56 protein-coding genes, 2 tRNA genes and 1 pseudogene (2 of these 59 cut by a window edge) are annotated in these 55,453 nt (G+C 60.2%); 37 read left to right on the forward strand and 22 right to left on the reverse strand.

The features are described from left to right. A protein-coding gene (locus tag PDMSB3_RS00270; protein ID WP_007179820.1) for a pyridoxal phosphate-dependent aminotransferase crosses the window boundary here: on the forward strand, window positions 1-34 show its 3' end. 1,121 nt of this gene lie to the left of the window's left edge; the window shows 34 of its 1,155 coding nt (coding positions 1,122-1,155); its start codon lies beyond the left edge, outside the window; the stop codon is at window positions 32-34. Between the two features lie 121 nt (window positions 35-155). After that, a complete protein-coding gene (locus PDMSB3_RS00275; protein WP_007179819.1) occupies window positions 156-950 on the forward strand; it encodes an ABC transporter substrate-binding protein in 795 nt (264 codons plus the stop codon). A 170-nt stretch (window positions 951-1,120) separates the two neighbouring features. Here the strand turns inward: PDMSB3_RS00275 and PDMSB3_RS00280 are convergent, their stop codons facing one another. Further along, entirely contained in the window at window positions 1,121-2,983 is a 1,863-nt protein-coding gene (locus tag PDMSB3_RS00280) for a hypothetical protein (RefSeq protein ID WP_007179818.1), read from the reverse strand. A gap of 200 nt (window positions 2,984-3,183) precedes the next feature. Between PDMSB3_RS00280 and PDMSB3_RS00285 the strand changes: the two genes are divergently transcribed. Both PDMSB3_RS00285 and PDMSB3_RS38385 read left to right on the forward strand, forming a co-directional pair. Then, window positions 3,184-3,591, forward strand: coding sequence for a hypothetical protein (locus PDMSB3_RS00285; RefSeq protein WP_157187806.1), 408 nt, complete (start codon window positions 3,184-3,186; stop codon window positions 3,589-3,591). 110 nt (window positions 3,592-3,701) lie between these two features. After that, complete coding sequence (locus PDMSB3_RS38385) at window positions 3,702-3,818, forward strand: DUF6402 family protein (protein ID WP_405044900.1); 117 nt, start codon at window positions 3,702-3,704, stop codon at window positions 3,816-3,818. Window positions 3,819-4,735: 917 nt separating this feature from the next. Here PDMSB3_RS38385 and PDMSB3_RS00290 read toward each other — a convergent pair. After that, window positions 4,736-5,578, reverse strand: a complete 843-nt coding sequence (locus tag PDMSB3_RS00290; RefSeq protein ID WP_165184192.1) for a hypothetical protein — start codon at window positions 5,576-5,578, stop codon at window positions 4,736-4,738. A gap of 552 nt (window positions 5,579-6,130) precedes the next feature. On the opposite strand from PDMSB3_RS00290, the gene PDMSB3_RS00295 reads away from it, so the two are divergent. The 8 genes from PDMSB3_RS00295 (at window position 6,131) to PDMSB3_RS00330 (ending at window position 13,087) form a co-directional block, all read left to right on the forward strand. Next, window positions 6,131-7,600 carry an AAA family ATPase gene (locus PDMSB3_RS00295; protein WP_165184195.1) on the forward strand — a complete coding sequence of 490 codons (1,470 nt, stop codon included), beginning with the start codon at window positions 6,131-6,133 and terminating at the stop codon, window positions 7,598-7,600. A gap of 1 nt (window position 7,601) precedes the next feature. Then, window positions 7,602-8,594 (forward strand): HNH endonuclease, encoded by a 993-nt coding sequence (locus tag PDMSB3_RS00300; protein WP_165184198.1) that lies wholly within the window; start codon window positions 7,602-7,604, stop codon window positions 8,592-8,594. 200 nt (window positions 8,595-8,794) lie between these two features. Next, complete coding sequence (locus tag PDMSB3_RS00305; RefSeq protein ID WP_165184200.1) at window positions 8,795-9,577, forward strand: hypothetical protein; 783 nt, start codon at window positions 8,795-8,797, stop codon at window positions 9,575-9,577. Window positions 9,578-9,755: 178 nt separating this feature from the next. After that, the gene (locus PDMSB3_RS00310) at window positions 9,756-10,190 is read left to right on the forward strand and encodes a hypothetical protein (RefSeq protein WP_165184203.1); all 435 of its coding nucleotides are present in this window, start codon (window positions 9,756-9,758) and stop codon (window positions 10,188-10,190) included. After that, window positions 10,187-10,555, forward strand: a complete 369-nt coding sequence (locus PDMSB3_RS00315; protein ID WP_165184205.1) for a helix-turn-helix domain-containing protein — start codon at window positions 10,187-10,189, stop codon at window positions 10,553-10,555. Before PDMSB3_RS00310 ends, PDMSB3_RS00315 begins: the two co-directional genes overlap by 4 nt. Beyond that, window positions 10,552-11,628, forward strand: coding sequence for an ImmA/IrrE family metallo-endopeptidase (locus PDMSB3_RS00320; protein WP_165184208.1), 1,077 nt, complete (start codon window positions 10,552-10,554; stop codon window positions 11,626-11,628). The genes PDMSB3_RS00315 and PDMSB3_RS00320 overlap by 4 nt, the downstream gene beginning before the upstream one ends. Then, window positions 11,628-12,263, forward strand: a complete 636-nt coding sequence (locus PDMSB3_RS00325) for a C1 family peptidase (RefSeq protein WP_165184209.1) — start codon at window positions 11,628-11,630, stop codon at window positions 12,261-12,263. Before PDMSB3_RS00320 ends, PDMSB3_RS00325 begins: the two co-directional genes overlap by 1 nt. Window positions 12,264-12,265: 2 nt before the next feature. Then, window positions 12,266-13,087: a thymidylate synthase family protein gene (locus tag PDMSB3_RS00330; protein ID WP_165184210.1), complete on the forward strand. Its 822-nt coding sequence runs from the start codon at window positions 12,266-12,268 to the stop codon at window positions 13,085-13,087. A gap of 19 nt (window positions 13,088-13,106) precedes the next feature. Here the strand turns inward: PDMSB3_RS00330 and PDMSB3_RS00335 are convergent, their stop codons facing one another. The 6 genes from PDMSB3_RS00335 to PDMSB3_RS00360 all read right to left on the reverse strand — a co-directional run bounded on the left by PDMSB3_RS00335 (window position 13,107) and on the right by PDMSB3_RS00360 (window position 18,013). Continuing rightward, window positions 13,107-13,778 (reverse strand): uracil-DNA glycosylase, encoded by a 672-nt coding sequence (locus PDMSB3_RS00335; RefSeq protein ID WP_165184211.1) that lies wholly within the window; start codon window positions 13,776-13,778, stop codon window positions 13,107-13,109. Further along, window positions 13,775-14,188, reverse strand: a complete 414-nt coding sequence (locus PDMSB3_RS00340; RefSeq protein ID WP_165187296.1) for a hypothetical protein — start codon at window positions 14,186-14,188, stop codon at window positions 13,775-13,777. The genes PDMSB3_RS00335 and PDMSB3_RS00340 overlap by 4 nt, the downstream gene beginning before the upstream one ends. Window positions 14,189-14,230: 42 nt before the next feature. Continuing rightward, window positions 14,231-15,019: an IS21-like element helper ATPase IstB gene (gene istB / locus PDMSB3_RS00345; protein ID WP_165184212.1), complete on the reverse strand. Its 789-nt coding sequence runs from the start codon at window positions 15,017-15,019 to the stop codon at window positions 14,231-14,233. A 6-nt stretch (window positions 15,020-15,025) separates the two neighbouring features. After that, entirely contained in the window at window positions 15,026-16,543 is a 1,518-nt protein-coding gene (gene istA / locus PDMSB3_RS00350; RefSeq protein ID WP_232064078.1) for an IS21 family transposase, read from the reverse strand. A gap of 177 nt (window positions 16,544-16,720) precedes the next feature. Beyond that, window positions 16,721-17,704: a nucleoside triphosphate pyrophosphohydrolase family protein gene (locus tag PDMSB3_RS37715; RefSeq protein ID WP_165184214.1), complete on the reverse strand. Its 984-nt coding sequence runs from the start codon at window positions 17,702-17,704 to the stop codon at window positions 16,721-16,723. Between the two features lie 21 nt (window positions 17,705-17,725). Continuing rightward, entirely contained in the window at window positions 17,726-18,013 is a 288-nt protein-coding gene (locus tag PDMSB3_RS00360) for a DUF4031 domain-containing protein (RefSeq protein WP_165184215.1), read from the reverse strand. Window positions 18,014-18,054: 41 nt separating this feature from the next. Between PDMSB3_RS00360 and PDMSB3_RS00365 the strand changes: the two genes are divergently transcribed. Continuing rightward, window positions 18,055-18,384 (forward strand): helix-turn-helix domain-containing protein, encoded by a 330-nt coding sequence (locus tag PDMSB3_RS00365; protein ID WP_165184216.1) that lies wholly within the window; start codon window positions 18,055-18,057, stop codon window positions 18,382-18,384. 174 nt (window positions 18,385-18,558) lie between these two features. Here PDMSB3_RS00365 and PDMSB3_RS00370 read toward each other — a convergent pair whose 3' ends face one another. The 4 genes from PDMSB3_RS00370 to PDMSB3_RS00385 form a co-directional block, all read right to left on the reverse strand. Beyond that, on the reverse strand, window positions 18,559-18,939 hold the full coding sequence (locus tag PDMSB3_RS00370) for a hypothetical protein (RefSeq protein ID WP_165184217.1): 381 nt from the start codon (window positions 18,937-18,939) through the stop codon (window positions 18,559-18,561). A 1,202-nt stretch (window positions 18,940-20,141) separates the two neighbouring features. Beyond that, a complete protein-coding gene (locus PDMSB3_RS00375; RefSeq protein ID WP_165184218.1) occupies window positions 20,142-20,453 on the reverse strand; it encodes a helix-turn-helix domain-containing protein in 312 nt (103 codons plus the stop codon). Between the two features lie 163 nt (window positions 20,454-20,616). Beyond that, window positions 20,617-20,796, reverse strand: coding sequence for a hypothetical protein (locus PDMSB3_RS00380; protein ID WP_165184120.1), 180 nt, complete (start codon window positions 20,794-20,796; stop codon window positions 20,617-20,619). Between the two features lie 63 nt (window positions 20,797-20,859). Beyond that, a complete protein-coding gene (locus PDMSB3_RS00385; protein ID WP_165184219.1) occupies window positions 20,860-21,270 on the reverse strand; it encodes a hypothetical protein in 411 nt (136 codons plus the stop codon). Between the two features lie 352 nt (window positions 21,271-21,622). On the opposite strand from PDMSB3_RS00385, the gene PDMSB3_RS00390 reads away from it, so the two are divergent. Both PDMSB3_RS00390 and PDMSB3_RS00395 read left to right on the forward strand, forming a co-directional pair. Next, window positions 21,623-22,015, forward strand: a complete 393-nt coding sequence (locus PDMSB3_RS00390) for a hypothetical protein (protein ID WP_165184221.1) — start codon at window positions 21,623-21,625, stop codon at window positions 22,013-22,015. 54 nt (window positions 22,016-22,069) lie between these two features. After that, window positions 22,070-22,843, forward strand: a complete 774-nt coding sequence (locus PDMSB3_RS00395) for a hypothetical protein (RefSeq protein WP_165184223.1) — start codon at window positions 22,070-22,072, stop codon at window positions 22,841-22,843. Window positions 22,844-23,020: 177 nt separating this feature from the next. Here the strand turns inward: PDMSB3_RS00395 and PDMSB3_RS00400 are convergent, their stop codons facing one another. From PDMSB3_RS00400 to PDMSB3_RS00415, 3 genes are all read right to left on the reverse strand, one after another. Beyond that, window positions 23,021-23,380 (reverse strand): DUF7673 family protein, encoded by a 360-nt coding sequence (locus tag PDMSB3_RS00400; RefSeq protein ID WP_165184225.1) that lies wholly within the window; start codon window positions 23,378-23,380, stop codon window positions 23,021-23,023. A gap of 64 nt (window positions 23,381-23,444) precedes the next feature. After that, window positions 23,445-24,221, reverse strand: a complete 777-nt coding sequence (locus PDMSB3_RS00405) for a hypothetical protein (protein WP_165184228.1) — start codon at window positions 24,219-24,221, stop codon at window positions 23,445-23,447. A gap of 596 nt (window positions 24,222-24,817) precedes the next feature. Continuing rightward, the gene (locus tag PDMSB3_RS00415) at window positions 24,818-25,369 is read right to left on the reverse strand and encodes a hypothetical protein (protein WP_165184232.1); all 552 of its coding nucleotides are present in this window, start codon (window positions 25,367-25,369) and stop codon (window positions 24,818-24,820) included. 222 nt (window positions 25,370-25,591) lie between these two features. Between PDMSB3_RS00415 and PDMSB3_RS00420 the strand changes: the two genes are divergently transcribed. Then, window positions 25,592-26,860, forward strand: coding sequence for an HNH endonuclease (locus PDMSB3_RS00420; RefSeq protein ID WP_165184235.1), 1,269 nt, complete (start codon window positions 25,592-25,594; stop codon window positions 26,858-26,860). Window positions 26,861-26,903: 43 nt separating this feature from the next. On the opposite strand, the gene PDMSB3_RS00425 is transcribed toward PDMSB3_RS00420, so the two are convergent. Continuing rightward, a complete protein-coding gene (locus tag PDMSB3_RS00425; protein ID WP_165184237.1) occupies window positions 26,904-27,296 on the reverse strand; it encodes a hypothetical protein in 393 nt (130 codons plus the stop codon). A 406-nt stretch (window positions 27,297-27,702) separates the two neighbouring features. Between PDMSB3_RS00425 and PDMSB3_RS00430 the strand changes: the two genes are divergently transcribed. From PDMSB3_RS00430 to PDMSB3_RS00440, 3 genes and pseudogenes are all read left to right on the forward strand, one after another. Beyond that, window positions 27,703-29,088 (forward strand): AAA family ATPase, encoded by a 1,386-nt coding sequence (locus PDMSB3_RS00430; RefSeq protein WP_232064080.1) that lies wholly within the window; start codon window positions 27,703-27,705, stop codon window positions 29,086-29,088. A gap of 1 nt (window position 29,089) precedes the next feature. After that, a pseudogene (locus PDMSB3_RS38390) lies at window positions 29,090-29,230 on the forward strand (helix-turn-helix domain-containing protein); the annotation flags it as partial. A 65-nt stretch (window positions 29,231-29,295) separates the two neighbouring features. Beyond that, a complete protein-coding gene (locus PDMSB3_RS00440; RefSeq protein ID WP_232064082.1) occupies window positions 29,296-30,291 on the forward strand; it encodes a tyrosine-type recombinase/integrase in 996 nt (331 codons plus the stop codon). Window positions 30,292-30,356: 65 nt separating this feature from the next. On the opposite strand, the gene PDMSB3_RS00445 is transcribed toward PDMSB3_RS00440, so the two are convergent. Continuing rightward, window positions 30,357-30,432 (reverse strand) — tRNA-Lys (locus tag PDMSB3_RS00445). Between the two features lie 203 nt (window positions 30,433-30,635). On the opposite strand from PDMSB3_RS00445, the gene PDMSB3_RS00450 reads away from it, so the two are divergent. Together PDMSB3_RS00450 and PDMSB3_RS00455 are read left to right on the forward strand one after the other, a co-directional pair. Then, window positions 30,636-31,040 (forward strand): PaaI family thioesterase, encoded by a 405-nt coding sequence (locus tag PDMSB3_RS00450; protein ID WP_007179723.1) that lies wholly within the window; start codon window positions 30,636-30,638, stop codon window positions 31,038-31,040. Between the two features lie 39 nt (window positions 31,041-31,079). Then, window positions 31,080-31,958: a patatin-like phospholipase family protein gene (locus PDMSB3_RS00455; protein ID WP_007179722.1), complete on the forward strand. Its 879-nt coding sequence runs from the start codon at window positions 31,080-31,082 to the stop codon at window positions 31,956-31,958. A gap of 82 nt (window positions 31,959-32,040) precedes the next feature. Here the strand turns inward: PDMSB3_RS00455 and PDMSB3_RS00460 are convergent, their stop codons facing one another. After that, window positions 32,041-33,054 carry a D-2-hydroxyacid dehydrogenase family protein gene (locus PDMSB3_RS00460; RefSeq protein ID WP_035518441.1) on the reverse strand — a complete coding sequence of 338 codons (1,014 nt, stop codon included), beginning with the start codon at window positions 33,052-33,054 and terminating at the stop codon, window positions 32,041-32,043. Window positions 33,055-33,434: 380 nt separating this feature from the next. Between PDMSB3_RS00460 and PDMSB3_RS00465 the strand changes: the two genes are divergently transcribed. Both PDMSB3_RS00465 and PDMSB3_RS00470 read left to right on the forward strand, forming a co-directional pair. Beyond that, window positions 33,435-35,291, forward strand: a complete 1,857-nt coding sequence (locus PDMSB3_RS00465; protein WP_007179720.1) for a phosphoenolpyruvate carboxykinase (GTP) — start codon at window positions 33,435-33,437, stop codon at window positions 35,289-35,291. A gap of 339 nt (window positions 35,292-35,630) precedes the next feature. Then, entirely contained in the window at window positions 35,631-36,734 is a 1,104-nt protein-coding gene (locus tag PDMSB3_RS00470; RefSeq protein ID WP_007179719.1) for a LysR family transcriptional regulator, read from the forward strand. 163 nt (window positions 36,735-36,897) lie between these two features. Here the strand turns inward: PDMSB3_RS00470 and PDMSB3_RS00475 are convergent, their stop codons facing one another. The 3 genes from PDMSB3_RS00475 to dprA form a co-directional block, all read right to left on the reverse strand. Continuing rightward, complete coding sequence (locus PDMSB3_RS00475) at window positions 36,898-39,564, reverse strand: DNA topoisomerase III (RefSeq protein ID WP_007179718.1); 2,667 nt, start codon at window positions 39,562-39,564, stop codon at window positions 36,898-36,900. A gap of 247 nt (window positions 39,565-39,811) precedes the next feature. Next, complete coding sequence (locus PDMSB3_RS00480) at window positions 39,812-40,189, reverse strand: thioredoxin family protein (protein ID WP_007179717.1); 378 nt, start codon at window positions 40,187-40,189, stop codon at window positions 39,812-39,814. An 89-nt stretch (window positions 40,190-40,278) separates the two neighbouring features. After that, complete coding sequence (gene dprA / locus PDMSB3_RS00485) at window positions 40,279-41,544, reverse strand: DNA-processing protein DprA (protein WP_007179716.1); 1,266 nt, start codon at window positions 41,542-41,544, stop codon at window positions 40,279-40,281. A 244-nt stretch (window positions 41,545-41,788) separates the two neighbouring features. On the opposite strand from dprA, the gene def reads away from it, so the two are divergent. The 14 genes from def (at window position 41,789) to PDMSB3_RS00555 (ending at window position 54,689) form a co-directional block, all read left to right on the forward strand. Continuing rightward, window positions 41,789-42,292: a peptide deformylase gene (gene def, locus PDMSB3_RS00490; RefSeq protein ID WP_007179715.1), complete on the forward strand. Its 504-nt coding sequence runs from the start codon at window positions 41,789-41,791 to the stop codon at window positions 42,290-42,292. A 31-nt stretch (window positions 42,293-42,323) separates the two neighbouring features. Beyond that, window positions 42,324-43,310, forward strand: a complete 987-nt coding sequence (gene fmt, locus PDMSB3_RS00495; protein ID WP_165184244.1) for a methionyl-tRNA formyltransferase — start codon at window positions 42,324-42,326, stop codon at window positions 43,308-43,310. Between the two features lie 113 nt (window positions 43,311-43,423). Continuing rightward, window positions 43,424-44,065: a LysE family translocator gene (locus PDMSB3_RS00500; RefSeq protein WP_007179713.1), complete on the forward strand. Its 642-nt coding sequence runs from the start codon at window positions 43,424-43,426 to the stop codon at window positions 44,063-44,065. A gap of 104 nt (window positions 44,066-44,169) precedes the next feature. Continuing rightward, on the forward strand, window positions 44,170-45,027 hold the full coding sequence (htpX, locus tag PDMSB3_RS00505; RefSeq protein WP_165184246.1) for a zinc metalloprotease HtpX: 858 nt from the start codon (window positions 44,170-44,172) through the stop codon (window positions 45,025-45,027). 312 nt (window positions 45,028-45,339) lie between these two features. Next, window positions 45,340-46,779 (forward strand): 16S rRNA (cytosine(967)-C(5))-methyltransferase RsmB, encoded by a 1,440-nt coding sequence (gene rsmB, locus PDMSB3_RS00510; protein ID WP_035517760.1) that lies wholly within the window; start codon window positions 45,340-45,342, stop codon window positions 46,777-46,779. Beyond that, on the forward strand, window positions 46,776-47,375 hold the full coding sequence (locus PDMSB3_RS00515) for a DUF4390 domain-containing protein (protein WP_007179710.1): 600 nt from the start codon (window positions 46,776-46,778) through the stop codon (window positions 47,373-47,375). Before rsmB ends, PDMSB3_RS00515 begins: the two co-directional genes overlap by 4 nt. Next, the gene (locus PDMSB3_RS00520; protein ID WP_007179709.1) at window positions 47,365-49,779 is read left to right on the forward strand and encodes a sensor histidine kinase; all 2,415 of its coding nucleotides are present in this window, start codon (window positions 47,365-47,367) and stop codon (window positions 49,777-49,779) included. Before PDMSB3_RS00515 ends, PDMSB3_RS00520 begins: the two co-directional genes overlap by 11 nt. Then, window positions 49,780-50,469 (forward strand): response regulator transcription factor EsaR, encoded by a 690-nt coding sequence (esaR, locus tag PDMSB3_RS00525; RefSeq protein ID WP_007179708.1) that lies wholly within the window; start codon window positions 49,780-49,782, stop codon window positions 50,467-50,469. It abuts the gene before it with no gap. A 120-nt stretch (window positions 50,470-50,589) separates the two neighbouring features. Beyond that, window positions 50,590-50,665, forward strand: a tRNA-Phe gene (locus PDMSB3_RS00530). Between the two features lie 389 nt (window positions 50,666-51,054). Next, on the forward strand, window positions 51,055-51,786 hold the full coding sequence (gene queC / locus PDMSB3_RS00535; protein ID WP_007179707.1) for a 7-cyano-7-deazaguanine synthase QueC: 732 nt from the start codon (window positions 51,055-51,057) through the stop codon (window positions 51,784-51,786). Window positions 51,787-51,885: 99 nt separating this feature from the next. After that, a complete protein-coding gene (queE, locus tag PDMSB3_RS00540; RefSeq protein ID WP_007179706.1) occupies window positions 51,886-52,518 on the forward strand; it encodes a 7-carboxy-7-deazaguanine synthase in 633 nt (210 codons plus the stop codon). Between the two features lie 6 nt (window positions 52,519-52,524). After that, window positions 52,525-52,971 carry a 6-carboxytetrahydropterin synthase QueD gene (gene queD / locus PDMSB3_RS00545; RefSeq protein ID WP_007179705.1) on the forward strand — a complete coding sequence of 149 codons (447 nt, stop codon included), beginning with the start codon at window positions 52,525-52,527 and terminating at the stop codon, window positions 52,969-52,971. A 237-nt stretch (window positions 52,972-53,208) separates the two neighbouring features. Beyond that, complete coding sequence (locus PDMSB3_RS00550; RefSeq protein WP_007179704.1) at window positions 53,209-53,991, forward strand: HpcH/HpaI aldolase family protein; 783 nt, start codon at window positions 53,209-53,211, stop codon at window positions 53,989-53,991. Window positions 53,992-54,041: 50 nt separating this feature from the next. Next, window positions 54,042-54,689, forward strand: a complete 648-nt coding sequence (locus PDMSB3_RS00555) for a tetratricopeptide repeat protein (RefSeq protein WP_232064235.1) — start codon at window positions 54,042-54,044, stop codon at window positions 54,687-54,689. Window positions 54,690-54,835: 146 nt separating this feature from the next. Here the strand turns inward: PDMSB3_RS00555 and rodA are convergent, their stop codons facing one another. Then, window positions 54,836-55,453, reverse strand: partial view of a rod shape-determining protein RodA gene (rodA, locus tag PDMSB3_RS00560; RefSeq protein WP_007179702.1) — the 3' portion only. It continues 531 nt past the right edge of the window; 618 of the gene's 1,149 nt are visible here — the last part of the coding sequence; its start codon lies off the right edge, out of view — the gene reads right to left on this strand; the stop codon is at window positions 54,836-54,838.

Below are 55,453 nucleotides of genomic sequence, written 5' to 3' on the forward strand. Positions count from 1 at the left end.
GATCGAAGGCGCGCGCCGCCTGTGCGAAATCTGATCGGGGCAGTGACGGCCCTGCGCGATGGCCGTATTTTTGATCGCAGTATGATCGTCGCGCCATCACGTATCCGCGCGCCGCAGCACGGCGTGACAATAAATCGAAGGGAAAGGGATCTGCTATGAAATTGCTCAAGCCTCTATTGGCACTGGCCTGCGCATTTGCGTCGCTGGCGGCTGCATCTGCCGTGAGCGCTGCCGACACCTCGACGCTGCGTTTCGGCCTCGAAGCGCAATACCCGCCGTTCGAATCGAAGGGGCCGAATGGTGAGTTGCAGGGGCTGGATATTGACGTCGGCAATGCGGTCTGCACCGCTGCGCATATGACCTGCAAATGGGTCGAGACTTCGTTCGACGGGCTGATTCCCGCGCTGCAGGGCCGCAAGTTCGACGCGATCAATTCGGCGATGAACGCGACCGAACAACGCCGGCAGGCGATTGATTTCACCACCGTCGTGTACCGCGTGCCGACGCAGCTGATCGCGAAGCGCGACAGCGGTCTGCTGCCGACAACTGCCTCGCTGAAGGGCAAACGCGTGGGCGTGTTGCAGTCGTCGATTCAGGAAACTTTCGCCAAGGCGCATTGGGAATCGGCGGGTGTGACTGTCGTGCCGTATCAGGACCAGAACCAGGTTTATACGGATCTCGTGGCAGGCCGTCTCGACGCGACACTCGTGCTGGCGCCGGCCGGACAGACAGGTTTTCTGTCGAAGCCGAACGGCGCCGGTTACGCCTTTGTCGGCGAGCCGGTGCGCGACGACAAGATTCTCGGCAGCGGCATTGCATACGGGATTCGCAAGGGCGATACGGCGTTGCGTGATCGCCTGAATGCGGCGATTGCAAAGGTGCAGGCCGATGGCACGGTGAAGACGCTGGCCACGAAATATCTAGGCAATATCGACGTGACGGCGAAGTGATCTGGCGCGAGTCTGGATGCGCCGCGTTGATCGTGTTGTGGATGACGGGCTGTTCGTGAGTCGGCTGGTTGACGCGGAGCGTTTGCCGGCTACGAATACGCAGGCCTTGCTGCGTATTGAAGGGAATTGCTACGGCCGGCCCGGAGCCTTGCTCTCCGGCCTTTTGCGTTCTAGCGATGCGTAATGCGGCACCATTGGTAAGGAAAAACACCTTGGCCGACATAGGCCCAGTAGGTGATGCAGGAGGTGGCGTCGACAGTGAAACCGTGCCGCTCCAATGCGGGCCGCGCCTGTTCGACCAGTTGCTTATTTTCCCTGACCACATCTCGCACATCATCATGCCTGAGGTCTAGCCGGCACATGCGCCTGTCGGCGGAATTGGGTGTCCATTGCAGGCTCGCGTGAAGATGCAGGCGATCGATCGCGGCTTGCATGATGTTGCAGCCTTTTACGCCATCCGCCAGGCCGATTGCGTTCGCGATCCGATCCATCTTTGCTACGTTGTCGACGCGCCAGTTATATCGGCCTTCGACGATCGCATACGCAGGACCGCCGCGAGAGCGCAGGATGTCCGCTATGTGCCGGTCGAATTGCGGTGAATAGGGAAAGCTGCCGTCGATCTGCGTGAATGCGACCGACACGGGAAAGAACTGCACTATCCAGCCCCAGGGCGGATCACCGCCGACGATCACCGCCGTCGTGTTCTGAGGGCTATCCAGCACGGGCACGTCGGCACGAAAAGCCGCCCTTGCCCAGCGCTCATGTCCCCACGTTTCGACACCACCGGCCACGACAACTGCTGTCGTGACGCAGAGCAACCACACGGCGACTCGCCGCGCCGTCAGGTAAGGCAAGAGCCGGTTGAGCAGCAGATACGCGACGAGCGGCGTAAGCGTTTCGATCGGAACCACGTAGCGGTAGATGCTGAAAAGAATCATCCACAGGAAGTAGCCCAGTGCCACGAAAGTCACGACGTATGCCGCTCGTGAATTCAGTCGCCGCGCGCGAGGCCGGCTGCGCACCAACTCCGCAACGCGGGTGGCGGTCAGCGCCCAGAAAAGCACATACACGATTGGCCAGATGATCTGACGCAGGTGCGCTTGTCCGACGCGCTTCGAATCGAATGCAAAGACGAACGGCCAGAGAACGTATTCGCGCGCGTTTTTCGGCAGCCACGATTGATCCGCGACGCCGCTCGGCGGAGTGAGCGGATTGGGGAAGACCGAGCTGAACTGCGGAAAGAACGGGTTGCCGAACGTATGCCACATTACCGCCATCCAGTATCCACCCGCAGCCAGCAGGCCAGCGAGTGCGCCCACGCCGAACAGGAACGCAGCGCGCACTCGCGCGGGCGGTGTTGCCGGCAATAGAAGCAACCCGGCGCAAAGGGCCACCGCAAAAGGCGCATTGGTCAGCTTGAGGCCCATGCCGAGGCCGGCGACGAGGCCCGCGCCGATTAGTGCCGCAGCGGTGGCCGCAGACCACATCGGCAGCCTGTCCCACAGATGAAGAACCAGAAGCAGCGAGGTGAGCACGAACAGCGTGGTCGTGTCGTCGCCCATCGAATTACCGAAGCCGGACAGAAAATTCGCTGTCAGGATGCCCGCGGCGGCGAGCAGCAAAGGGGTGCGGTTCGCGTCTTCGGGCGCAAGCTCTGGCAGCGTTCGACGGATGATCGACAGCAGCAGCACGAAATTGAGGCCGTGCAACGTGCCCATGATGGAGCCTACCAGCGGCGCGGCAAACGCCCGGTTCAACGCGTAGTAGAAGACGTCGAGCATTGGATTGAAGTAGGTCTGCATGCCGGCCGGTGCGAAGTCGGTATGCAGCTTGCCGTTCAGGAACGCGAAGCCGTTGTACTGGTGATAGTTGAACCCGTCCCAATTGCGGTCCTGGCCGAGAAAAAGCGACCACAGGCCGAACAGGATCGGTACCCACACGCGTGCGGCGGCGGTCAGACGAGGGTCGTTGAGATCCCATGACAAGGTCCGCTGCCAGAAGGCGCGGCGGGCAGGGCGGTCGATCATGTTCATGTTTTTATCGTTGCTGGGGAAACGCAAAGTTTCGCGCCGCTGGGATGGGCGGCGAAGGCAGACGACATGGTATCGGAAGGCGAACTGGCCAAGGTCGGCCCGCACAGTGCGTGCGTGGAGCCCGGAAAGCAAAACGCCCGACCACCCCGATTGGTGTCGGGGTGTCGGGTTCAACAACCCGCGCAAAGGGGGGGCGCAGCATGCGCCCTGTTCCCGTTCACGCTGAGCAAACACTACCCCCTTCCAATGTCGACGCCGTTGTCGGACGCGAACGTGAAGCGCTCGAACAGCAGCGCACCGAGTTCATCTGTGCGCTCGCTGCGGCCGAGCAATCCCTCAAGACTTTTCTCCGGGGTTCGCTGGAACACGGCAAAGCCCGGGCGCGTATGACCCGGTTGCAAAACGAACCGCGCGTGATCCGGGGCAGGCTGGGTGCTGCAAAGAAACGTCAGAGCCTTGGCGACATTCTGGTGGAGGTTTGCCGCGAACGTGCAACGTCCGCCGAATGGCAGCGCATCGCTGCCGACGCACAGCAGCGGCATGACGAGCAAGGGGCGCTCAAGGACAGCGGCGCACTGCGGGCGGCTCGACCGGTAGAACACGGCTGAGTGCGACACCAGTCAGCCGATCCCTTACAACGGGGCTGCGGCCGCTCTTGGCAAACCTGTGTCTTACACAGAGTATCCTGTCGCGCTCGGTAATCCGAAAGTGGCGGGAAATGTCTATTACCCAATTCAAAAACAAGGATTTCCGGCAATGGGCAATCAGGCATCAACGAGGCAGAGATTTCATCGTTTATTCTGACTACAGGTTCGTTCCCTTTCTCCCCCGATAAGGGCGCACCTATGAGCGCAAGACTCAGATTTAGAGGGCAGCAATTCTTGTTGGGTTAGTCATTGTGGGTGGGGTATTTCATGCTGCATGACCTGAATTCGAAGGCCCGCGATTGTTCCCGCAAGGTATCTCGCGATGGGCACTATATGGCGGAACTGTGCCTCATCCGGTGGGGCGGGCGGGTCTGATCCAGCCTATTTGGGCCGAGCCTACGATGCGAAAACTGGCGAATTGCTGGTACGGCGGCGATTTGCTACGCCCGTCCCTGAGCTTGAGTGGTGGAATGACGAGATTTCATTCTCTCGGGGCGGTGATGACACGTCGTATGTGAAGTTGCCGCCAACGCTGTATGACCGGCTAACGGCGCGATTGCCCTTACCCTAGGCTAGGACAGATTCGCCAAGATGCGGGCCTATATTTTGTCTGCCTGCTGCTAATCGAGCAAAAGAACATGCGCCGCCCATGCCTCGATCGTCGGGACATGCTGCTTCTTCGGCGGTTTTCTCGTTGTTCGCTGATCGGGTTGGCTGCGAAGTAATCCCGGCAGAAACGAAAAAGGCCTAGCCGAAGCTAAGCCTTTGAATTCTTTGGTGGGGCGTGAGTGACTCGAACACTCGACCTACGGATTAAGAGACTGGACTGGTTGACGTTAATTCTTTATTAATCAAATACTTGCTGCGCTTGCCACGAACGCTTTCCAATCGCATCCAACCCTAAACATGGGGTGCCCGGACATGGCATGTCACGATTCCGGCACAGTATGGTTCGCAACCGGGCCGCTTCACGCCTTTGCATCGAGCGCCCGATCAAGACGATCGTCGCGCTCGGTGGTCGGGCGCTAGCCGGCCCAGTTTCGGACATTTGCATCCACTTCTAAGGGACATCCGACCGGTGGTTGTCTACCGAGCACTGTAGCCTCTACACATCGGCGGAATTTGCGTCGATAACATCCAAGATGGCCGACGATTTGTACAGGTAAGAAATGCCCGAGTGCGCCTTGACAGCATTTTCCTTGTCGCGATATGCACGATCCGTCACTTTAAGGTGGCCGGCGTTGATACCAATCAGTTTCAATTCTCGGAAGCCATGGAAGATGATGCCGTTTCCCGGCTTGGGTCCTTTTTGCACGGCGAAAACCGGGCTCCCAGATGAGCCACTGAATGAAAACGCTTCGTAAGCAATGCATGCTCCCTTGACAAAGTCGTCGTACGAATAATCGAAACGTGGATCACTAGAAATTGTACCTGTGCGCAATATCGGTCGATTTGCACTTTTATCATGCCACTCTGGAAAACCAGGAAATGCAAGAAAGTCGCAAATCATTAGCTTGCTATCGAAGTCATCAGAAGTCGCAAGAAACTCGTATGGTACGAAGTAATCTATTCTTGCTACCTTGTTTTCGGTAACGCAGAGCGGGAAAACACACGCGATATCGTTGTGCTGATCGTGCGAAAATTTTACCTTTGGAGTTATGGAAAATTTTGTTTCGCCAATCGGATAGTCGCTACCGGGAGATGCATACTTCCCGCAAATCTCAATCGAATGAAGGCTGTATTTCAAAGAATCCTCAAGCGGTTTATTCTTTTTGTTGAACGAAAAATCGAGAACATGCCGATTTGTAATCATGCAAAGCATGTCAAATTTATTTTTCACAAAAAAGCACGTCCCTGTTCCGGATTTTATGTTTCCAATTTTATCGGCAAACGTGGCTGTGAGCTTGTAGGCGGAATAAAGATATTGGTTATTCAATCCGTGGAACATTTTTACCTCGTTAATGATTGCGCTGACTCTCGATCGTCAACGCTCAATTGATATCGTTCACTTATTCTACGTTGAGCAGGACGCTTCAGTGCTCTTAGGCCACGAAGCGCTTCGCGTCCTAAAAAACGGTAACCCCAGGGGGGCCATGTGACACTTGTTTGATATGGAATGGCGGCCAAGTCCCGACCTCTTTCGGCGCTTTGGTGCGTGCGTGCGCGCCGTCTGCCTAGAGTGGGTCTGGTGCGGCCGTCTTGGGCCTATCTTGCCTGGAAAGCGGTGGTTTTCTGAACAGTCTTCATAGTTGTCGGTTTTGGATCATAATCCAAGCGCATCGCACTTTGAGTGCGTGGGTGATGTAAGGCGAGGTGGGAATTGCGAAAAAATGGGTACGCGCGAGACGAGGTCCTTTTTGCCGGATCTCAGAGTCAGATCGAGATAGAAGAGCGATACCAAGACTGCCTGGTCATTGTGCCTGACAGAAATGCCCGACGTGTCGATGGGGGCTACCTAGTTGATGTGCAGGTATTCCCCGTCGATCATTTCGGTATGGTCATGGCGAGTGTAGATGGCAAGCTGTTCCTGCTAGTAGATGAACACAAACCCGACGGCCTGTTAGACCTCGAACCTAGTTCGCTCGCCGCCCAAGCTTCCGCTCACAAGCAGTTGCAAACCGCCGACGAATTTTTCGAGAAACTTGGCGACTTCGTGCTGTCACTTTCGGGTCGCGACGCGTACCGGAAAGTAGTCTTCGAACTAGCAGGATCTGCACAGCGCTTGCTCGCGAAAGCGCACGATATCGCGGTTCTAAACGCTTACCATCCCAACTCAAAGAGCCTGACCCGAGCTAGAACGTTTGCAACCTTTCGTTCAATCTTGCTTAAAGGCGACGAAGAACTGTTTGCCTTCGTAGCGATACGTTCCATCTTGAACTTGCTTTCGAGTAGATCGCAACTAACGAATACTGCATCTATTGAAGCTGACGTTCCGGTGGCTGCGGACCTCGATCTACCTGTTTCGTTGAACTTCGGAGAAGCACTCCATTCGTTGAACCCGATCAACGTGATCATCGGCTCAAATGGCCAAGGGAAGACACGATTACTCCTCGGACTTGCGAAGGCCGCCCGGAACGGAATGCTGTCGATGCGCGACAATGTCGGCACTGATTTATCGCAATCAGGTTCGCTTAAGATCGTCGCGTTTACCTACGAGGCGGCGCACTGGGGCCATCTGAGAAAACAAGGTGTTGAAGTTGAGTCTATGGGAATTGACTCCGCCTCTTGGCGTCGCGTCACGTCATTGATTCATCAAATCGCATCAACCGAGGACGGTCAGGACAATCTTCGGCAAATCGAGCTAATACTTGCCCAATTCATTCCCACCGACGAAATTTTCCTCCCGCTAATAGCCCGCGAGTCTGATGGCATCGCAAGGATCTGCCTCCACGAATTCATCGAACAGCTGAACGCTAACTTACTGGCAGGGGTAGATTTGACGAAGTCGCCGATCATGAAGTCGCCCACGAAGGGCCGCTACTCCCTGAGTTCGGGGGAAAAGAGTCTTCTTAGTTTTTGTCTCTCGACCTTCCTGATGACGCGCGGGGGGGCACTTGTTCTCATCGATGAGCCCGAAAATCATCTCCATCCGGCCTTCATTTCTCTGCTCGTGAGGACTCTTGTCAGCACACTGGTGGCAACGGAGTCGAGAGCCGTGGTTGTCACTCACTCGCCGTTTGTTGTTAGAGAGGTGGATCGCAGCGCAGTACTGATCTTGAAGCGCAACACGGAGGATTTGCCGGAGCTGTATCGCCCCTCTCTCCAAACCCTCGGCGGCGATGTCTCCATGATCGTTGACCACGTCTTTCAGGACGGGAGCATTAAGAAAGCTTACGAGCGTCGCATTGATGCGGTCATCGCCGAGCGAGTAGCGCAGGGCGCCGAGATCGTGACAAACGATCTTGAGGTGGATTTGGGCAATGACGGCGCGCGCTACCTGCACGCGCAAGCTGTACTCGCAAAGGGGTGAGATGCCTACCTATCTCGCCCTGACGCGAACAGCGCAGGAAGACTTGGCTGCAGTTCAGACCTACATCTCTAAGCAAGGCGATGGGTGGCAGGACATTCACCGGGTGCTTCCCAGAGTCGCAAAAACGTTTACACAGTACTCTGAGCGATACATTGAGCCGGGCCGTTTGCTCCTTAAGGCGTCCGATCGCAAGTTCGCTCAGGCAATGTACGGTCTCTATGACTCCAAGGCCGGTTATTTGCGCTACAAGAATGCGCCCCGTAAGCCTGGCTACGTTGGATGCTGCCCCTACTGCGGAATCAAGGGGTCAATAACGGTCGATCACTACCTTCCGCGAAGCAGGAAAGAGTTCCCGCATTTCTCGGTTCTTTCCGCCAATCTGGTGCCGGCCTGTGGAGACTGCCAGGGGCACAAACTGACCTATTACGCGCCAACAACGGGAAGAGTCGTTCGCAACAGGCGGCGGCAAATGGTGGCAGCAAAGCTGTCGCAGCGATCTTATCGATTTAGAACAAGTGACAGGCGGATTCTCCATCCATATTTCGATCGTTTTCTGTCCGAGCGAATTCTCATCGCACACATCGAAATGGGCGCTCGAGGCGTACCGTCACTGGTGTCGATCACGCCTCGCCTGAGCTTGGCGAGATCAACCCGTCGCGCAATCGAGTTTCATCTCGATCGCCTTCACGTGCTCGAGCGCGCAAAGGGCGAAGTGGAACACCTTCACAGCTCGATTCTTAAGGGGATGAAGGGTGTACGAACTCTGGCCGAGCTACTCGAGAGTCTGGAAAAACAGTTGGGCTCGGCTCAAAGTCGTGGCGGAAGCCTCAACTTCTTCGACGCGCTCTACTTGCGAGCCTTGATCGTCCGCAAGGATCTGCACCCGCAACTTCTGTCGGTTGTCGAGACCGAGAATGCAGTGCTAGTACGCGTCAGTCAAGCACGCCGAGTTCGGGTGCCTGCTCACCACGGACGTCGACAACCAGCCAGATAGCGTCTGCCTGGGCGTTGAGGACACGGGAGTCTGTTCCAGACTCGCGTAGTCCGAATCAGCGATTGTCGAAGAGGCGTTTCTGGTCACATTTTGGTATTCAGAAGAGCGGCCCAAATCACGGATAAAACACGTGGCTGTATCGCGTTGAGCAGACAAGCAGATGCTATAGTCCTTACAGTGCGGTGACGAAAGATTGCATCATGTCGAGGTATAAATTCTCCAGCGCGCAACGCTACGCGATTTTCTTGGTGCATGGCATGAAGTGCTATATGTGCCGGATTCCACTCGACCTCACCTCAATGGTAGTCGAACATGTTTTGCCCGAGCACCTCATCAAGAGTCCCTCACTATTTAACGCCGCTAAGTCGACGCTTGGCCTTCCGGCTTCGTTCGACCTAAACTCGTTCGAAAATTGGATGCCGGCATGCAGCTCATGCAATGGGAAGAAGGCCGCGCTCCATTTTGAGCCTTCCCTTCTTATTCAGGTCGAACTGCAAAATCTCGCAAAGAAGGCCGACAAGGCTCGCCGGCTTTGCGACGAGGTCGTTAGCGCCAGACAGGTGTCTATCGCACTCAATGTGCTGGAGCAAGCACAAGAGAGCGGCAGGCGTTTCGAGGAGTCGATATGGGAGCGATTGTTTGTCCTTCTGCGATTTGCCTCAGCGCGCGAGCTTGTACCCAAGGGACAACCACTTCGTTTGACGCAGTCATTTCAACTATTGACGACCACAGTAGAGGCGGCAACGCGTTGGGGCGCCACCCACTGGTCTATACCCCCTCGTGAGCCGGGAGAACCAGCACTGGTTGTGCTGTTTCGGGCCGAGCGACGCGAGTGCGTTGAGTGTGGTTTGATCACGCAGGTCTTTCAGCCGATTAATCAAGAAGGTGGTGGCGATCCGATCTGCGGCGTATGCCTATCGAACTTGGATTGGATGGACCCTGTGACCTTGGGAGACTTGCCCACCCACGTCACCCAGGCATGAGGCGCTGTGGGATCGCCTCTTCAGGTTGCCGACGCACTGGCATACTGCTCGCTTGCCGTCCCCGCGGCCAGCCACAGGCGTTGCAGCTGAAGATGCTGAAAGACGCCGTTCGGACTTTGAGCGGTAGCTTTTCAGCGCCGAATTCATGAATCTCTAGGACCGCAACGAGTCGTCGCCTGTGTCCCTGTTGGTCCGCAACTTCGGTGTTCATGACCGGCGTCACGCCGTTCGCGATGCCGATTGCGGCGCAACTGCTCATGGTCGATCGCTTGCGCCCGCTGGATTCTTGATGTACGATTTTCGTACATTCAATGTCGATTTATTGGAGGCCGCGATGAGTGAGCTGGCAGACAGGATCAAGGCCGCATTGGAGAATTTTTGGGAGGAGCACGCGATTCCAGCAGACGACGGAGCAGCGACCACAGTCGATGAGCTCGTCGGCCCAGTTGAATCCATGATCGCAGTCGAGGTATTAGTGACTTTGGACAAGATCACCGGGATGAAGCTACCAAATTCCATCATCCAGGCTGGCGGCTACAAGACGAAGGATGAATTCGTCAACAAGCTCGGCGCGGCTGTACTGGCCTATGTGGCTAAGAAGTCGAAATCATGAGCCGGGCAGCTGGTGGCTCCGGGGAGCCAGACCGATTGCAGTTGGGCCGGCGTCTAAAGGAAGCTCGCGAGTACGTTGGCCTCTCGCAGGAAGAGGTGGCGTTCGCGCTTTCGGTATCCCGGCCAGCCGTGGGTCACATTGAATCCGGAACGCGAAAGGTCGAGGCACTCGAATTGAATAAGCTGAGCGAGCTGTACGGCAGAACCGTGGACTATTTGTTGACGGGAAACGCTCCCTCCGGAGATACGCGCGTTGCCTTCCTTGCGCGCGCAACGAAGGGCATGTCTGACAGTGACATGGACGAGCTCGCCCGCTTTGCGGCATTTCTGAGGAACTCGCCGAAAGCCAAGAAGCGCACTCCATGAAGACAGACGACGACGCCCTGATGGCCGCAGCGCGCCGAGCGGCCGAAGTTCTGGAGGAATTCGAAGCCAAGAAGCGCATCGAGGCCGGCTACACCCGGATCGACGCTGAGCACATTGCATCAGTCTCGGACGTCGTTGTCATGTATCGGAAATTCGAACTCCTGCTCGGCGGCTTTTTGCTGGAAGACGGAAAGCCGGGAATTATCGTCAATTGGGACCGTCCACGCGGCTTGGTGCACATGACTTGCGCCCACGAACTCGGCCACTTCGCGCTTGGGCACGAAAGTACCTCCGATACGACCGTTGACGTCTCCAAGAATGCAGCACTGGTTGAGCGCACTGCGAATCAGTTCGCGTACGCCCTGCTGGCACCTTCTTGGCTGGTTGCGCAGACGATGCGTCGCCAGCGTTGGGGCCGTAACAGTCTTCGCAATCCGTCCGTCGTCTATCAGATGTCGTTGCGACTGGGTATGAGCTACAAGGCCATGGTGTGGTCGCTCAATCGACTGGGCCACCTGACAGTATCGGAGGCGCTAAAGATCGTTGACGTCCAGCCAATCGCGATTAAGCGCGAGATAGTCGGAGGTACTGCTCTCAACAACTCTCGAAGCGACGTCTGGATGCTGACGGAGGCGGATCGAGATCGCATCCTGGAACCGGGTCTGGGCGACCAAATGGTCTTCGACCTACCTAACCACGCCGGCTCGGGGTGTATCTGGTCGGTTGACGAGGCTCAGAGCGAAGGTTTCTTGCTTAAGCCATTTGTGCGCGATGCGCGTCGTGTGCCGCCGCGCCGCGGTCCAGAGATTACTGTGGGCGGCGACGGTTCGACGCTTCGCTATGAATTGACGACCCCTCTTAATTCGCCATCTCTTGGCGACGGCGATGACAGTGAGATCGTGCCAACGTTGGAGTCGAGAAAGAGAACGATTTCGCTCAACGAACGTGCTCCTTGGAATCCGGAGCGAGCCGCCATCCATCAACTCAATTTGTACGCGGAGTTCGAACGGCTCGAAGACGGATTGCCTCAGACCGAGCGTGATCGGCGATTGGCGAGGACGCGGCGCGCCTGATGATCACGACTCAAATCGATTTCTCAGCCAGCTTGGGCGTCGCTCGGGACCAAGGGCAGCGACCTACGTGCCTAGTCTTCGCTGGATCTGACCTCAATGCCGCGGCCAAGGGCGTCGCGCATCTGAGCGCTGAGTTCCTCTGCTATTACGCCGCAAAGCTGGCTGGAGACTGGCGGCCGGGCCGCGGCTTCCAGATGGACCATGTCCTCGGTGCGGTTTGCGCTCCGGGCCAGCCACTCGAGACGCTCTATCCTTACCAACAGGACAGTCACGATACACCTCTCACCGAGCCAACGGGCGAGTTCGAGCTGTACGCCTCCCCGTCAGCGCGTCGGCAAGACATGACGGCAGCGGAAGTGGTAAAGCACTTGACCGGCGGAAAACCCGTCGGCCTGATCGTCCAGGTTTGCCAAGCACTCATGGCACCTAAGGACGGCGTCATTGATTTTGATCCTTTTGTCCTTCCAGACCAGTACCACGCCGTCGTTGGCGTTGGAGTGGGTATCTGCCCCGACACCAGTGAAGGCCACGTGCTCTTGCGCAACTCGTGGGGTACATCGTGGGGCCTCGCCGGTCACGCATGGATGCCCACGGCGCTCCTTGACATACTCCTCGTTGAAGGCTTCCTGATCTAACCATGGCTACGCTGTTCCACACCCACGAACGCATCGTTCCCACCTGGCTGGCCGCAGCACGTCATCTGAACGCGCAGCGAGGACGGCATGCGAAAAACCTGCTGCTGGAGATCACGCATCCTCTGGATTTGACCGACGATGACCACGCAGTGATGGCCAGGGTTGATCAGGCGCTGGCCCACAAGAATCTGACCCTGCGGACCGTCGCGGGGACCATTTTCCCGATCGCGATGTACCAGCAGTACGGACGCCCGGGCTACTACGAGAAGTACAAGGAGATGCTTAAGCGTGGACAGAAGGCCAACACGTGGGGCACTTACGCGCATCGGATGATTGAACGGCCGGGCAGAGAGCCCGGCACGACGATTAATCCTCTCGATTACCTGGTGAACAAGCTGGCCGCCGAAGGCCAGCCTCAGCGGAAGGATGGGAAGAAGGTTTCGTTCGTTGCAACGTATGAGTTGAGCGTGGCTGATCCCGAGGACGACCTGCAGCCTCAGATTGACGCTGGCGGGGATGTGCCGACGTATGACCCGGCCTTCGATATGCGGGAGTGGCTGGGCCTTCCTTGCCTCTCGCATCTGAGCTTCAAGCGTGTGCCTCGTGGCCAGGGCCACGCTGTCGACCTGACCGCCATTTACCGTGCGCATCACTACTGCGCACGAGCACTAGGCAATCTGATCGGCTTGGGGCAGCTCCTGTCCTTCGTCGCGAAGGAGAGCGGTCTCGAGGTGGGTACGCTGAGTTGCTTGTCGACGCACGCAGAACTCGACGTGTCCGAATGGGGCGGCGTGGGAGCGACGAATGCCGTTCTGAACGCGTGACGCTTCGGCAGGCAAGCCCTCAAAACAGTGCAGCTTGAGGTGAAGCCTCAACCGGCTTCATTTCTTCGCCATAGATTCGCTGCATGCCTTGCCGGAACTCGGTGACGCCTCCGTAGCTGGGATGGCGGACACACTGCACTTCGACACCGAAAGTCGCCGCATATGCCGTGGCGTCTTGTCCGATACACACGATGCGTCGAATGCCTAGCCAAGTGATGAGCGTTCGGTTGAGATCGGTGACCTCGGACAGTTCGCGCGCAGCAAACCGTCTGTTAGTCATCGGATCGTCCGCATCGTGCGGATGGAACGGGAATACGTTCCAAAGCAGCGGCGGTCGCTCCAGGCGTGCAAGCACCGCCCAGATCTCGGCTGCGGTTCGTTCAGCAACCGATGGGCCTTTCGTGGCCTTGCTCGGCGCGAACCCTGGATAGTACGCCGCAAACATTGGCAGTCGCGCTTCATCCGTGAGCGCTAAGCCAGTGCGTCGGCCGCCCCTGTATCCGAGGTCTCGGCCCATCCAGATCGTATCTGTGCCGAGACTCTCGACGGCAGCAAGGTAGTCGCGCAGATTCTTGCGCCTCGTCGCAGGAGCATTGGCCAGATCGTGTAGTTCGCAATGGTCGCGATAGGGATTGAAGACATCGTGTAATTGGACGTCCGCGAGTGCAGCGACGAATGAGCGTGGAGTCATGATGTCGTTTCAGGTTTGAGGGGCAAAGTGGCGCCAATCTCCCGTGGTCGACGCGGCTTCGGCTGCGGCGCGGGCTCCGACGGTACATCAAGAGGGGTAAAGGTTATGGAATGCGCGTCCATGTCGACGGTGACGACGCCACTACCGGCGTCGCGCAATTGCCGGAAAACCTTGAAGCCCTCAAGAATGGCCTGCTCCCATTGCCAAAGCGGACAGACCGCCACTTCGTAGCCTTCGACCATGTCGTGCACCTGCTTGAGTAAGCCGTACTCGAGCTTGCCGACCTCAGTGTTCTCATAGAAGTCGTGATGGTCGGCGTGATTGAAGATCCATGTCGCGATACCTTCTTCGATAATTGCAGCCCTCGTGTCACGGATCGGCGTAATGACGCCGGGGATGATCGCCGTAATGGCGCCAGTTTGAAGTGAAGTAAAACGCGGATTCGAACGGACTCAAGGATGCGTTTTTTTGGTTGATTTCGCAAGTCGTGTCTGGTCGGGTTCAGGCATTGGCCTGGGCGTGCGGAAGCTGTCACCATCGAGCACGATACGATAGGCGCCGTGTCGCAGGCGATCGAGTGTGGCGGCGCCGAGGATGCGGTTGCCGGCAAACGCATCGCCCCATTCGCTGAAGTCGAGGTTACTGGTCAGGATCGTCGCAGCGGTCTCGTACCTTTCCGCGATCAGGTCGTGGAAGTCTTCATCTTGCGGCGAGCGCAGCGGCTTGAGCGCGAAGTCGTCGACGATGAGAACCGGTACGCAGGCAAGCTGTTTCAGTTTGCGCTCATAGGTACCGGTCGCGCGCGCTGCCTGCAGACTGTTCAATAGCCTGGTCTGCGTGGCGAACACGACATCACGTCCTTGCCGGGCGGCGCAATTGCCGAGTGCCTGGGCCAGGTGTGACTTGCCCGTACCTGTTGGCCCGGCAATGAGAATCGCGACCTTCTCATCGATATAGCGGCCGGTAGCAAGGTCGTGGATATGGGTACGATTCAGGTTCGGCAGCCGGTCGAAGTCGAACGTTTCGAGGGTCTTGCCCATTGCGAAGCCAGCGCGGGCCAGGCGGGTGCGCAGCTTCTTCTGGTCGCGCCGGGCGACTTCGTCGTGCAGCAGCATGGCGAGGAACTCCGTGTACGCGAGCTGGCCGTCAATGGCCTGCCGGTTGCGCTGCTCAAGGGAATCGAGCACGCCGGACAGGCGCAACTGCTTGAGGGTTGCGTTCAGTTCAGGACTGGGATTCATGGGCGTTTAGTGGATCAGCAGGGATTGGAGATTGCGACCGAAGCGGCCGCCGTTGACGTAGGTATCGGTGAGCGTTTGCGGGGACTCTGCGATGGGCTCGCTCTCCAGACCTTTGTCCAGAATCGTCTTGACGGTTCGCCACCTGGGGCTGGCATGCGCCAGCGCCCGTTCGCATGCGGCCTCCAGGCGCGCGTCACCCACCTTGCCGCGAAGCCGTACGATGCCCTGCGCACCGCGCAGGTTGACGAGCACCTCATCGTTGAAGAGCGCCAGAATCAGCGCGTGGCAGGCAGGACCGATTTCTTTGGCCTGCGCCAGACACCATTGCGGATCGTGTTCGAGCCACGCCTGTGCTGCCGGCGGCTGATGATCGCGGACGGTTGAGCGTGCGCCTGGCTTGCGCAGCCGGGGATGGGTGGCAACGAGTTCGTGCTGATGGAACAGCTGCACGACCGTGTCTGTCGCCTTCACCCACAGCGTCTTGCCGACCAGGGCGAACGGCACCGAGTAGAGCGCCTTGTGATGCTGGATGTGAGCGTCACGATGAACGTTGACCGTGGACCATGCGGCGAGCACGGGCGGTACATCGGGCAGCGCCGTCAATAGCGGCTTCTCGATGGCGAAGCGCGCCAGAGGCTGTTCGCGTGTCGTGCCGTGTTCACGAACACTGGCCTCCTGCATGATCCATTCACGCAACTGCCGGTTGGCGTCCGGCAGATCACGAAACGTGCGCAGCGGCATGAAGGACTTCTTGACGTATTTGACACCCGATTCGACGACGCCTTTCTTCTGCGGGTCGTGCGGCGGACAGGCATCGATCCTGAAACCGTATCCCTCAGCGAGGCCTGCGTAGGAACGCTGGACCTCGGGGTCGTACGTGCAGGCCCTGATGATCGCGCACTTCGCGTTGTCGATGATGATTCGCCCCGGGCAGCCGCCAAACCACTCGAAGGCGCGACGGTGGCAGGCAAGCCACGTCTCGACGGTCTGATCGAAGACGAGTTCGACGTACTGGTGACGCGACCAGCACAGCGTCATGACGAAGAACCACGTCTTGAGCGTATGACCTGATTCGTGGACGAGCGCGGGACCGGCGCCAAAGTCGACCTGCGCGGCATCGGCCGGCGGGAAGTCCAGAATCGTTGTCGCGGTGACGTTACGTTCGGCGCCCAGATGCTTCAGGAAGCGGCGCACCGCCGAATAGCTGCCGGTGTAGCCATGGTTGCGCTTGAGCGCGCTGTGAATCGACGTGCCCTGTACGTCAGCGTCAAACCAGCTACTGATCTGCTCGCGAAAGGGTTCGAGTGTCGACACGCAGGTACTGGGCAGGTGCGGCGTGCGGCCGAACTGACCTGCAATCACGGTGTCTTGCGGCAGGGGTTGCGCCGGATCGAGCCAGCCGAGCTCTTGCGCGGTGCGCCTTACGGCGGTGAGTTTCTTGCGGCCCATGAGCCCGGCGCGCGCTATGTCGCGGTCGGAATCGCCTTGCCGCATACGGACAAGGACTTGGCGGTACTCAAACAATTCGAACCTCCGGTTGGCCATGGGCGCTCCGCTCAGAAAAGAGCGAAGCGTACCCAGTTGGGAAAGTTCGAACCGCGTTCTGCTACACGGCGCAGGTGGCGCCTATACGCCGATCATCGGGTGGCGCCATTACGGCGATCATGGACTGGCTCCATTACGCCGATCCTGCGCTGGCGCCTATGCGCCGATCATCAATTGGCTCCTATACGGCGATCCGTGACACCTCGCACCGTCCTCGTTTTCATCGAGCTTCGGATCGCTCTTGCGCTTGAGTTTCAACAAGGCCCGGATAACCGGTGACCACCCCAGATGTGCGATGTAGGCGAGGTGGAACACGTCGTGAAACCTATAGCCGTCGGGTTCAGTGCGATTGTCCGTCAGGCGGTCGCCAATGTTGACGCCTCGTATCTGCTGAATGACGTACGGCCGCTCATTTTCTTGGCCCTCGTTGTAGAAGCGCTCAATGAAATGGACATCGAACTTGCGCTCGAATCGCTCATGCGGGGGCGACGTACTGTCAAACGGGACGGTGTACTGTGCGCCCTCCTGCCGCCAACGTGATTCAAATTTCTCAAGGTTGGCGCTGACCACGTCGGCAAACCGAAGGTCGAACATCCACGCTACGGTCACTAGGTCGGCCAACAGTTCGGCGAGCAACGCCGAGGGCGTCGAACTCGCGAGATCCGGCGTGCTGGTGATACTCATGAGTTGTCCGACATGGCTGCCGAGGTCGGAAAGCTGTTTGGTGCGGTCGAGTGCAGGGAGCTGCTCATGACACATTGCGTAGACGCCATCGAACGGCAAGAAAGTGAGTTGCCCCACTGATGGCAGGCTAGAGACGCCGAACCGTCGTTGCAATTCGATCAGTCCCGCCGCTCCGACTACGGGGAGCGTGGCCCCATACTCGACCGAGACCTCGGTCAAGTACCAAAAGCAGTCCCCGAGCTCTTCCTTGATGATAGCCTGCTGGGCCATGCCGAAGTCACGGTACGACTTCTTCACTGCGGCGAGGAGGCCACCCACCTCCCCGAAGAGGCCAAATCGCAGCTTACTGAGCGCGTCAGGCTTGCCCTTGAACTGATTGGCTGCGTCCGCGCGAGCCTGATACGCCTGCAATGACATCGGCGGCTGGCTGTTGCCTGAGCTTCCCGAATTCTTCATATTTGCCCCCCGACCTTGGTGTCAGGACTGTGATGCAGCCTGTTCTTCTGATCTTAGCTCGTGTTTGAGGAGTCTTGCACACGTGATGATGGTCTGACGATCGCCCATGCTCGCGCCCATGGTCAATGCACGGTCACGAACGCTGACTGTCACGTCGTAATGCGGATACGCGGACTTCGCCTGGAACCAGGCTTGGCGCAGGCCCAATCGGTGCGCGAAGGCATGCAGTTCCGGAAGAGTGTCGGCTACCAAGTGGCACCAGAGCTTACCGCGCCAGGGAATCAGCTCGTCGTCAACGTAGACGGCCATACTTGCATTCTCACAAAATAATTTGCATAATTTTATGCAAAATGAAACAGCGACGCAAGCCCGTCGCCGATCCGAAGGTGCTGGGTGCAGAGCTTCGTGAGCGGCGGAAATCCCTCGGAAAGACGCTTACGGAGATCGCCGAGATCACTTCCGTGAACGTCGGCCAACTATCGCGCTTCGAAAACGGCCAGATGAAGAGGGATGGCGGTAATTTGCAAAAATTGCTTGCGACTTTGCAAAAACTTGAGGCCGCCAATTCGCCCTCGCAGTCCCAAAGCGTTGTCGAGCGGTTCGCGGCCATCATCAAGCGCTCCAATCGTCATGCCGAGGCAGCTACCGCATTCGTCGATGCGCTCGAACGGTTGATGTGACGCCGCGCAAGCACAGCAAGATTCGCACACGTGCGATCCACATCTTGAGTGCTCGAGTCGTCGCTTTGGCCGTTATTCCGCTTCGTGGCTTCTTGGCGCAGGTAGGACTTTTATCGTAGTCGTCGCGCGCTTCAAGTCAAAACAGGAGGGCAATTTGCCCTCCTGCGTCCTTCATTAAAACGTCAACCCATTGTTCTCATCTTCCGCTGGAAGATGAGCGGTTGGCTTATGGCTCGGCAGGGTGCCGATCGCGGTGGCGGTGAATTCGCCGGTGTTTATGCAGCGCCAGGTCCAGCTTGACGGGGTGTCCAGCTCGGGCACCCTGCGCCAACTGCCTGATCGATACGGGCGAAACTGCCACCGGTCTCCGTGCTGCGTGTGGAATAACGCCAGGCGTCCGAATTCGCCAACCTGCGCTTCGCTGTTGTCCAACTTGATAACGCGAATTTCTTCACCAAAATCGAACACTGCCTCGTCGCGCACGATACAAAGCAGTTGAACATCAAGAAAGAAATCGCAGGCGACGTGCTTTGCCGATCCGGGGATATTTTCCATTTCTCATTCTCCTGTTATGCCGGGCCACGATGGGATTGGTGTTTGGCCGGACAGGAGGTGATGTCGAACGCGATGTGATAAAAAAGAATCGGCTGAGTACGCATACCTGTTACCTTGCCGATCGACGAATATCCCTATAACAGACGCGCGTATAGTGATTCTTAGGAATACTGATAGGATGTCTACGCGATCTGTGAAAGGGTCGGTGGTCCACACACTCTTTTGAATGTGCCGGGGCTGCCAACCCCAGACACGTTCGTGCACTTCAGTTCCAGTCGATCGCCAATCAACTGGAATTGACCGCTGAAGCGTGGTGCCTGTAATTGGGCTCGCCATGCTACGCAGGGCGCTGGGGGCTGCAACGCCCCCTTCGACCCAATCCAGTTTGTGGAGTGAGAAGTCGGGCGACACGGAAACGGGTTTCCAGGTGACTGGAATAACCCTGCCATGCGCGAACGGGTGGAAATCCCGACAACGGGCGGCCCGAGAGGGTCGGACGGTGTCCCGGGCGGTGGGCTGCTGAGGCGTCAGGAATGGCGCAGGGGTGCGAGGAGAAATCTGGACCACCTGGTACTCGCGGGCGCAAGCTCGTGAGATCGCTGGATAGCTCAAGCCGTACGTTGCGTCCGCAGAGGATGCATCTGGGTGAGTCGTGACAAGCCGCTGGCTGGTCCGCCGGGAGGTGGATCAGTTAGTCAGGGTGCGATGAAGCGTTGACGAAGTAGGGGAGGTGCTTGGAACCTCGACCCCCTGAAACCCACTGTAAGGCGGGGTAGGCCCTCAGGGCTAATCGTTGATAGCGGAGCACGGCGGCGTGTCATGTCGACGTACATGGCTAACGTGGGAATCACCGGCATACCGATTGAGCCCCGGTGGCACCGGGCAAGGTAAAGGTGAGGGAGACTGGTTTAGTAGCGATGAGGCAAGGGCAGACCTGACGGTTGTCCACGCGGAGCGAAAGGCCGGAGCGGTATTTTGAAGTGTACGAGTGTGTTCTGAGTCATGGCGGGGCCTGGCAGCCCTGCTCATTTTCACGGAGAAACGACGAAGTAAAAACATCAGACCAACGGCCGTAGGGCCAAAGTCGTCACATGATGTGGCGCAACCGCTGCCGGGGTAGTTCGACCCGGCAGTTTCCTTTTGTGCAATCGGTACCGTCTGTGGGTCATCGGCTGTTCGGCAGTAGCTACGTTCCGGATACCCTATATCTCGCGTGCTGCTGCCAGCAATCGCGTCCGCGCTCGCTTTGACGCCTGCCCATAAAGCAGGATCAATTCGGCAAGGTCGTCGTCTTCGGCAAAGAAATAGGCAGTCGGGACCGAAAGCTCGGCAGCCAGCCGGCAGGCAAACGGGTAATCCACCTTGTGGACGCCCAGCTCGTAGCGGTTGATACGGGTGCTGGCGACGAAAGGGTCGAGGCCGGCCGCAATGCCCAGCGATTTTTGCGACAGGCCGGCACGAAGGCGGGCTTCCTTCAGCCGTCCCCCAAAGACGGTATTGTCTGTTGCCGACATTGCGTAACCCTGTATTTTTCAGAGTTACGAATGTCGTAGTTAACCAGAATTCTAGATACTACGAAGATCGTAGTGCGCGAGAATGGCTGTCTGGATGGCGATGGCCGCGCGTATCAGACCGGGGAAATCGGTGCAGGACCTCTCCACGCCCAGAGATCGCCGGTCAGTGCCGATCCTGGGCGCCGTTACGGGAGCGAGCATTAACTGGTGCGTTCGGGTTCCGATCGCGCCGACTGTGACCCATCTCTCGACGAACAGCTTCAATCGCCCCCGTGATGGGCAGGAAGAACAGCCTTGGGGCCTCTCTGGCTGCCTTGACGAATTCGCGCATGACGGTATTCATTTGGAATGCTCCTTCGGTACGTGCGAGACCTGCCGGTGACGGTCAATCCGTATGGTTCCACGACTAATGTGAATTGTCGTGGAAAATGTTCCCCGAAAACCATGAATAGCTGGGATCGGAATACCAGTCGTCTTCCAGACGAGGGCGCCCTGACAAATCCCATGAGTCGTCGTCATGAAGGCCACGATCGAATGGATCGCCGTAGTCAAATCGCCGTGTTCCGTCCGACCGCGCTCCAGGAAACAGGGGGGCGAGGAAAGACAGCATGGGGGCAATCACGGTGACGACGACGGGAGCGAACGCTGTCTGCACAATGATGTCGGCGACAAACTGGTTGATGTGGAAATGGGCCCAGACAATGTCCAGCAGATTTTTGATCTGGATGGCTACCATCAGCGCGAATAGACCGACCGGTGCGCGCACCCAGAACGGTGCCATGGTAAAACGTCTGTAAGACGGGATCAGCGGTTTCATTTCAGCCCCCTTGCATTTCCGTGCTGCCCTACTTTTCTGTGGGCACCGACCAGCCGGGACGACCTTATCCGGATGTGAGTTGACACACTACGATTATCGTAGCAAGCTCTCGCCCTGATAGCTACGACTTTCGTAGCTATCCGGTGGAAAGGCGAATCGCGAAAACAAGAACTGGACCTCGAGGCATGAGAAATTGAAAAGCCAGAATCGAAATGCCTCGCCGTGACGTGTTGCTCACGCGCCTGACCTGAATCGCTGCGTCAGGTTTCTGCCTGGTCGTCTGTTTTTCATCCGTGCGCGGACGGGATGCTGTCCACCGCTGCGCGTCACTTTTCCACTTCGGGGATTCACCATGAGGAAGATTGCGGCTGCCGTATCGATCGCGGCTTCGGCTGTGCTGGCTGGTTGCGCTGTGAGCGCGGGCAATGAGGCGCTGAGGAATCAGAGCCAGACGTCAGTCGGCAGCTCAATCGCCGAGGGCAGATCGACTAAGGCCGACGTACAGGCGGCATTTGGGTCGGCGAACAAGGTGTCGTTTACCGATGCCGGCCTGGAAATCTGGAACTACGAATTCGACCATGCAACGCCTCAGGCCATCAACTATGTGCCTGTCCTGAACCTTCTGGCGCATGGTGCAAACGTCGAGAAGAAAACGCTGACGGTGCTGTTCGACGAAAAAGGCATCGTGAAGAAATACACGTTCGCCGAAAGCAGCAACGTGGTACGTGGCGGTATCGCCCAGTAAGGCTTCCGGCTGTCCCGGAGGACAGACATCCAATCATCGAAGGGCGATATCGATATGAAAAAACTGTTTCTGATCTGCACGCTGATCACCTCTATCTGCGGTTGCGCAGTCAATACGGGCCCACTCAAGCGAGATCAGGTCGCCGCGAAGGTTGCGGTAGAGGCGGGATATCCCGGTTGCAATGGCTGCAACATGGTCAGAACGTACGTCGCACCGCATCTGTACTGGAAGCAGTTCGTCAACGATCCGGATTTTCATGGCTGGCTGGATCTAAACCTGCAACTGGTCTCCACGAACTACAACACCGCTGGCCACGCACAGGCGTACCGGATCGTCGCCGGGGTGATCGCAAACGGCGGCTTTCGGGATGCCTGGATGACGCACGTTCCCGGCGATCCGCAAGATCGTTGCCCCCGTGATGCCGAGGTCGTGCACGGCTATCACGGGTTCCACACGGGCAACGGCATCGAGTTCTGGCTCGTGAAGGAGGACGGTACCTACGTGCCAATGGGTCATGTGGCCGACGCCAATGGCGAGACGATCAAGGATCTCGAATGCTTCAGCAATGTCGGTAGCGGGGCGTCGTGGACCCAGATGATCGATCTGCCAGCAAAGGAGGTAGAGGATGCCAGGCGCGAGAACCGTAGTATCCGGATTTTTGCCGGTCGTGCGTTGGTGAAGTACGAGTCGACGAGCGACGGGTACAACCCGGTGACGGTCGCGCATACTGTTCGCAAAGGTTTGATGCTGGAGTTCAGTCCCGACTATCTCGGCGGTTTCGCGGATGGCCTGAAGCGGCTGGGTGCCCGAATGCCTGCTGCACAATAAGGCATATCAGTACAGGCGACAGCACGACTGACTCGCTATGCCGGCATAGAACATGGAAAGCTCCAGCGCTTACGTTGAGCAATACGGCCCCGCTTGAAAATTATCAAATGTTTTGCCAGCAAGATCCTGTGCCTCGATTTTCTCCCCGTGACAATGCCACGGAGAGAACTGCTTCGGTTAGTCAGTTGAATCAATGAAACCCCAGTCGATGGCTAGTTGCTCAAAGCGTTTTACGCCGTGGGCAAAGTAGTGAGCGACGTTATGCGAGCAGGCGCGCGTATCCATTTGCAGGACGCGCAGAACATCGTCGACGCATTCCTGGTCCAGCATGCGCAGATCGGCGAGCGGGAACGGGAAGCGTTTCTGGTCATAGAGACCCAGCAGGAACTCGGCCGCGACGTAACTCGAACCGCCGTCTTCGCGTGCGATGGCATAGAGTCGGCGCAGGGCTGGCAGTCCTGCATCGATCAGATCCTGGTTGGGATTGCCGTGCAGGACCTTGTTGAGAAAGGCAGAGAAAGGATCATATGTCGACATAGGATGACTCGATCGGGTTGTTGTGACCCATGGCTATGTCGAACGCCGACGCATAAACAAACTCTCAACGGTGGCCGGGGACGGCGTCGGTTCCGGCCTGATCGGGAAAGGCAATCCGGAAAGCCTCCCGTCGCTCGGCTTGCGTGAGACCATTGACGACCGGTTGGTTCGCCAGAAACCGGACGTAGGCGAGAAAAGTGCGTTCCGACGGCTGCGGCCCACTAGCTGGCCGCAGCCGTTTCCAGTCGCGCCTAAGCTCGGCGACGAGCTTGCCGACCTGCCGTCGCACAAGGCGAAAACCAGGCTCAGCGTAGAGCCGGTCGAGAAGGATTTCAGCATCGGCGTCCCGCGAAACGTCGTTGATTTCGATCTGCCGCCGCCGATCCGGGGGCAATGATGCGATCCGGTGAATTCGGTCGACATATTGGTTGTAGCTGCGATGAGTCAAGCGCCATGACCAGGTCTTGCCGTCGTGGACCAGCTCGTGCCGTTGATCTGGCGATTTCAGCCGCCAACGTGGATCTCGCAGATCCTGGAGCTGCTCTCGATGGGTCACGAAACCGAGGCCCGCGCTGGCCAGCAACACCCAGTCGACAGGTAACTGGCCGTTCTCGTCGCGTGTATTCAGTCGCACACCATGAAGGCAACTGCTAGCCTCACCGGCCAACCGGCGTTTGTGTTTCGTCTGGCGACTGAGTTCCGTGCCATAGGCATCGGCGAATTTTTTTGTTAGCCGATCGAAGCCCGAGAGATCGGTTCGTCCCGCAGCGTAGAAGACGTGCTGATGGACGGCGGCGTGCTGGAGGCGCTGCATGAAGCGGATCTTGTCGGGATGGAGCATAGAGCTACGTCGAAGACGATTTACATGATTATAAGTTCGGATAACTGATAAATTGAGACATTAATTTATTTTTACAATTCCCAATACGTGTTATGGGTGATATGCGATACTAGGTGAATCGAAGCTTCGCTGCGCGAATGTGCAATGCGATATGTGCAATGCGCATTGCACATAGGGCGCATGACGCATCAGTGAAGCAGGCGTCAGCGGGGACAGCATAAAGAGACATCATATGCTTCACGAGGGTTTGCGTTCGTGAAAATTGGTCGCCGTAGGCGACATGATTAATAGAGGTTCCGATTTTTTTCGACTGTTGCGACAGAAAGTGAAAAGATGCTGCCAAAGAGAGTAAAAAACTCGGGTGTCCGCCGAAAGCCAAACCCGAGGTAGGCCCGGGCGTTGTCTCTGGCAGGCGGTTCGGATGCGCCGCCATCGACATCTGCATAGACTCGATCGTGGGTCGGCAGCCGACCCAGCTCTGCCGTTCCGCAATTGATGTTTTCACTAGACGCGCGAAGGCGATGCATTTTGCTGTTGCTACGCGAAAAAAACCCGGCGCAGGCCGGGTTGTCAAATTCTGCCGCAGTGGCGAAGTTTTACGCATAGGAACGGAATGCCATCGACAGGATCGGTTCATCGATCGTGTTGAAGTAGTTGCGGATGCGCCCTGCATTTCGGCTTTCGGTAAAGTTTCCGCGCCAGAGGAACCAACCGCTTTCCTTGATGTACATCGGCTTGGCTTGAGAATCTTCACCGAAGTAGATGAAGACGGCCTCGTTCAACGTTCCACGGGCGGCAACATAGACAGGCGCCAGGTTCACCGTATCGACGCCATCGCAGTCGATCCGAACGCTTTTCGCGGACGGAAACGTGATCGTGATCGCGCCGGTGTTGCCGTTGAAGTCAACCGTGCAGGCTCGCAGCGCCGCGCGGATGATGTCGGACAATGCACGACCATAATTGGACAGCTTCGTCACAACGTTACGCACGCCCTCGGCGAGTTCGGCGGGAATCTCCGTACGCCCGGAGGAATAGGCTTTATCTTGGTCCTTCGTGATGCGGAAGACGGCACACCAGTTGTCCGCGACCGAGATGCACGAGCGGGCCTTCGCTGCGCGGTATTCTTCGAGGCTCATGGGTTTCATCATAGGCTGTTCCTCGGTACTAAAGTGCATCGGCGGGAATCGCGATGGCGACACCACAATACACCAAAATAGGTGGAATATCCACCTATTTTGGTGTATTGGCTGGATGATCCACAGTAGATCGCCGGCATCGGTGTACCGATCTAATGTCACCCGCACCGGGGAAATGGCTGACGCGAGCCGTGCGCGCAGCCACCCGTTCGACCTCATCGGCAACGACAAACAATGAGCAAATACGCACCGCTTGGCGACCATCTGCGTAAAGCACCGGGCAGCGAACTGACGCTGACCTTCGACCAGATCGAGGCGATCATCGACGACGATTTGCCCCCGTCCGCGCTTAATCACGACGAGTGGTGGCAAAACTCAACGCCCGGGACCGATTCCCACGTGCAAGCGCTCGCCTGGATGACGAACGGTTGGCGCAAGTCGCGCATCGATCGAGCTGCCCGCTACGTGACGTTCAGCCGCGCCGGCAGCAATCCCGACGCAGAGGCGTTGGAGAACCTAGCGCCGCGGCGCAAAGAGGTGGTCTACGACATCCTGCGGCGAGCCAACATTTCAGTGAATGACTGGCACCGGAGAAAAGATCAAACCGAGGTCGAAGACTTCCGCTCGAACCCCCAGTACTGCTACAACTGGTCCTTTGGTTCGCCCGCGGAAGGCTACGTGTTGTGCCTGTGGCATGGCACGCTCAAATCGGCGGGTGGTGTCCCCTACTTCGAGGAGTCGGTGCTCGATACGGCCAACGAGTTGAAGCGGATCGCAGACGATGCGACGCAATCTCCCTCGGCTAGGTCGCGCGCCATTGATCAATCGATTCGTGCCGTAAACCTCGACGCAGCGATCCTCGAGTCTTACGAACGAAGAATGGCGGTGCACGTCATCGTGTGCGACGGCGACCGCCGTTCGCGCGACGAACTCGCTGAAAAAGCCTCGGCGGTGAGCCGGCGCATCTTGGACACCGAACCCTGGTACGTCCACCTCCATGACCGTGTATCGGGCGAGTGCAAGATCGTTCGTGGCGTCAAGCCGGACCTCGACATCGATCAGGTGAGCAGCGGGTCCGGGGATGACGATGAGGACGCGGACGAAGACATCATCCAACAGCGGGCCATCAAGACCCGGCGCCGTCAGGGTCCCTTTCGTGACGGTCTCCTCGCAGCGTACCGCCGGCGGTGCGCGGTGACCGGATCGATGGTCGATAAGATCCTGGAGGCGGCGCACATCGTGCCCCACGCAGAAAAAACGGACTACAAGACGCGCAACGGCATTTTGCTCCGCGCCGACATCCACACTTTGTTCGACGAGCATCTGCTCACTATCGACACACGTTACCGCGTGAAGATCTCGAAACTGCTCCGGCACTCCGAATACAAGGACTACGACGGCAAGCCCCTGAAAGTCCTGCCGGAACGGTCCGAGGACCAACCGTCCATCAAAGCGCTTGAGCAGCGCTTGCAGGCCTTCGACGCCGAAGAAGCGAAACGCTAAGGCAACGAAAAAGCGCGGCGCCTGTCCTTGTTACCAGTTGCGACTATACGAAGCCAGCTAGTCGGTATCGGCATACGAGTCGCGCTCGAAGGATTCTCAATTCATGATTCTTGACGTTTCCATCGGAATCGCAAATAGCGAGCCTTAATTCTTTTGCCGCGGTATCCCATGCCCTGAACTTCTTTGAATTTTCCGGGGAGGCTGACCAATCCCGGTATTTTTTGGCCCCTAGGAATTCGTTCTCTCTAGTCTCTGGCACCCCATTTTTACTGCGTGCATCCGAGAGCAATGCGTTAACTATCAATCGAGCAGATTTGTAGTTCTCTTCAGTTGGTGGGGCTGGCAACGCTATTAATTCACCGGGCAACTGCGCCGTTAAGGCTTGGATAATTTCGTCCGGCAATTGGGCAATTTCATTGGCGATGCCGTCAAGCACTAGCCACCCTAGCTCCTGTGCTTTGCTCACTATGTTTAGTCGCGTGTAGTCGCGCGCAAGACGGTCCCCATTCATCCAGCATCGCCAGAGCCTCCCGGTACCGTCCCCACATTTGAAGATGGCCTCCAGCCGCCAATACGGGACCCGCTTGTTGCCGATGCTTGCGTTGCGTGAGACGAGGCACGTGATGCGCGACCACGCCGCGGCCTGCTTCCGGAGTTCATCGTCCTTGTATTGTTTCATAACAACCGGCACCAAATTGTACTTTTTTTTAAAAATCAAACTGTTAGTTAGGTACAAATTATAAACCAGTGTTATCGACGACCAACGGAAAATTGTCCTCAATGCACCTGATCGAACGCCCCGCGGCAGGTGCATTTGGGGCTCAATTTCAAAGGAAGTCATCGTGAAAGAAGCAGAAAATTTCGCGGCTAGGAAGCCGCAGACGAACATCGTGCCGGATCGCGGTGTAGCAAGCCGCGAGACGCGAGTACAGCCGTTGCTCCCTCCGGAGCAACGTGCGGAGCCTCTTCGCGAGGGCATCATGCTTTCGCGTGCTTCGGCAGTCGCTCCAGTGGCAATTCGGTGGCTCTGGCAGGACTGGCTCCCCGAGGGGAAATTGAGCCTGTTGGCTGGCTCGCCGGGAACGGGCAAGACCACGCTGGCCGTGGCGATGGCGGCAATCGTGTCAGCGGGCGGGGCGTGGCCGGATGGTCCCCGCTGTGCGAGCAGGGGTAATGTGCTCTTTTGGAGCGGTGAGGATGATGTCGCCGATACGCTCGTCCCGCGCTTGATGGCGGCAGGGGCCGATCTCGATCGCGTGTATTTCGTCCGCAGCCGGATTGACGAGAACGACGAGGTTCAGCCGTTCGACCCGGCGTTCGACATTCCTCTTCTGGGTGAGCGGGTTGAGGCCATGGGAGGCGCGAGCCTGCTGATCGTTGACCCGATCGTGAGCGCTGTCTCGGGCGATGCGCACCGTGCAAATGATGTACGCCGCGATCTTCAGGCGTTGGTCGACATGGCAGCTAGATACGGGTGTGCGGTCCTAGGGATCTCTCACTTCGCCAAGGGGACTAGAGGCAGCAGTCCCGCCGAGCGGGTCATCGGTTCTGGTGCGTTCGTGGCACTTGCTCGCATGGTGCTGGTGGCCGGAAAAGACGAAGCCGAAGAGCGCCGCATCCTTGCTCGCGCGAAAGCCAACATCACGTTTGATGACGGCGGTATCGAGTACATGCTGGAACAGGTGGATGTAAATGGCATACCGGCCAGTCGGGTCGTTTGGGGAGGCTTGATCGAGGGCAACGCGCGCGAAATCCTGGGCGACGTGGAAATGCTTCCCGGTGACGACGAGAAGACCGAGCGTGAAGAGGCTGCCGATTTCCTCGCCAGTCTTCTTGTCCAGGGACCTGTTCCTGTAAACAGCATCAAGGCTGATGCCACCGGTGCGGGTTACGCATGGCGAACGGTCGAGCGTGCCAAGCGCGATCTTGGGGTTGAGGCACGCAAAGCCGGGATGAAGGGCGGGTGGATGTGGGCGATTCCCGCTGACGCTGATGAAGATCGTCGCGGAGAAACAGAGGGGCACGAGACTCCGCACGGTGGCGGCCTTCGTCATTCGCGGCGGCCTTCGGCGGAGACTCGCATTTCTATGATCGGTACTCCTGAAGAGCGCCAGATTTCTGAAGTCCGCCACCGTACAGGGAGTGGTGGTCTTCACGATTATTGTGTACGGTCGGCCGATGATGCCGCGGTTGGCGTGAATCCCGACGACGCCGAGTCGGAAGAGTGACATGCGCACCCTGACTTTGGGTGAGGCGGCCGACATGCTGAAAATGCATCCCGAGGGACTTCGCCGTCGGGCGAAGTCCGGGCTGGTGCCGGCGGCCAAGCCCGGCAAGCAGTGGGTATTCCTCCAAGAAGATCTACAAAATTACCTGCGTTCGCTTTATGCTTCGAATCGGCAAGCGTTGCAAGGTGATCATGGGAGTCAGAAAACATGGCGCTTTTCAGACGCGGTAGTACCTGGTGGGTTGATTTCACCAGCCCGGGCGGCAAGAGAACTCGAGTCTCTGCTGGCACCGAAAACAAGCAGGAAGCCCAAGAGTTCCACGACAAGCTCAAAGCGGAAGCGTGGCGGGTCGGACGGCTCGGCGAGCGGCCAACCTACACCTGGGATCAAGCGGCGTGGCAGTGGCTAACGGAAACGGCACATAAGCGCACGCATGAGGAGGACAAGGTAAAGCTGCGATGGTTGCAGCAATACTTGGGTGGGACGCCTTTGGATGCGATTTCGCGTGATCTGGTGATGCAGATTGGTAATCAGAAGGCGAAGGATGCGAGCCCGGCCACCGCTAACCGCTATCTGGCATTGATCCGCGCCATTCTGCGGAAAGCCTCGCGTGAGTGGGAGTGGGTGGACCGGGTTCCGAAAATCACGCTCTTTAAGGAAGCCAAGCGCAGGGTTCGGTGGCTAACACCGGATCAGGTGCGTCGTCTGCTGGATCGTTTGCAGCCCCATACGCGGGAGCTGGTTTTGTTTTCACTTGCAACTGGGTTGCGGCAGGCGAACGTGCTGAAGCTGGAATGGTCGCAGGTCGATCTGACTCGCCGGGTGGTCTGGTTCCACTGCGATCAAATGAAAAACCAAGTCAGCCACCATGTTAGCTTGAACGATACGGCCTATGACGTGCTAGTGCGGCAGAAGGGCAAACATCCCGAGCGGGTCTTTACGTTCAGGGGTAAGCCCATCGTCAATGCCAACACGCGCGCATGGCGGAATGCCTTGAAAGATGCTGGGATCAATGATTTCCGCTGGCACGATCTAAGGCATTGTTGGGCATCCTGGTTGGTGCAGAACGGGACGCCGCTGTATGCAGTGCAGGAGCTGGGAGGCTGGCAGTCAGTACAGATGGTGCAGAGGTATGCTCATCTGAGTCCGGCCAACCTAGCGGATCATGCCAAGACGATTGACGCGGTAATCGCTCTGCCATGACACATTTGCGGCACAGAGCCACAAATGAAAAAGGCCCCCGATCGCTCGGGAGCCTTTTGAATACTTGGTGGGGCGTGAGTGACTCGAACACTCGACCTACGGATTAAGAGTCCGCTGCTCTACCAACTGAGCTAACGCCCCCAACAGAAGCGAAATTATGCAGAAATTTTTCGGACTTGCCAAGTCCCCTTAGCAGATTTCTTAAAAAAATTTGCATCGACGGCCTCGAGGCGTTCCTCGGTACGCGCTCTGTCGTGAAAAAAGCGCTGCCTGTATCGTCCCGGTATCATGTCGCGGACGCCTTGCTGCGCGAACTCTCGCGCGGTTTTCGACCGGGGATTGCCATGGATGACAAAGAGATTATCGAATTGCTCGACCGCATCCTCGCGCCGTGGGTCCGTGCCCTCACGCTGACGCCGGTCAAGGTCGATGAAGAAAGCGCCACGCTGCGACTGCCGTTTTCGGGCGGACTGCGTCATGCGGGCGGCGTGATCTGCGGCCAGGTCTTCATGGCTGCAGCAGACACGGCGATGATCGTCGCTATTTCGGCCGCGCTCGGCGGCTTCAAGCCGATGAGCACGGTCTCGCTCAACATCAATTTCATGCGCACGGTGCGCAAGGGCGATGTACTGATCACCGCCCGGGTGCTGCGCATGGGCCGCAACCTGGTGTTCGGTGAGGTCGAACTCTTCGACGAATCCGGCAACATGGCCGTCCACGCCACCACGACCTACGCACTGCTCGACTAGAACGACGGGCCAGAGACCCGCATTAGAGGAAAAATCAGGATGTTCGATCAGGTCGTATTCGCCGGCGGCGGCAATCGCTGCTGGTGGCAGGCGGGTTTCTGGGATGTAGTGCAGCCGGAGTTGCGGATCCGGCCGCGCGTAATCACCGGCATTTCGGCCGGCGCCGCCACCGCGTGCATGCTCTACACGCGCGATTCCGACTGGGTAATGCGTTATTACGAGGACGCTCTGCGTCACAACACCCGCAACGCCTACTGGGGCAACCTGCTGCGTAGAGAGTCAGTGTTTCCGCATTACCGCATCTACCGTCAGGCACTGCTCGACATCTACGGCGAGAAGTTTTCAACGCTCGCCGACGCGCCGGAAATCCGCATCGGCGTGTCACATCTGCCGCGCTGGCTCGGTGCGCGCAGCGCGGTGGCCGCCGGCCTGATCGCGTACAACATCGAAAAGTACGTGCGCAAGACGCTGCATCCCACGCTCGGTCAGACGCTCGGCTTTCATCCCGAGTTCGTGCGCGCGCAGGACTGCGCGAACGTCGAGGATCTGGCGGATCTGATCCTGCAATCGTCGAGTACGCCGCCCTTCACGCCGGTTCTGCGGCGCAACGGCCGGCCGGTGCTGGACGGCGGGATGGTCGACAACGTACCGGTCGGCGCGCTCGACGCCGAGGCGCCGGGCTACGTGCTGGTAATGGTCACGCGCCTCTATCCGCGTCCGCAGATGTTCGTCGTGCCGCACGGTGTACAGCAACGGCTCTATGTGCAGCCGTCGCGCAAAGTGCCGATTTCCAGCTGGGATTACACAAGTCCCTCGCAGATGGTTCACGCTTACAACCTCGGTCGCGCCGATGGCGAGACCTTCCTCGAACGCATGCCCGATCTGCTGGAAGCCGGCGCGCACGAAGCGGCGCGCTGAACTGCGCACCGGCGGTGCGAATCCTCACGGTGACGAGCGGCGCGCCCGCAGAAACTCGCTCGCCAAAGAAAGAGCCGGGCGCTTAGCGCCGGCGGCCGCCCTGCAACGCTTCCGGATTAGCCACGCTGGCCGAATCGCCAGCATCGAAAGCCAGAATGTTATTGAACGCGGCGGTGAAGTACTGCTCGTAGCTCTCCCGTTCCACATAGCCGATATGCGGCGTGCAGATCACGTTTTCCATACGCAGCAGGCTGTAGCCCTGCAGAATCGGCTCGCTTTCATAGACATCGATGGCGACCATCCCCGGGCGATTGTGCGACAGTGCATTCACCAGCGCGTTCTCGTCGAGCAATTCGGCCCGGCTCGTATTCACGAGCAGCGCGGTGGGCTTCATCCGCATCAGGTCTTCCTGTTTGACGATGCCGCGCGTGTCGTCGTGCAGGCGCAAATGTAGCGACAGCACGTCGCTCTGCTCGAACAATGCCTCGCGGCTCTCCGCCACGCCGTAACCGTCGGCGCGAGCAGCTTCGCGCGAATGCTCGCGACCCCAGATCAGCACGTTCATGCCGAATGCCTTGCCGTATCCGGCGAGCAGTTGACCGATCTTGCCGTAACCCCAAATCCCGAGCGTCTGCCCTCGCAACACCTGGCCCAAGCCGAAATTCGGCGGCAGCGCGGACGTCTTCAGGCCAGACTGCTGCCAGGCTCCCTGCTTAAGGTTTGCTACGTATTGCGGAATCCGCCGTTGGGCCGCCATGATGAGAGCCCACGTCAACTCGGCGGGCGCGAACGGTGAACCGGTGCCTTCCAGCACGGCAATGCCGCGCTCGGTACAAGCCGCCAGATCGATGTGGCTCGAGACCTTGCCGGTTTGGCTGATCATGCGCAAACGCGGCAATTTGTCGAGCAGTTGTGAGGTGATGCGCGTGCGTTCGCGAATCAGGACGAGAGCATCGACTTCGGAAAGGCGGCTTGCCAGTTGGCCGAGACCGCGGACGGTGTTGTTGAAAACCTTGACCTCATGGTCGGCCAGCAATTGAAAGCAGTCGAGCTTGCGAACGGCGTCCTGGTAATCGTCGAGGATGGCAATCTTCATGGTATGTGTCTTGCGCCGCACCTTGGTGGTGCGGAACGGAATGTTATGCTGACTGTCCCACCATGTGACCCAGGTCACATGCCGGTCTGGCTGAATGCCTTACCGTAGCAGCTACCGCACAGAATGAACGGAAGCGCACGGCAAGGCCGATTGACATCGTTTTTAACAGTTTGTTGCGTGTTGAGGCAAGCCGCTTTACAGACGGTTGCAGAAGCCCCGTCGGCTGGACTCTCCGTTCAACAGGCTGTGTGGCCCGGAATGACCTGCACAATCGCGCGTCGGGTGGCTGGAACCCCGGCGTGAAGAATTGAACGCCTCTCGCATGCAGCGTCGCTGGGCTTGTACCGTTTTTTTATTGCTTTCAAAACGGAGACAAGTCGATGAACCATCCCTCATTCGAAGGGCAGCCCACTATCGAGGCGCCCGCGTGGGTCAAAAACCGAAAACTGGTCGACTGGGTGCAGCGCGTCGCTGCCATGACCAAGCCGGACAGAATCGTCTGGTGCGACGGCTCGCAGGAGGAATACGACCGGCTTTGCGCGCAGATGGTCGAAGCGGGCACACTCAAAAAACTCAACCCCGTGAAGCGTCCCAACTCTTATCTGGCATGGTCCGACCCGTCCGACGTGGCGCGCGTCGAAGATCGCACCTTCATCTGCTCGCAGCAACGCGAGGACGCGGGCCCCACCAACAACTGGGTCGCGCCGGCCGAGATGCGCTCGACCCTCGATGGCCTGTTCGACGGCGCCATGCGCGGCCGCACCATGTATGTGGTGCCGTTTTCGATGGGGCCGCTCGGTTCGCCGATCGCGCACATTGGCGTGGAATTGAGCGATAGCCCCTACGTTGTCACCAACATGCGCATCATGACGCGCATGGGCCGAAAGGTATGCGACGTGCTGGGCGAAGACGGCGAGTTCGTGCCGTGCGTCCACTCGGTAGGCGCGCCGCTCGCGGCGGGTGAGAAAGACGTGCCGTGGCCGTGCAACACAACCAAATACATCGTCCACTTTCCTGAAGCGCGTGAAATCTGGAGCTACGGCTCGGGCTATGGTGGCAATGCGCTGCTCGGCAAGAAGTGTTTCGCGCTGCGCATCGCGTCGACTATGGGCCGCGACGAAGGCTGGCTGGCCGAGCACATGCTGATTCTCGGCGTGACTTCGCCGGAAGGACGCAAGCATCATGTCGCGGCGGCGTTTCCGTCGGCGTGCGGCAAGACCAATTTTGCGATGCTGATTCCGCCGGAAGGCCTGAACGGCTGGAAAATCTCCACGATCGGCGACGATATCGCGTGGATCAAACCGGGCAAGGACGGCCGCCTGTACGCGATCAATCCGGAAGCCGGCTACTTCGGCGTGGCGCCGGGCACGAGCGAAAAGACCAACTTCAACGCAATGGCCACGTTGAAGGAAAACGTGATCTTCACGAACGTCGCGCTGACCGACGACGGCGACGTCTGGTGGGAAGGCATGACGGATGAACCGCCGGCGCACCTGATCGACTGGCAGGGCAAGGACTGGACGCCGGCCGGCGCGAAGGAAAGCGGCCGCAAGGCGGCGCACCCGAACGCGCGCTTTACGGCGCCGGCCTCGCAATGCCCGTCTATCGACGCCGACTGGGAAAACCCGGCGGGCGTAGCGATCGACGCTTTCATCTTCGGCGGGCGCCGTTCCACCACCGTGCCGCTCGTCACCGAAGCGCGCAACTGGGTGGAAGGCGTCTACATGGCGGCCACTATGGGCTCGGAGACCACCGCCGCCGCCGCCGGCCAGCAGGGCGTGGTGCGCCGCGACCCGTTCGCGATGCTGCCGTTCTGCGGCTACAACATGAGCGACTACTTCGGCCATTGGCTGAAGACGGGTGAGCGTCTGGCGCAACTCGGTGCGAAGCTGCCGAAAATCTTCTGCGTCAACTGGTTCCGCAAGGGCGCGGACGGCAAGTTCGTCTGGCCGGGCTTCGGCGAAAACATGCGGGTGCTGAGCTGGATGGTCGGCCGGGTCGAAGGCTCCGCTCAAGGTGAGGAACATGCATTCGGCGTGTCGCCGCACTATGAAGACATTGACTGGAGCGGGCTGAACTTCAGCCGCGAGCAGTTTGAGCAGGTGATTTCCGTAGACGACGCCGCCTGGCGCGACGAGCTCGCGCTGCACGCCGAGCTGTTTGACACATTGCAGCACGGCTTGCCGCCGGCGCTAACCCAGGCCAAACGCGCGCTGGAAGGAAAACTTGCCGCCTGATCAGGTGAGTATTCACTTCGCATAAAAAGCCGCCTTCGGGCGGTTTTTCTTTTTTGGGCGCCACGCGGCGATTTTTTCCGATTCCGCAACGCCCGCGCGACCCTCACCTCTGTTCGAGCAAAAAAGGTTCTGCAAGCTGCGTTGCGGCAGATTGTTTCTTTTTGCGGAACAATTGGTGGTCGTACCCCATGTTACGCCACACAGTCGCACAAATATTGACAATATTTCCGCTTTGGCGGGCAACTTACACACGATTTCGCGAGTCGTAGGAGAATTCCAAGTTAGCTTCACTGGTTTTCACCAATTGTCAGGAAGCAGTAACACGGCAGGAGTTGTCCTATGGATCATTTGCAGTCGATGCGAGTTTTCGTCAAAGTGGCGGATCTCGGCAGTTTTGCCCGCGCTGCGAGCGCGATGGATATTTCCAACGCAGTTGCCACCCGTCACGTTGCCGACCTCGAAGGCCGTCTTGGTACGCGACTGCTCAATCGCACCACTCGCAGCTTGTCTCTGACCGAATCCGGCCAGGTGTATCTTGAGCGCGCGCGCCAGATTCTCGACGAACTGGAAGACGTCGAGCAGATGGTGGTGGCGCGCAATCACGAACCCGTCGGCACGTTGCGAATCGTCGCGCCGGTCGTGTTCGGGTTGCACAATCTCGCGCCCGTGCTTCAGACGTACGCGGAGCGTTATCCGAAAGTCATTCCCGACGTCACGCTGGTTGACCGCCAGGTCGATCTGGTCGAAGAAGGCTTCGACGTGGGCGTGGTGATCGCGCGGCAAATGCGCAGCGCAAGCATCGTCACACGGCGTCTTACCACCGGCTGCATGACGGTGTGCGCCACGCCGGCGTATCTGGAGAAGCACGGCATGCCCACGCGTCCGGAGCATCTGCTCGAGCATCCGTGCCTGAGCCTGCCTTCCGAATATTGGGGCGACGAGCGTGTGTTCACTGGCCCGGAAGGCGAGGTGCGCGTGCGTCCGTCGAACGTGATCGTCGCGAACAACACCGAAATGCTGCGTCAGTTTGCGCTGCTCGGCATGGGCATCGCGATCCTGCCGAGCTATCTGATTGGCCGCGACATGACGCGCGGCAGGCTCGTGCGTCTGCTCGGCGACTACCGGCTGCCGCAGGTCGAGATCAACATTGCGTATCCGAGCCGGCGCCATTTGCCGGCGAAGGTGCGCACGTTCATCGACCATCTGGTCGAGCATTTCAGCCAGACGCCGAACAGCCTGCTCGGCGAACAGTGGATCAAGGAGGACGGCCTTGGCCGGTCCGCTGTGACGACGGCGCCGGATTCTGCGGATCCCATGCCGCCGGAAGCGTTCGACGGTGCTGAGCCGCTCTCACGCCTGCTGGACAGCGAGTTATCGCCGCTGCCGAAGACGCTTGCAAAAACGACGCCTCGCACTCGGTCAACGGCCTTGTCGCCGCTGTAAGTGTTGGACTTGGTGTTGGATCGATAAAGCCGGTAACGCCTGCAAAGGGCGCTTTCCGGGGGACACATGAAAAAGGCGCGGTCACAAAGTGACCGCGCCTTTTTTCGTGGCAGGCAGCAAACCAGGCGGCTGGAAGCGAATCTCCTTCCCGCCGCCGATTTGATTACGAGCCGGTTTTACGCGCCGCTGTTTTCCTGGCTGGCGCTTTCTTGGCTGCCGCCGTTTTGGTTGCGGGCGCTTTTTTCGCCGCAACCTTCTTTGCTGCCGGCGCGGCCTTCACCGCCACCGGCGCTCCGCCTTCCTCGGACTCCGAATCTGCTGATTCCGCCGCTGCCTTGGCCGCCGCCGTCTTCGCAACAGTCTTCGCCGACGGCTCCTTCTTCTCGAACTCGAAGCCGATCTTGCCGTCGTTCTGCTTGACGAGGAATGCCTTGAAATTCCGGCCGGTACGCGACGACTTGAAGTTCGTCAGCAGGTCCGTGCGGCCTTCTTCGAGCAGCTTGGCCATCTGCTCGCGGGCGATTTCCTGCTGCAGGATCACCTTGCCGGAGCGGAAGTCGCAAGTTTTCGGATTGGCGACCGAGTTCTCGCAGACGTAGCTCATGCCGTGCTCGAACACCCGGCCCTTGCACTTCGGGCACGCGCCGACCGGTTGCTGATCGGAGAAGTCAGGCGGTTCGCCGTCTTCGCCGCCGGCATCCTGGCCGAAGTCGAATTCAAGCTTGTAGTTCTTGATCTCATCATCGAACGAGAGCTTCAGGATCGCCGAGAACGGCCGGCCCATCTTGCTGCGGAAACCCGACAGCGGCCCGATCGTCTTATTCCGCAGCAACTCTTCGACTTCCGGAATTTCGAACTGACGTCCGCCCGGAATCTTCGAAATCGAGAACTCGCACTTCGAGCAGGCAAAGCGCCGGTAGTTCTCCTTCACCTGGCCGCCGCAATTCGGACACGGCGTTTCCAGGGTCGCGTAGTCGCCCGGGATCGTGTCGGAGTCGTACTCTTTCGCGCGCTTCACGATGGTCTGCGTCATGCGGGCGATTTCCTGCATGAACGCGTCGCGCGGCAGGTTGCCGCGTTCCATTTGCGAGAGCTTGTATTCCCACTCCCCGGTCAATTCCGGCGCCGTCAGTTCCTTCACGCCGAGACCGCGCAACAGCGTCATGAGCTGGAAAGCCTTGGCGGTCGGAATCAGATCGCGGCCTTCGCGAATCAGATACTTTTCACCCAGCAAACCTTCGATGATCGCCGCTCGCGTGGCCGGCGTGCCGAGCCCCTTGGCCGCCATCGCTTCGCGCAACTCGTCGTCTTCGACGAGTTTGCCCGCGCCTTCCATGGCCGACAGCAAGGTGGCTTCGTTGTAGCGTGCAGGCGGCTTCGTCACCAGTTGCTGGGCGGCGATCTTGTCCGTCTTGACCTTCTCGTCCTTCTGCACCGGCACGAGGTTCGCGTCTTCGCCGCTGATCTCGCGGCCGTAGACCTGCAACCAGCCCGGCTCGACCAGTACCTTGCCTTCGGTCTTGAAGTGATGGCCGACCACTTCCGTGATCCGCGTCGTCACCTTGAATTCGGCGGCGGGGAAGAACACCGACAGGAATCGCTTCACGACGAGGTCGTAGAGCTTCTGTTCCGGTTCGGACAGGTTCTTCGGCGCTTGCAGTGTCGGGATGATGGCGAAGTGGTCGCTGATCTTCGAGTTGTCGAAGATGCGCTTGTTCGGCTTCACCCAGCCCTTGTCGAGCACCTGCTTGGCGAACGGCAGATAGTTGTTGCTCTCCTTGAGCATGCCGAGCGTCTCTTTGACCGTATCCATATAGTCTTCCGGCAGCGCGCGCGCGTCGGTACGGGGATAGGTCAGCACCTTGTGCTTTTCGTACAGCGCCTGGGCGAGGCCCAAGGTGTTCTTCGCCGAGAAGCCGAAGCGGCCGTTGGCCTCCCGCTGCAAGCTGGTCAGGTCGAAGAGCGCCGGCGACAGTTGCGTGGACGGCTTCGATTCCTCGGTCACCGTGCCGATCTGGCCACGGCACGCGGCGACGATCGTTTCGGCCGCGGGCAGCGACCACAGGCGCGAATCACGTTTTTCCGGATCGAACTCGTCGCGCTTGAATTTCGGATCGAACCAGCGGCCTTCGTAGAAGCCGGCCGAGCAGACGAATTCCGCCTTCACTTCCCAATAGTCGCGCGGCACGAAGCGGCGAATCTTCTCTTCGCGCTCGACCACGATCGACAGCGTTGGCGTTTGCACCCGCCCGACCGTGGTCAGGAAGAAGCCGCCGCCCTTGCTGTTGAACGCGGTCATGGCCCGCGTGCCGTTGATGCCGACCAGCCAGTCCGCCTCCGAGCGACAGCGCGCAGCATCGGCGAGCGGCTGCATCTCTTCGTCGCTGCGCAGACGGGCGAAGCCGTCGCGGATCGCGCCCGCCGTCATGGATTGCAGCCACAGGCGCTGCACCGGCTGCTTGGCTTTCGCGTGCTGCGCGATCAGGCGGAATATCAGCTCGCCCTCGCGCCCCGCGTCGCATGCGTTGATCAGACGGTCGACGTCCTTGCGCTTGAGCAACTTGGTCAGCACCTTCAGGCGCGACTCGCTCTTGGCGATCGGGTTGAGATCGAAGTGCGGCGGGATGACGGGCAGGTTGGCGAAACTCCACTTGCCGCGTTTGACTTCGTAGTCTTCGGGCGCGGCAATTTCCAGCAGGTGGCCGACTGCCGAGGAAAGGACGTACTCGTCGCTTTCGTAGTATTCGTCATGCTTGGTAAAGCCGCCCAAAGCGCGCGCGATGTCGTTCGCGACGGAAGGCTTTTCGGCGATGATCAGTGCTTTGGACATGACTCGATGTGAGGTTGGTAGATCAGGGTTGATGGCCGTGAGTGCGCTTTTAATCAGCGCGACCCTCGTTTGCGACCTTTGCGACCCATTAACGACCGCTTTATAGCACACGCCGCGAAACCGGCGTGTCAAGTGCCATAAAGCGCGCCATCATAATTGCGTGCTCAGGCATTGGGCAAGCGGCGGCAAACGCCTTGTGCGCCTCCCGCAACGCCCGGGCTGCCTGGCTTCCAGGCCGGCGGCCGAATCAGGCGGCGGTCAGCGCGGGCCGCAGTTTGGGCGCGCCGCTGACGCCGGGCAGGGCCGTCAGATCAGACAACATCCGTTCCACAATCGCCGCCTGCGGCAGCACGGTGCCGAAAAACCGCGTCGTAACCGAATCTTCGATCAGTATGGTCGGAAAATTCTCCACATCCAGATCGTCGAAGCGGTCCGCATGAGTTTCGATGTCGATCCATGCGAAACAGATTTCCGGGTGCCGGTCGGCTAATTTGTCGAACGCGTCCCGATACTCACGGCAGGTTCCGCACCATTCCGCGCACAGGCAGGCAACGAACAGCGTCTCGGATTCGTTGACGCGCTCGGCGATCCGGTCTTGGTCGGTGTCGAGATTCAGCGCGGGCATGGTGGTTCCTTACGTACTTTTGTCAGGTGCTTTGGCGCGAATGTAGCATGGCCGATCCCGAATGGTCGCCGAACCCGGTCAATGCGGGGTCAGCCGTGGCTTGCCCGCATGAAGCGGCCGCCGGGCAGCACGGTGACCTGACCGGCAAGTTCGAGTTGCAACAAAGTGCTTTGCAGGGCCGCGTCTTCCATCTCGGTGCGGGTAGCGAGAATTTCAAGCGTGGTGGGTGAATGGCCGAGTGCGGTGAGGAGGCGCTCGGCTTCGGGATCGACCGGTCGGCGGGGCGGCGCGGGGTTCGGGGCGGTTGCTGAGTCGGCGGCAGATGCCGCTGCCGTCTGCGCCGTTGCCGGCTTCGGCCGAACCGCTGTCGCGCCGCTTACCGCTGGCGCCTTTCTTGAACCGGCATCGCTCCAGAGAATGGAATGCGCCGGACCCGAAGCCGCCCGCGGTGCTTCCCGCCGCGTGAAACCCAGTTCTTCCAGCACCTCGTCCGGCGTTTCCACCAGCTTCGCGCCTTGTTTGATGATGCGATGACACCCCCGCGACAGCGGTGCGTGAATCGAGCCGGGCAACGCGAAAATATCGCGCCCCATCTCATTGGCGAGTCGAGCCGTTATCAGCGAACCTGAGCGCATCGCCGCTTCGACGATCACCACGCCGCTGACGAGCCCGGCAATCAGCCGATTGCGCTGTGGGAAATTGGCGGCACGCGCAGGCGTGCCGAGCGGCCATTCGGAGAGGATCGCGCCCTGTACCGCGATCTGCCGCGCCAGCGCGTGATGCGCCGACGGGTACACGAGGTCCGCGCCCGTGCCGATCACGGCGACGGTGCCCCCGACGCCTTCCAGTCCGCCTCGATGCGCGGCGCCGTCGATGCCGAGCGCGAGCCCCGAGACGACGGTAACGCCGGCTACCGAGAGCTCCCGTGCGAAACGCTCCGCGTCTTCGACACCTTGCGGGGTAGCGCTGCGGCTACCCACGAGGGCGACCGCTCGCGTATGCAGCAGATTCAAGCGTCCCTTTATATATAGCAGGGGCGGTGGATCGGGCATGGTCAGCAGCGCCGGCGGGTAAGCGGGGTCGTCGAGCGTCACGATCTGATTGCCGGGTTGCTCACGCCACGCGATCACGGCGTCGAGTTGGGCGTCGAATTCGGGGCCGGTCGGCGCCAGCGCCGCGCGTGCTGCGGCGTCGCCGGCAATCGCGGCGAGTGCCTCGGGCGCTTGATCGAAGATCGCTTCAGGCAGTCCGAAAGCGCACAGCAGCAGGCGCAGTGCCGCAGGTTTCAGCCCTGGCGCGAGTGAAAGCCGCAGCCACGCGGCGAGTTCAATGTCGGTTGCAGGCAAGGTGTGCATTGCGTGTCGATCCTCCTACTGGGCCAGCGGGCAGGCGGGCGCCATGCTAAAATTTTCATCATCCGAAATAACTGCAGCGCCGCGCCCACCCGCGCGGGCTCGTCGTCTAGCGCATGTGGCGCGTTGAATCGAACCGGTTCGACACCATCTATCCTGTGCGTAATACGATGAGCCCACAACCTGGCCGAATGGCCAACGCGAGCCTTCCACCGGTCAGCGGCGCCTGAAAATCACACTCGAAATCATGGCTTTACTGAACATCATCAATTACCCGGACAAACGGCTGCACAAGATTGCCAAGCCGGTCGAAGCGGTCAACGACCGCATCCGCCGCCTCGTCAAGGACATGGCCGAAACCATGTACGCCGCGCCAGGCGTCGGCCTCGCCGCGACCCAGGTGGACGTGCATGAGCGTGTGATCGTGATCGACGTGTCGGACGACCACAACGAACTGCTCGCCTTCATCAATCCGGAAATCATCTGGTCGAGCGACGAAAGAAAGCTTTCCGAAGAGGGCTGTCTCTCAGTGCCGGGCATTTACGACAATGTCGAGCGCGCGGAGAAAGTGCGCGTACGGGCGCTCAACGAGAAGGGCGAAACCTTCGAGATGGACTGCGAAGGCCTGCTCGCGGTGTGCATCCAGCACGAAATGGATCACCTGATGGGCCGCGTGTTCGTCGAGTACCTGTCGTCGCTGAAGCAGACGCGCATCAAGAGCAAGATGAAGAAGCTCGCCCACGCAATGTAATGCGCGTTCACCTCGCCTACCGCCCCCGTTCATGAGTCATTCGCTGCGCGTCATCTTTGCCGGTACGCCGGAGTTCGCCGCGGCCGCGCTGGCCGCGATCCACGGTGCCGGTTTTCCGGTGCCGCTCGTGCTCACCCAGCCGGACCGGCCCGCCGGACGCGGCATGAAACTGCAGACGAGCCCGGTCAAGCGCTACGCGCAGGAGCATGGACTCGCCGTCGCCCAGCCGCCTTCGCTGCGTCGCGCCGGCAAGTATCCTGAGGAAGCCGCCGCCGCGATCGGGCAACTGCGCGCCACGCCGCACGACGTCATGGTAGTGGCCGCTTACGGTCTGATTCTGCCGCAGGAAGTGCTCGATATTCCGCCGCTCGGCTGCATCAACATTCACGCGTCGCTATTGCCGCGCTGGCGCGGCGCGGCGCCGATCCATCGCGCGATCGAAGCGGGCGACGCCGAAACCGGCATCACGCTGATGCAGATGGACGTCGGCCTCGACACCGGCGCGATGATCTCCGAAACGCGCACGGCGATTTCCGGCGACGACACGACGGCCACGCTGCACGACCGTCTCGCGCAAGACGGCGCGAAGCTGATCGTCGAGGCGCTGATCGAACTGGAGCGCACCGGCAGGCTGGCGGCCACGCCGCAACCTGCGGACGGCGTCACCTACGCGGAAAAGATCGGCAAGCACGAAGCCGCGCTCGACTGGCGCCGCCCGGCGGCCGTGCTCGCTCGCCAGGTGCGCGCGTTCGACCCGTTCCCCGGCGGCGTCGGCACGCTCGAAGACGGCACGTCGATCAAGATCTGGGGCGCGATTCCTGCCGATACAAAAGCCGGCGGCGCGCCCGGCACGATTGCCGAGGTCACGCCCGAAGGCGTGGTCGTGGTTTGTGGCGAAGGCGCGCTGCGTCTCACGCAACTGCAGAAACCCGGCGGTAAACGCCTGCCGGTGCGCGAATTCCTGGCCGGCTCGGCGCTGGCCGTGGGACAACGCTTTCAACTTCCCGAAGCAAAGTAACACGCTTGCGCATGACCCGAACATCGTCCATTCGGCCGATGTTCAAGCCCCGCTGGACAAGCCGGCCGCGCGTTAGAATCCTCCGTGCAATATCCCGCATTTCAAGGATTCCCATGTTCGGCATCACCCATTTCGAATTTTTCGTCGTCGCGGTCTTTCTTCTGAACGTGACGCCCGGTCCGGACACGGCATATATCGTTGGTCGCAGCGTCGCTCAAGGCCGCGGCGCGGGTCTGATGTCGGCGCTCGGCATTTCCGCGGGTTGCTGCGTTCACTCGCTGGCCTGTGCGTTCGGCTTGACCGCGCTGCTGGCAGCGTCGGCCGCCGCATTTACCGTCATCAAGTTCGTCGGCGCTATTTATCTGATCTATCTTGGAGTGCGGCTGATTTTCGCCAAACCGGCCGCCGACCAGGCGGCGGGCGAAGCGCGCGCGGCCGGTGCGTCCAAGTCGTTGCGGCAGCTTTTCCTGCAAGGCTTCTGGACCAACGTGCTGAACCCCAAGGTGGTGCTGTTCTTCGTGTCGTTCTTCCCGCAATTCGTGGCGATCGGCAGCGACCACAAAGCGCTCGCCTTCCTCACGCTGGGCACCGTGTTCGTCGTGATGAGCACGCTGTGGAACAGCCTTGTCGCGTGGGTCGCGGGCAGTGTGACGCGGCGCTTCTCCGGGCGGCCGTCGGTGAAGCAGTGGCTGGACCGCGGCGTCGGCGGCGCGTTTGTCGGCTTGGGTGTCAAGCTCGCCACTGCATCGAGATGATTGAATTTTCCTCGCGCGCCCATATCTAACGTTTCGCTTACAATCAGGCGCCGCGATCATGTGGCGCAGATATGAACCCCGCGTTAGGGCAAGGAGTTGCAGACATGTTCAATTGGGTCAAAACCGCGATGTTGATGGCCGCGATCACGGCCCTTTTCATCGTGATCGGCGGGATGATCGGCGGGTCGCGCGGCATGACGATCGCGCTCGTGATCGCCCTTGGAATGAATTTCTTTTCGTACTGGTTCTCGGACAAGATGGTGCTGCGCATGTACAACGCGCAGGAAGTCGACGAAACCAGCGCGCCGCAGTTCTATCGCATGGTGCGCGAGCTTTCCATGCGCGCCGGCCTGCCCATGCCGCGCGTGTACCTGATCAATGAAGATGCGCCGAACGCGTTCGCCACCGGCCGCAATCCGGAGCATGCGGCGGTTGCTGCGACCACCGGCATTCTGCGTGTATTGTCCGAGCGCGAAATGCGCGGCGTGATGGCGCATGAACTCGCGCACGTGAAACATCGCGACATTCTGATTTCGACCGTCTCGGCCACTATGGCCGGCGCCATTTCCGCGCTGGCGAACTTCGCGATGTTCTTCGGCGGGCGCGACGAAAACGGTCGGCCTACGAACCCGATCGCGAGCATTGCGGTCGCGCTGCTGGCGCCGATCGCCGGTGCGTTGATCCAGATGGCGATTTCGCGTGCACGTGAATTCGAAGCCGACCGCGGCGGCGCGCAGATTTCCGGCGACCCGCAGGCGCTCGCTTCGGCGCTCGACAAGATCCACCGTTACGCGAGCGGGATTCCGTTTCCCACCGCCGAGCAGCATCCGGCCACCGCGCAAATGATGATCATGAATCCGTTGGCGGGCGGTGGTATCGCGAATCTATTCTCCACGCACCCGGCTACCGAGGAACGCATCGCACGTTTGATGGAAATGGCGCGCACGGGGCGCTTCGAATAACGCCGCGATAACACAGCGCGGCGTTCAGGAGGGCGAGTCTGAGGGCTCGCCTTTTTTTGCGGAACACAAAGGGCAAGCGAACGAGCGGCGGCAGCGCCGGATCACCTGACCATCAATTGTTTTCACGACGGTTGAGGGTTGTCAGCGCATAGCCGAACCTGCGCTAGAGCTTCCCCCTTTCCCGCTTGCCGCACATGTGCAAAGGCCAGCTCCAGCCGCTGCCGGCTGGCCGTGGCGGTCGGTGCACCGCGCCACGCTACAATGTGTGCTGATTGCGTCGCGCGTTCCGCGCGGCCTGCCTTAGCCTTCTTCATGACCACAAAGCCTTCTTCGCGTACTGCTTCCTCACCGGCGCGTCCGCGCGAATCCCGTTTGTCGATGCTGCATCTCGCGCCCGAATCGCTCGGTTTCGCGCTCGACTGCGCGGGCCAGGCTGTCGGCGCCGTGCGTCTGGGCGCGGCCTTGCCGGCCGCGCTGCAATCCGTCTTCGTGTCCGCGCCGGAGGGTAGCGCCGCGGCCGCGCGCGGCGCGGTGCAGGACATTGCGTACCGCACCATGCGGCGTCTGGCGACCGCCGAGTGGCTAATCGCGAAGCTGGTGAAAAAGGCGCCGCCGCCGCACGTCGGTCATGTGCTCGCCTGCTCGCTGGTCTTGCTTATCGACGACGAAGCGAACGCTGCCTACGCGCCGTTCACGGTGGTCGATCAGGCGGTGAGCGCGATCGCCGCGCGTCGTGAATGCGCGTTCGCCAAGGGGCTCGTCAATGCCGTGCTGCGCACTTTTCTGCGTGAGCGCGAAGCGCTGTTGAGCGCCGCGCAAACTGACGAAGTGGCGTGCTGGAACTACCCCGCCTGGTGGATCGATGCGGTGAAGCGCGCATGGCCCGACGCATGGCAGTCGGTGCTCGCTGCCGGCGATACGCAAGGTCCGCTGACGCTGCGCGTGAACGCGCGCCGTTCGACAGTCGACGCCTACCTGCAAGTGCTGCAAAACCATCACATTGCCGCAAGCAAGGGCGGCGACTATGCCGTCAAGCTCGCCACGCCGATGCCGGTAGACCGCATTCCGGGCTTCAACGACGGTGTCGTTTCGGTGCAGGACGCCGGCGCGCAACTCGCCGCGCAACTGCTCGGCGTGCGCGACGGCATGCGCGTACTCGACGCCTGTGCGGCGCCCGGCGGCAAGACTGGCCATTTGCTCGAACTGGCCGACCTTCAGCTCGTCGCGCTCGAAAGCGACGCCGCGCGCGCGCGCCGTATCGGCGAAAATCTGCAGCGCCTCAAGCTCGAAGCGGAAGTGCGGATCGGCGACGCCGGCGCGCCCGCGAAGTGGCACGACGACATCGACCAGCCATTCGACCGCATTCTGGCCGACGTGCCGTGTTCGGCGTCGGGCATCGTGCGGCGCCATCCGGACATTCGCTGGCTGCGCCGCGCGTCCGACATTCCCGCGCTCGTCGCCGAACAGCGCCGCATTCTCGACGCGCTGTGGCCGCTCGTGAAACCAGGCGGCGAGTTGCTCTACGTTACGTGTTCGATCTTTCCCGAAGAAGGCGAGTTGCAGGCGCAGTGGTTTGGAAACAAGTATCAGGATGCGGTACGATTGGACGCGCCGGGGCAGCTGTTGCCTTCAGTCGCTCGCGCGCCCGCCGACACATCGGCCGGTTCCCATGCCGGACAATCCGCTGAAGACAGCGCCGGCGCGAATTCAGACCACGACGGATTCTTCTACGCGCGCTTCCAGAAACGGTGACCATCAAACGCTTCCTCCCGCTTCGGCTCGCTGCCGTGCTCTGGATTGCGCTGGCCGTATGGCTGGCGGCGCCGGGCGTGGCGCACGCTGACTCGATCGCGGTGCAGCGTGCGTCGCTGCAAGCCGACAACACCGGCTGGAACCTCGACGCCCGTTTCGACTTCGACCTGAATAGCAACCTCGAAGACGCGGTCAATAAAGGTATCCCGCTCTATTTCACGACCGACTTCGAATTGAGCCGGCCGCGCTGGTACTGGTTCGACGAGCAGCCGGTGAGCGTGTCGCAAAGCATTCGCCTGTCGTTCCAGCCGCTCACGCGCGAATACCGCGTGTCGAGCGTGTCATCCGGCGGTTTGCAGCTCGGCTTCACCACGCTCAAGGATGCGCTCGCGGTCATCAAGCACATCACGTCGTGGCATGTGATAGACCGCAATGACGTGCACGCCGGGGAGAACTACACCGCATCGGTGCGTATGCAACTCGACATCGCGCTGATGCCCAAGCCGTTCCAGATCGACGCGGTGAACAACCGCGACTGGAATCTCGCATCCGAATGGAAGCGCTTTACCTTTACGGTGACCGAACGTGCTAAATAAAGTGCGCTCCGCCACCAGTGTCAGCAGCATCGTCGTGCGCGTGCTGGTGTCGACGGTCGCGGTCACGGCCGTGTTGCTGCTCGTGCTGCTGGCCGCCGCCAGCGCGAACACCGAATTCTTCGACCGCTATTACCAGTGGCTCTATGCCGCCAATCTCGCGGTCGCGATGATCTTTTTGCTGGTGGTGGCGACGCTCGTCATCATCATCATCGCGCGGCTGAGAAAGGGTAAGTTCGGCACGCGGCTCCTCGCGAAACTTGCGTTCTTCATGGCGCTGGTCGGTGTGGTGCCGGGCGGGATCATCTACGTCGTGTCGTATCAGTTCGTGTCGCGCAGTATCGAGTCGTGGTTCGATGTGAACGTCGAAACCGCGCTCACGTCCGGTCTGAATCTCGGGCGCGGCATGCTCGACGCGTCGCTGTCCGATCTGCAGACCAAGGGCCGTTTGATGTCCGAGCAGCTCGCGAGCGCGGACGCCGCGGGCACCACGCTCACGCTGCTGCGTCTGCGCGATCAGTTCGGCGTGCAGGATGCAACGATCGTCGAACCCACGCGCAGCATGTCGGGGGCGACGCCCGATATGCACGTGGTCGCGCAGGCATCCGGCAACTACGCAACGCTCGTGCCGAACGACCTCCCCACGCCGCTGATGATCGACCAGGCACGCGGCCGTGGCTATGCGGCGATCGAAGGCGAAGTGGACGGCGATCCTCACGCGCATGGCAGCAAGGGCGTGCTGCGTCTGCGCGTGGTGCAACGCATTCCCGACTCGAACGCCTCGCTGCTGCAGCCCACCGAACGCTTCCTGCAACTCACGCAGCCGGTGTCGCCCACGCTCGCGCGCAATGCCGACGCGGTGCAGCGCGCGTACCGCGAGTATCAGGAAAAGGCGCTCGGCCGCACGGGTTTGCGCAAGATGTACATTGGCACGCTGACGCTTGCGCTCTTTCTCGCCACCTTCATTGCGATGATGCTGGCGCTGGCGCTCGGCAATCAGTTGGCGCGGCCGTTGTTTCTGCTCGCGCAAGGCACCAAGGAAATCACGGAAGGCGACTACACGCCGAAGCGCGAAATCAAATCGCGTGACGAACTGGGCTTTCTCACGCAGTCGTTCAACGCGATGACGCGGCAGTTGTCCGAGGCGCGTGCGGCCGTCGAGAACAACCGCATTGCGCTCGAACATTCGAAGGCGTATCTGGAAAGCATTCTCGCGAACCTGACCGCGGGCGTGTTCGTGTTCGACCGGCAGTTCAGGCTGACCACCGCGAATCGCGGCGCCGAGCGGATTTTCCGTCAGCCGTTCCAGGCCGTGATGGGTTCGGCGCTGGATCAGATCGGCGTGTTGAGCGAATTCGGCGGCATGGTCCGCAAGGCTTTTGCCGATCGCGAAGCGGCGAGCGGCGACGGTCACGACGATCGCGGCCACTGGCAGCAGCAGTTTTCGGTGCAGGTGCCGGGCGAAACCGAGCCGCTCACCTTGCTCGTGCGCGGCGCGCGGCTCGTCTCGGCAACGGATCGCGACGCGGAAGACATGCAGACGTCCGGCTACGTCGTCGTGTTCGACGATATTTCGGACGTGATCTCCGCGCAGCGATCGATCGCATGGGGCGAAGTCGCGCGACGGCTCGCGCACGAGATCAAGAATCCGCTCACGCCGATCCAGCTTTCCGCCGAGCGTTTGCAGATGAAGCTCGCCGACAAGCTGTCGCCGTCCGACGCCGATGTGCTCAAGCGCGGCGCGACCACGATCGTGAACCAGGTCGCCGCCATGAAGCAGATGGTCGATAATTTCCGCGACTACGCGCGCACGCCGCCGGCGGTGCTCGCGCATCTGCAACTGAATGATCTGGTCAGTGAAGTGCTCACGCTGTACGGTATCGAAGAAGGCAAAGGCGCGATCCAGGTCGAGCTCGCTGCGTTGCCCGCCATTCGCGGCGACGCGACGCAATTGCGTCAGGTGATTCACAACCTGTTGCAGAACGCGCAGGATGCGGTGGCGGACCTCGAGCATCCGCGTGTGTTGCTCGAGACGAGGACAGTAGAATACGGAGACCCCGACGCGGAAGGCAAAGTGCGTGTCGCGGTGCGTCTGACCGTGTCGGACAACGGACCGGGCTTCCCCGCGCGTATCCTCACACGTGCATTCGAACCTTACGTAACGACCAAGGCCAAAGGTACGGGCCTGGGTCTTGCGATGGTCAAGAAGATCGTCGACGAACACGGCGCACGCATTGACATCCGCAATCGTATGAAAGCGGGCGATGTCATCGAGGGTGCGCAGATTTCGATCCTCTTCCTTCAACTGGCAGACGATGCCGCGACGCCCGGAACAGGGCCGCGTCCGGCGCACGGCGGTGCGTCGCAGGGAAAGACAAAAGCAACAGTGCAGACAAAGGCAGCGTAAATGGCAACCATCCTGGTGGTAGATGATGAAATGGGCATCCGGGAATTGCTCTCGGAGATCCTGAGCGACGAAGGGCATGTCGTGGAGGCCGCGGAAAACGCGCAGGAAGCGCGCGAGTTCCGTTTGCGCCAGGCGCCCGACCTGGTGCTGCTCGACATCTGGATGCCCGACACCGACGGTGTGACCTTGCTCAAGGAGTGGGCGGCGCAAGGGCAACTCACCATGCCGGTGATCATGATGTCCGGTCACGCGACGATCGATACAGCGGTTGAAGCAACCAAGATCGGTGCGCTCAATTTTCTCGAGAAACCGATTGCCTTGCAGAAGTTGCTGAAGGCCGTCGAGCAGGGCCTCGCGCGCGGCAACGCGGCGGGTGCGCCGGGCGGCGCGGCCGCCAAGCCGGTGTTGCCGGTGAGCGCTTCGGCGGTGGCTTCGGCGGCGGCATTGCCGATGCTCTCCACCGACGGCCTCGGCAGCGGCGCGCTGGCCGCGCAAACGGCCTCGATCTCGTTCGATATTCCGCTGCGCGACGCGCGCGATGCGTTCGAGCGCGCGTACTTCGAATATCACCTCGCGCGTGAGAACGGCAGCATGACGCGGGTCGCGGAGAAGACCGGGCTGGAGCGCACACACTTGTACCGCAAGCTCAAGCAACTCGGCGTCGATCTCGGCAAAAACAAGGGTGAGTGAGGTCTCCGACAGGCGCAAGTGAAGCCGGCGTTCCCTTCGCAGAAGATTCCGCGCTCACACATTTTTTCGACAAGGGGCTTGCCCCACTGCTGACCCTTTGATATTATTTCGTTCTTCGTTGGCCCGGTAGCTCAGTTGGTAGAGCAGCGGATTGAAAATCCGCGTGTCGATGGTTCGATTCCGTCCCAGGCCACCAGGATTCAGCCCCAGGAAATCGCAAGATTCCTGGGGCTTTTCCTTTCTGCGTCCCTATTGGGGTAGGCATGGTGGGCGTCCGTTGCTTCGGCTTGTGCGCGCCGCGCGGCAAGGGTCACCCGGCGGTATTCGGCGCCGCATGATAAAATCGCGCCAGTTCAAGGACTTGCACGTGAGTGCGTCGCCTGAGTGCCGCGCGGCAACGCCGCCACCAGCACCGAACCCTTCGCCCGACGATCAACGGTATAAGCGCCCAGCGACTCCGCATGCGGAAGGCGCGGCCTATACTGCTTTGGGCCGGCAGCAGTGCCGGTACGCGTCGCGCCGCGTTGCTTGCATGGCGCACCTCGCGCAGCGCGACGTGGCACTCTTCATTCACGGAGTTTCACGGTGATCCGCAAAGACGCTAAACGTAGCGCTCTGGTGCTGTTTTCCGGCGGCCAGGATTCCGCCACGTGCCTCGCCTGGGCGCTCGAACGTTATGAAACGGTCGAGACACTGGGCTTCGATTACGGTCAGCGGCACCGCGTCGAACTGGAATGCCGCGAGGGGTTTCGCAACGCCGTCGCGCGCGCATTTCCGGCATGGGCCGAGCGCCTCGGCGAAGACCATATGATCGATCTGTCGGTACTCGGCGCGATCAGCGACACGGCCATGACGCGCGAGATCGAGATCGAAGCCACGGCCAACGGTTTGCCGAACACGTTCGTGCCGGGCCGCAATCTGATGTTCATGACCATCGCTGCGGCGATTGCGTATCGGCGTGGTTTGCAGGTGCTGGTCGGCGGCATGTGCGAGACGGATTTCTCGGGCTATCCCGATTGCCGCGACGATACCATGAAGGCGTTGCAGGTCGCGCTGAACCTCGGCATGGACACGCGCTTCCTGCTCGAAACACCGTTGATGTGGCTCGACAAGGCCGACACCTGGCGCCTCGCGCACGAGCTCGGCGGCGCTGAACTGGTCGAACTGGTGCGCGTCGAGACGCATACGTGCTACCTCGGCGAACGCGCGGAATTGCATGCGTGGGGCTTCGGTTGTGGTGAATGCCCGGCGTGCCGCCTGCGCAAGCGCGGCTACGAAGCGTATCTGGCCGGTGAAAAGGTCACCGAGCCAGTCTGACGTTTCCCGCACCGGCGCGGCTCGGGGCACGAAGTTCGAGCACATGGCTCAGGCAACGACTCAGGCAATAATTTTCAGGAACACAGGGCAGAAAGCAGCATGACTTACGCGGTCAAGGAAATCTTCTACACGTTGCAGGGCGAGGGCGCGAATGCCGGGCGTCCGGCCGTCTTCTGCCGGTTCGCCGGCTGCAACCTGTGGTCGGGCCGTGAGGAAGATCGTGCGGAGGCGGTATGCCGCTTCTGCGATACGGACTTCGTCGGCACCGATGGTGAGAACGGCGGCAAGTACCGCACGGCTGAAGATCTGGTGCGGATGATCGCGTCGCAATGGCCGCAAGGCGAGGGCGAGCGTTTCGTGGTGTGCACGGGCGGCGAGCCGATGCTGCAGATCGACCAGCCGCTCGTCGACGCGCTGCATGCCGCCGGCTTTGAAATCGCTATCGAAACCAACGGCTCGCTGCCGGTGCTCGAGACGATCGACTGGATCTGCGTGAGCCCGAAGGCCGACGCGCCGCTCGTCGTGACCAAAGGCAACGAACTGAAGGTCGTGATCCCGCAGGACAACCAGCGCCTGTCCGAGTATGCGAAGCTCGACTTCGAGTATTTCCTCGTCCAGCCCATGGACGGCCCGTCGCGCGACATCAACACCAAGCTCGCGATCGACTGGTGCAAACGCCATCCGCAATGGCGCCTGTCGATGCAGACCCACAAGTATCTGAACATTCCCTGATTTGCCGTGCTGACGATTACACGAAAACTCGAATTCGACGCGGGTCACCGCATTCCCGATCACCGCAGCCAGTGCCGTAATCTGCACGGTCATCGCTATGTGCTCGAAATCACGCTGCAAGGCGATCTGGTCGACACCGAAGGCGCGCCTGACCGCGGCATGGTGATGGACTTCGCCGACGTGAAGTCGCTCGCCGTCGAGCATCTGGTCGACAGGTGGGACCATGCGTTTCTGGTCTATGAAGGCGACACGCAAGTGCGCGGTTTCCTTGAGACGATGGTCGGGCACAAGACGGTCGTGCTCGATCGTATTCCCACCGTCGAAAACCTTGCCGCCGTCGCGTTCGACATTCTCGCGAACGTCTACGATGCCCACTACGGCGTGAATCTCCGTTTGCATAAGCTGCGTCTGTACGAGACGCCGAACTGCTGGGCCGACGTGGTCCGCGACTAGACCTCAGCGCCGCCGCACTCCCGCAGGAAATCCCCTCGGGGACCGTCCAACCCTCGCGTTATTGTCACGGTATGATCGCTCCGATAACCACACGGAGCGAGACATGCCGGTCATCGCATTGCGTCGCAGCAGGCATCCAGGCCGCCACGGCCTGAGCCATTGTCTTTGTCTTTCTCTAGCCCATCACGCCGGCATTGCGCCTTGCGGCGCATGTCATCGCCGCCAAGGAGCGCGGCGATGAGCAGCCTGACCAATCCCCTCAAGCAACGCCTCAAGGAAACCGAGCCGCTGTTCGGCCTGTGGCTCTCGCTCGGCAGCGATGCCGCGGCCGAAGCGCTCGCGCACGCCGGTTACGACTGGCTGCTGATCGACATGGAGCACGCGCCGAACGATAGCGGCGACGTCGCCTCGCAATTGCGCGCAATCGCCGCCGCGCATCTACCGAGCGAGCCGGTGGTGCGCGTGCCGGCCAGCGAGGCGTGGCTCGTCAAGCGTGTGCTGGATGCTGGCGCGCGTACGCTGATGTTCCCGAATATCGAGTCCGCAGACGAAGCGGCGCGCGCCGTGCGTCTCACGCAATATCCGACCGCCGGCGCGCTCGACGGCGAGCGCGGCGTTGCCGGCATGGTGCGGGCCGCGGCCTACGGCATGCGGCGCGATTACGTGCAGACCGCCAACGCGCAGATCGCGACTATCGTGCAGATCGAGTCGGCGCGCGGCTTGCAGGAAGTGGAAAAGATCGCGGCGACGCCGGGTGTCGATTGCCTGTTCGTCGGACCGGCGGACCTTGCCGCGAGCCTCGGTCATCTCGGCGATTCGAAGCACGCCGACGTGCAGGCCGCGATGGCGCGCATCGTCAGCGCCGCGGATAAGGCGGGCATCGCCGCCGGTATTTTTGCTATGGATGTCGCGAGCGCAAAGCAGCATCGCGACGCCGGTTTTCGTTTTATCGCTCTGGCCGCCGACGTCATGTGGATGTTGCGCGCGACTCGCCAGGCATTGCAGGAGGTGAGGTCATGAAGGGGATGGTGCAGTGCGTCGCGGTGCGTCTGGTGGTTACGGCGGCGTTGATGGCGAATGTGGCGGCGTATGCGCAGGACCGCGTCGCGAAGTCGGACGATCCGCAGACGCAAACCGCGGTCGCCGACTACAACGCCGGCAATCTCGGCGCGGCGCTGGCCGAGTTCCGCAAGGCCGCCGAGCGTGGCAGCCGGCTCGCCGAGTTCAACTACGCGATGATGCTGCTCAACGGCGAAGGCACCCCGGCCAATGTCGATGAAGGCAAGAAATGGCTGCGCAAGGCTGCGGACGCCAACATGTCGCACGCGCAATACGTGTACGGCAAGATGTACGACGACGGCGAGTTCGTCGGCCGCGATCCAGTGGAGGCGCATCGCTGGTTTCTGAAGGCGGCCCAGCAAGGCCACGTGCAGGCGGAGTTGGCGCTGGCCAATCAGTTCCTCGACGGACGCGGCACCGAACGCGACAACAGGCAGGCGTTCGTCTGGTACAAGAAGGCGGCGCAAGGCGGCGACATGACCGCGCAATATGTGACCGGCTCGTTCTACGAGCGCGGCGGCGACGGCGTGGACAGGAATCTCAACGTGGCGCGCGCCTATTACGCTGCCGCGGCGGCGCAGGGCGATCCGGCGGCGCGACTCAAGTATCAGCAACTCAGCGCGCAGTTGCGGGACCAGAAGGAAGTGAAGCCGCAGTAAATGAAAGGGGCGCTCTGAACTGCACCCCAAAGGTTGGACACCGATCCAACCTTTGGGGTGCAGTTCACTCCGTGGTGATGGTGCGCCTCTTCTGCTTTCGCCGCCTTGTTTCGGGCCGTGTTCGTGTTCGCCGACGGCCCGCCGCGCTAACTCTGCATCAACCGCTTCTGCCGCGCGACGCTCATGATGAGGCCGATGGCGACCCCCAACGTGGTCAGCGCCGTGCCGCCGTAGCTCATGAACGGCAACGGCACGCCGACCACCGGCAAGATGCCGCTCACCATGCCGATATTCACGAATGCGTAGGTAAAGAACGCCATTGTCAGCGAGCCGGCCAGCAAACGTCCGAATAGCGTCGCGCCATTGGCCGCGATATACAGCCCGCGCGCGATCAACAGCATGTACAGCGTGAGCAGTACGATGCCGCCCGCCAGTCCGAACTCTTCGGAGAACACCGCGAAGATGAAGTCGGTGTGCTTTTCGGGAATGAACTCCAGATGCGCCTGCGTGCCCTTCAGCCAGCCTTTGCCGAGCGGACCACCCGAGCCGATCGCGATGACTGCCTGGATGGTGTGGAAGCCCTTGCCGAGCGGATCGGAGGTCGGATCGAGCAGGGTGCAGATGCGGTGTTTCTGATAGTCGTGCATCAACGGCCATTGCACTTCGGGCTGACAGATCTTGTCCTGAAAGGCGGCGACGGAGCCGACCGCGATCACGCCTGCAATCAGCACCGGCACGATCAGCTTGAAACTCAGGCCCGCGAA

Source organism: Paraburkholderia dioscoreae (genome assembly GCF_902459535.1).
GTDB lineage: Bacteria > Pseudomonadota > Gammaproteobacteria > Burkholderiales > Burkholderiaceae > Paraburkholderia > Paraburkholderia dioscoreae.

What these genes read in the sequence shown, in the direction of transcription:
- PDMSB3_RS00275 (WP_007179819.1), top strand. Translation starts at nt 156, where the DNA reads ATGAAATTGCTCAAGCCTCTATTGGCACTGGCCTGCGCATTTGCGTCG.
- PDMSB3_RS00280 (WP_007179818.1), bottom strand. Translation starts at nt 2,983, where the DNA reads ATGAACATGATCGACCGCCCTGCCCGCCGCGCCTTCTGGCAGCGGACC.
- PDMSB3_RS00285 (WP_157187806.1), top strand. Translation starts at nt 3,184, where the DNA reads ATGCGCCCTGTTCCCGTTCACGCTGAGCAAACACTACCCCCTTCCAAT.
- PDMSB3_RS38385 (WP_405044900.1), top strand. Translation starts at nt 3,702, where the DNA reads ATGTCTATTACCCAATTCAAAAACAAGGATTTCCGGCAATGGGCAATC.
- PDMSB3_RS00290 (WP_165184192.1), bottom strand. Translation starts at nt 5,578, where the DNA reads ATGTTCCACGGATTGAATAACCAATATCTTTATTCCGCCTACAAGCTC.
- PDMSB3_RS00295 (WP_165184195.1), top strand. Translation starts at nt 6,131, where the DNA reads ATGGCGAGTGTAGATGGCAAGCTGTTCCTGCTAGTAGATGAACACAAA.
- PDMSB3_RS00300 (WP_165184198.1), top strand. Translation starts at nt 7,602, where the DNA reads ATGCCTACCTATCTCGCCCTGACGCGAACAGCGCAGGAAGACTTGGCT.
- PDMSB3_RS00305 (WP_165184200.1), top strand. Translation starts at nt 8,795, where the DNA reads ATGTCGAGGTATAAATTCTCCAGCGCGCAACGCTACGCGATTTTCTTG.
- PDMSB3_RS00315 (WP_165184205.1), top strand. Translation starts at nt 10,187, where the DNA reads ATGAGCCGGGCAGCTGGTGGCTCCGGGGAGCCAGACCGATTGCAGTTG.
- PDMSB3_RS00320 (WP_165184208.1), top strand. Translation starts at nt 10,552, where the DNA reads ATGAAGACAGACGACGACGCCCTGATGGCCGCAGCGCGCCGAGCGGCC.
- PDMSB3_RS00325 (WP_165184209.1), top strand. Translation starts at nt 11,628, where the DNA reads ATGATCACGACTCAAATCGATTTCTCAGCCAGCTTGGGCGTCGCTCGG.
- PDMSB3_RS00330 (WP_165184210.1), top strand. Translation starts at nt 12,266, where the DNA reads ATGGCTACGCTGTTCCACACCCACGAACGCATCGTTCCCACCTGGCTG.
- PDMSB3_RS00335 (WP_165184211.1), bottom strand. Translation starts at nt 13,778, where the DNA reads ATGACTCCACGCTCATTCGTCGCTGCACTCGCGGACGTCCAATTACAC.
- istB (WP_165184212.1), bottom strand. Translation starts at nt 15,019, where the DNA reads ATGAATCCCAGTCCTGAACTGAACGCAACCCTCAAGCAGTTGCGCCTG.
- PDMSB3_RS37715 (WP_165184214.1), bottom strand. Translation starts at nt 17,704, where the DNA reads ATGAAGAATTCGGGAAGCTCAGGCAACAGCCAGCCGCCGATGTCATTG.
- PDMSB3_RS00360 (WP_165184215.1), bottom strand. Translation starts at nt 18,013, where the DNA reads ATGGCCGTCTACGTTGACGACGAGCTGATTCCCTGGCGCGGTAAGCTC.
- PDMSB3_RS00365 (WP_165184216.1), top strand. Translation starts at nt 18,055, where the DNA reads ATGAAACAGCGACGCAAGCCCGTCGCCGATCCGAAGGTGCTGGGTGCA.
- PDMSB3_RS00370 (WP_165184217.1), bottom strand. Translation starts at nt 18,939, where the DNA reads ATGGAAAATATCCCCGGATCGGCAAAGCACGTCGCCTGCGATTTCTTT.
- PDMSB3_RS00375 (WP_165184218.1), bottom strand. Translation starts at nt 20,453, where the DNA reads ATGTCGGCAACAGACAATACCGTCTTTGGGGGACGGCTGAAGGAAGCC.
- PDMSB3_RS00380 (WP_165184120.1), bottom strand. Translation starts at nt 20,796, where the DNA reads ATGAATACCGTCATGCGCGAATTCGTCAAGGCAGCCAGAGAGGCCCCA.
- PDMSB3_RS00385 (WP_165184219.1), bottom strand. Translation starts at nt 21,270, where the DNA reads ATGAAACCGCTGATCCCGTCTTACAGACGTTTTACCATGGCACCGTTC.
- PDMSB3_RS00390 (WP_165184221.1), top strand. Translation starts at nt 21,623, where the DNA reads ATGAGGAAGATTGCGGCTGCCGTATCGATCGCGGCTTCGGCTGTGCTG.
- PDMSB3_RS00395 (WP_165184223.1), top strand. Translation starts at nt 22,070, where the DNA reads ATGAAAAAACTGTTTCTGATCTGCACGCTGATCACCTCTATCTGCGGT.
- PDMSB3_RS00400 (WP_165184225.1), bottom strand. Translation starts at nt 23,380, where the DNA reads ATGTCGACATATGATCCTTTCTCTGCCTTTCTCAACAAGGTCCTGCAC.
- PDMSB3_RS00405 (WP_165184228.1), bottom strand. Translation starts at nt 24,221, where the DNA reads ATGCTCCATCCCGACAAGATCCGCTTCATGCAGCGCCTCCAGCACGCC.
- PDMSB3_RS00415 (WP_165184232.1), bottom strand. Translation starts at nt 25,369, where the DNA reads ATGATGAAACCCATGAGCCTCGAAGAATACCGCGCAGCGAAGGCCCGC.
- PDMSB3_RS00420 (WP_165184235.1), top strand. Translation starts at nt 25,592, where the DNA reads ATGAGCAAATACGCACCGCTTGGCGACCATCTGCGTAAAGCACCGGGC.
- PDMSB3_RS00440 (WP_232064082.1), top strand. Translation starts at nt 29,296, where the DNA reads ATGGCGCTTTTCAGACGCGGTAGTACCTGGTGGGTTGATTTCACCAGC.
- PDMSB3_RS00450 (WP_007179723.1), top strand. Translation starts at nt 30,636, where the DNA reads ATGGATGACAAAGAGATTATCGAATTGCTCGACCGCATCCTCGCGCCG.
- PDMSB3_RS00455 (WP_007179722.1), top strand. Translation starts at nt 31,080, where the DNA reads ATGTTCGATCAGGTCGTATTCGCCGGCGGCGGCAATCGCTGCTGGTGG.
- PDMSB3_RS00460 (WP_035518441.1), bottom strand. Translation starts at nt 33,054, where the DNA reads ATGAAGATTGCCATCCTCGACGATTACCAGGACGCCGTTCGCAAGCTC.
- PDMSB3_RS00465 (WP_007179720.1), top strand. Translation starts at nt 33,435, where the DNA reads ATGAACCATCCCTCATTCGAAGGGCAGCCCACTATCGAGGCGCCCGCG.
- PDMSB3_RS00470 (WP_007179719.1), top strand. Translation starts at nt 35,631, where the DNA reads ATGGATCATTTGCAGTCGATGCGAGTTTTCGTCAAAGTGGCGGATCTC.
- PDMSB3_RS00475 (WP_007179718.1), bottom strand. Translation starts at nt 39,564, where the DNA reads ATGTCCAAAGCACTGATCATCGCCGAAAAGCCTTCCGTCGCGAACGAC.
- PDMSB3_RS00480 (WP_007179717.1), bottom strand. Translation starts at nt 40,189, where the DNA reads ATGCCCGCGCTGAATCTCGACACCGACCAAGACCGGATCGCCGAGCGC.
- dprA (WP_007179716.1), bottom strand. Translation starts at nt 41,544, where the DNA reads ATGCACACCTTGCCTGCAACCGACATTGAACTCGCCGCGTGGCTGCGG.
- def (WP_007179715.1), top strand. Translation starts at nt 41,789, where the DNA reads ATGGCTTTACTGAACATCATCAATTACCCGGACAAACGGCTGCACAAG.
- fmt (WP_165184244.1), top strand. Translation starts at nt 42,324, where the DNA reads ATGAGTCATTCGCTGCGCGTCATCTTTGCCGGTACGCCGGAGTTCGCC.
- PDMSB3_RS00500 (WP_007179713.1), top strand. Translation starts at nt 43,424, where the DNA reads ATGTTCGGCATCACCCATTTCGAATTTTTCGTCGTCGCGGTCTTTCTT.
- htpX (WP_165184246.1), top strand. Translation starts at nt 44,170, where the DNA reads ATGTTCAATTGGGTCAAAACCGCGATGTTGATGGCCGCGATCACGGCC.
- rsmB (WP_035517760.1), top strand. Translation starts at nt 45,340, where the DNA reads ATGACCACAAAGCCTTCTTCGCGTACTGCTTCCTCACCGGCGCGTCCG.
- esaR (WP_007179708.1), top strand. Translation starts at nt 49,780, where the DNA reads ATGGCAACCATCCTGGTGGTAGATGATGAAATGGGCATCCGGGAATTG.
- queE (WP_007179706.1), top strand. Translation starts at nt 51,886, where the DNA reads ATGACTTACGCGGTCAAGGAAATCTTCTACACGTTGCAGGGCGAGGGC.
- PDMSB3_RS00550 (WP_007179704.1), top strand. Translation starts at nt 53,209, where the DNA reads ATGAGCAGCCTGACCAATCCCCTCAAGCAACGCCTCAAGGAAACCGAG.
- PDMSB3_RS00555 (WP_232064235.1), top strand. Translation starts at nt 54,042, where the DNA reads ATGGCGAATGTGGCGGCGTATGCGCAGGACCGCGTCGCGAAGTCGGAC.